The sequence below is a fragment of the Nocardia sp. NPDC101769 genome (assembly GCF_044766925.1).
Lineage (GTDB): Bacteria > Actinomycetota > Actinomycetes > Mycobacteriales > Mycobacteriaceae > Nocardia.
Genome location: NZ_JBIWMX010000031.1, coordinates 57,672 through 113,133 on the forward strand (window position 1 = coordinate 57,672; position 55,462 = coordinate 113,133).

26 protein-coding genes and 2 pseudogenes are annotated in these 55,462 nt (G+C 67.2%); 11 read left to right on the forward strand and 17 right to left on the reverse strand.

Annotated elements, in window-relative coordinates; all coding sequences use genetic code 11:
* The first annotated feature begins 151 nt into the window (after positions 1–151).
* The 3 genes from ACIRRA_RS35625 (at position 152) to ACIRRA_RS35635 (ending at position 5,433) form a co-directional block, all read left to right on the forward strand.
* A complete protein-coding gene (locus tag ACIRRA_RS35625) occupies positions 152–2,032 on the forward strand; it encodes an IPT/TIG domain-containing protein (RefSeq protein WP_402777354.1) in 1,881 nt (626 codons plus the stop codon).
* 540 nt (positions 2,033–2,572) lie between these two features.
* Positions 2,573–4,084 carry a hypothetical protein gene (locus ACIRRA_RS35630; protein ID WP_402777357.1) on the forward strand — a complete coding sequence of 504 codons (1,512 nt, stop codon included), beginning with the start codon at positions 2,573–2,575 and terminating at the stop codon, positions 4,082–4,084.
* A gap of 665 nt (positions 4,085–4,749) precedes the next feature.
* Complete coding sequence (locus ACIRRA_RS35635; RefSeq protein WP_402777360.1) at positions 4,750–5,433, forward strand: MspA family porin; 684 nt, start codon at positions 4,750–4,752, stop codon at positions 5,431–5,433.
* On the opposite strand, the gene ACIRRA_RS35640 is transcribed toward ACIRRA_RS35635, so the two are convergent.
* The 3 genes from ACIRRA_RS35640 to ACIRRA_RS35650 form a co-directional block, all read right to left on the reverse strand.
* Positions 5,423–5,611 (reverse strand): hypothetical protein, encoded by a 189-nt coding sequence (locus tag ACIRRA_RS35640; RefSeq protein WP_402777363.1) that lies wholly within the window; start codon positions 5,609–5,611, stop codon positions 5,423–5,425. The two genes, ACIRRA_RS35635 and ACIRRA_RS35640, sit on opposite strands and share 11 nt — an antisense overlap.
* A gap of 48 nt (positions 5,612–5,659) precedes the next feature.
* Positions 5,660–6,133 (reverse strand): hypothetical protein, encoded by a 474-nt coding sequence (locus tag ACIRRA_RS35645; RefSeq protein WP_402777366.1) that lies wholly within the window; start codon positions 6,131–6,133, stop codon positions 5,660–5,662.
* Positions 6,134–6,687: 554 nt separating this feature from the next.
* Positions 6,688–7,623, reverse strand: coding sequence for a hypothetical protein (locus ACIRRA_RS35650; RefSeq protein WP_402777368.1), 936 nt, complete (start codon positions 7,621–7,623; stop codon positions 6,688–6,690).
* A 303-nt stretch (positions 7,624–7,926) separates the two neighbouring features.
* Between ACIRRA_RS35650 and ACIRRA_RS35655 the strand changes: the two genes are divergently transcribed.
* A complete protein-coding gene (locus tag ACIRRA_RS35655; RefSeq protein WP_402777371.1) occupies positions 7,927–9,582 on the forward strand; it encodes an LCP family protein in 1,656 nt (551 codons plus the stop codon).
* A gap of 93 nt (positions 9,583–9,675) precedes the next feature.
* On the opposite strand, the pseudogene ACIRRA_RS35660 reads toward ACIRRA_RS35655, so the two are convergent.
* The 5 genes and pseudogenes from ACIRRA_RS35660 to ACIRRA_RS35680 all read right to left on the reverse strand — a co-directional run.
* A pseudogene (locus tag ACIRRA_RS35660) lies at positions 9,676–9,793 on the reverse strand (IS5/IS1182 family transposase); the annotation flags it as partial.
* 39 nt (positions 9,794–9,832) lie between these two features.
* On the reverse strand, positions 9,833–10,519 hold the full coding sequence (locus tag ACIRRA_RS35665; RefSeq protein WP_402777374.1) for a DUF6875 domain-containing protein: 687 nt from the start codon (positions 10,517–10,519) through the stop codon (positions 9,833–9,835).
* Positions 10,516–27,717 carry an amino acid adenylation domain-containing protein gene (locus tag ACIRRA_RS35670; RefSeq protein ID WP_402777377.1) on the reverse strand — a complete coding sequence of 5,734 codons (17,202 nt, stop codon included), beginning with the start codon at positions 27,715–27,717 and terminating at the stop codon, positions 10,516–10,518. Before ACIRRA_RS35670 ends, ACIRRA_RS35665 begins: the two co-directional genes overlap by 4 nt.
* A 378-nt stretch (positions 27,718–28,095) precedes the next feature.
* Complete coding sequence (locus tag ACIRRA_RS35675; protein WP_402777380.1) at positions 28,096–28,965, reverse strand: SDR family NAD(P)-dependent oxidoreductase; 870 nt, start codon at positions 28,963–28,965, stop codon at positions 28,096–28,098.
* 30 nt (positions 28,966–28,995) lie between these two features.
* Positions 28,996–30,630, reverse strand: a complete 1,635-nt coding sequence (locus ACIRRA_RS35680) for a GMC oxidoreductase (protein WP_402777429.1) — start codon at positions 30,628–30,630, stop codon at positions 28,996–28,998.
* 107 nt (positions 30,631–30,737) lie between these two features.
* Between ACIRRA_RS35680 and ACIRRA_RS35685 the strand changes: the two genes are divergently transcribed.
* From ACIRRA_RS35685 to ACIRRA_RS35710, 6 genes are all read left to right on the forward strand, one after another.
* Positions 30,738–32,021 (forward strand): cytochrome P450, encoded by a 1,284-nt coding sequence (locus tag ACIRRA_RS35685; RefSeq protein ID WP_402777383.1) that lies wholly within the window; start codon positions 30,738–30,740, stop codon positions 32,019–32,021.
* Between the two features lie 232 nt (positions 32,022–32,253).
* A complete protein-coding gene (locus ACIRRA_RS35690) occupies positions 32,254–33,999 on the forward strand; it encodes a fatty acyl-AMP ligase (RefSeq protein WP_402777386.1) in 1,746 nt (581 codons plus the stop codon).
* A 38-nt stretch (positions 34,000–34,037) separates the two neighbouring features.
* Complete coding sequence (locus tag ACIRRA_RS35695) at positions 34,038–34,319, forward strand: acyl carrier protein (protein WP_402777389.1); 282 nt, start codon at positions 34,038–34,040, stop codon at positions 34,317–34,319.
* Positions 34,320–34,390: 71 nt separating this feature from the next.
* Positions 34,391–38,638, forward strand: coding sequence for a type I polyketide synthase (locus ACIRRA_RS35700; protein ID WP_402777392.1), 4,248 nt, complete (start codon positions 34,391–34,393; stop codon positions 38,636–38,638).
* Complete coding sequence (locus tag ACIRRA_RS35705; protein ID WP_402777395.1) at positions 38,635–39,393, forward strand: thioesterase II family protein; 759 nt, start codon at positions 38,635–38,637, stop codon at positions 39,391–39,393. Before ACIRRA_RS35700 ends, ACIRRA_RS35705 begins: the two co-directional genes overlap by 4 nt.
* The gene (locus ACIRRA_RS35710; RefSeq protein ID WP_402777398.1) at positions 39,387–41,648 is read left to right on the forward strand and encodes an MMPL family transporter; all 2,262 of its coding nucleotides are present in this window, start codon (positions 39,387–39,389) and stop codon (positions 41,646–41,648) included. Before ACIRRA_RS35705 ends, ACIRRA_RS35710 begins: the two co-directional genes overlap by 7 nt.
* Positions 41,649–41,731: 83 nt before the next feature.
* Here ACIRRA_RS35710 and ACIRRA_RS35715 read toward each other — a convergent pair whose 3' ends face one another.
* Genes ACIRRA_RS35715 through ACIRRA_RS35750 form a run of 8 tightly spaced genes read right to left on the reverse strand, consistent with a single transcriptional unit; the run spans position 41,732 to position 48,889 of the window.
* Positions 41,732–43,447 carry an MFS transporter gene (locus tag ACIRRA_RS35715; protein WP_402777401.1) on the reverse strand — a complete coding sequence of 572 codons (1,716 nt, stop codon included), beginning with the start codon at positions 43,445–43,447 and terminating at the stop codon, positions 41,732–41,734.
* A 47-nt stretch (positions 43,448–43,494) separates the two neighbouring features.
* Entirely contained in the window at positions 43,495–44,415 is a 921-nt protein-coding gene (locus ACIRRA_RS35720) for a class I SAM-dependent methyltransferase (RefSeq protein ID WP_402777404.1), read from the reverse strand.
* 5 nt (positions 44,416–44,420) lie between these two features.
* Positions 44,421–44,843 (reverse strand): antibiotic biosynthesis monooxygenase family protein, encoded by a 423-nt coding sequence (locus ACIRRA_RS35725; RefSeq protein WP_402777407.1) that lies wholly within the window; start codon positions 44,841–44,843, stop codon positions 44,421–44,423.
* The gene (locus tag ACIRRA_RS35730) at positions 44,840–46,090 is read right to left on the reverse strand and encodes a beta-ketoacyl synthase N-terminal-like domain-containing protein (RefSeq protein WP_402777410.1); all 1,251 of its coding nucleotides are present in this window, start codon (positions 46,088–46,090) and stop codon (positions 44,840–44,842) included. Before ACIRRA_RS35730 ends, ACIRRA_RS35725 begins: the two co-directional genes overlap by 4 nt.
* Positions 46,087–47,349, reverse strand: coding sequence for a beta-ketoacyl-[acyl-carrier-protein] synthase family protein (locus ACIRRA_RS35735; RefSeq protein WP_402777413.1), 1,263 nt, complete (start codon positions 47,347–47,349; stop codon positions 46,087–46,089). The genes ACIRRA_RS35730 and ACIRRA_RS35735 overlap by 4 nt, the downstream gene beginning before the upstream one ends.
* Positions 47,346–48,233, reverse strand: coding sequence for a cupin domain-containing protein (locus ACIRRA_RS35740; RefSeq protein WP_402777416.1), 888 nt, complete (start codon positions 48,231–48,233; stop codon positions 47,346–47,348). The genes ACIRRA_RS35735 and ACIRRA_RS35740 overlap by 4 nt, the downstream gene beginning before the upstream one ends.
* Positions 48,233–48,490, reverse strand: a complete 258-nt coding sequence (locus tag ACIRRA_RS35745; RefSeq protein ID WP_402777419.1) for an acyl carrier protein — start codon at positions 48,488–48,490, stop codon at positions 48,233–48,235. Before ACIRRA_RS35745 ends, ACIRRA_RS35740 begins: the two co-directional genes overlap by 1 nt.
* The gene (locus tag ACIRRA_RS35750) at positions 48,491–48,889 is read right to left on the reverse strand and encodes a TcmI family type II polyketide cyclase (RefSeq protein WP_402777422.1); all 399 of its coding nucleotides are present in this window, start codon (positions 48,887–48,889) and stop codon (positions 48,491–48,493) included.
* 275 nt (positions 48,890–49,164) lie between these two features.
* On the opposite strand from ACIRRA_RS35750, the gene ACIRRA_RS35755 reads away from it, so the two are divergent.
* Positions 49,165–54,633 carry a biotin carboxylase N-terminal domain-containing protein gene (locus ACIRRA_RS35755; protein ID WP_402777424.1) on the forward strand — a complete coding sequence of 1,823 codons (5,469 nt, stop codon included), beginning with the start codon at positions 49,165–49,167 and terminating at the stop codon, positions 54,631–54,633.
* A gap of 19 nt (positions 54,634–54,652) precedes the next feature.
* Here ACIRRA_RS35755 and ACIRRA_RS35760 read toward each other — a convergent pair.
* Positions 54,653–55,462: pseudogene (locus ACIRRA_RS35760) on the reverse strand (serine/threonine protein kinase); the annotation flags it as partial.

Below are 55,462 nucleotides of genomic sequence, written 5' to 3' on the forward strand. Positions count from 1 at the left end.
ACGAATACGACCGAAGGGATGCCCACACGGCCAACCGATTTCGGTCAGCGACCCCATCGGCGGACAGCCCATCCAGCACGGAGAACTCCCGCCGGCAGGTCCTGACGACACAGAAAACGACGCGAAGGTAGCCACGATGCTCGCCTCCTGATTGCTGCGTCCGATCGATGCCCCACACCCCAGAGGGTGTGGAATGCTGCCGAAGGCTCCGGCCCTTTCATTAACACTCCTGAACCGGCTGCCCGGCAACGCATCTGCCGATCCGCTTTCGTCCGGTTTCGCACACCTGTTGCCAGACACCCCAACCACCACCGCGCAGTGTCGTCGTCCGGCCGGCCAACACCGTCATGTGGGTCTACACGTCATTGCTCCGGCATCGCCCGCCGGGGGGCGGTACATCCGGAAAGCGGACCAAAGCGGATCGCGAGATGTCTTGCCTCAGTGGTGGTTCAGGAGTGTTACTGGATATTGCCGTGCCATGGCGAGAGTCGGCAAACCCACCGCAGAGCAATCTGTTGCATCCCTGCGTCACCCTCTTGACCGACAAGGAGGCACCATCATGCCTACTATCACTGCTATCTCACCGTCCTCGGGGCCGGCCTCCGGGGGTAACCCCGTGGTGATCACCGGTAGCGGGTTCACCGGGCCGGACACCGTGCGCTTCGGCGCGACCGCAACGACTTTCACCATCAATTCGGATACGCAGATCACGGCGATCGCGCCGCCGGGAACGGGAACGGTACAGGTGACCGTCTCCAACGCCGGTGGAACGAGCAACGGCGCTGCCTACACCTACGCGGCGGTTCCCTCGTTGATCTTCATCGCTCCCATCACTGGGCCGGCCGCCGGGGGAACGACGGTGACGCTGACCGGTACCGGTCTGTCCAGCGCCACCGGGGTCAATTTCGGTGCCACACCGGCGACTTCGTTCACGATCGTATCGAACACACAAATCACAGCGATCGCTCCCGCGGGGGCCGGCACGGTGTCGGTCACGGTCACCAGCGCGGCGGGTTCGAGTAACGGGCTGCCGTTCACCTATGTGGGAGTGCCCACCGTGATCTCGCTCAGCCCGAATTCGGGGCCGGTGACCGGAGGCGCCGTGGTCACCGTGACCGGTACCGGGTTCACCGGCGCCACCGCGGTGAGTTTCGGCGCCACCCCGGCAACCTTGTTTTTCGTGTTGTCGGACACCCAGATCCTCGCGATCGCTCCTCCGGGCACGGGCACCGTGCAGGTCACGGTCACCACCGCGGCCGGAATAAGCGCCGGCGTTCCGTTCACGTACCGGCCGGTGCCCACGCTGAGCTCGATCAGTCCGGCGACGGGACCGATAACCGGAGGAACGACCGTCATCTTGACCGGCACGGGGTTCACCGGCGCTACCGCAGTGGTTTTCGGCATCCTTCCGGCGGCCTCGTTCACCGTCAACTCCGATACGCAGATCACCGCTGTCACTCCACCGGGTATCGGGACGGTACCGGTCACGGTCACCACCGCGGCCGGCGCGAGCAACGGGCTCGCCTTCACCTATGTGCTGGCGCCGATCCTGCTGTTCTTGATACCGACGGTGGGACCGCAGGCCGGCGGAACCACGGTGACCATTACCGGTCTGGGCCTGTCCGGCGTCACCGGAGTCAAATTCGGTGCCACACCGGCAACGTCGTTCACGATCGTGTCGGACACCCAGATCACCGCAGTCACTCCCGCCGGGACAGGCACGGTAGCGGTGACAGCCACCAGCACAGCGGGTGCCAGTAACGGCCTGCCGTACACCTACCTGGGAATTCCCGCCATCACCTCGATCAGCCCGAACACCGGCCCGGTAACCGGAGGAACCTTCTTGGCCCTCACCGGCACCGGATTCACCGGCGCCACCGCGGTAACCTTCGGCGCCACCCCGGCGACCCTGTATCTCGTGTTGTCCGACACGCTGATTCTCGCGGTCACTCCACCCGGGACGGGCACGGTACAAGTCACCGTCACCACAGCCGTCGGCACAAGTGCAGGGATACCCTTCACCTACGTCTGAGGGCAATCATCGGATCCGGCGGAGCCGAGCCTCGATCGTCCTTCCCGGACGTGCGCACGAGGCTCGGCTCCGTCATGCGCCGAGCATGGTCGCACCTCGCCGATCCCATTTACGTAATCCGCTGTCCGACAGAGGATTACGTCATATCGGCCCAATTTTCGGCGATACAGTCGGGGACTCCTTCAACTCGGCTGCTTTTGTGTAGCGATTCTGAAACAAACTGCGGGAGGCACTGTTCCGTTTCGGGGTTGAATCACCGGCCCAACCCCGGGCGGGTGACTGCGGGGCGTGGAATCCAAGAGAAGACCTCCGAGGTGAACCTCCGAGTAGAAAGGCACCGTTCCACGTTTGGACACAGGCGAGTAAAGACCGGATGGGTTAATCGCACCGACGCAATTAACCAATTATGTTGCATTCCAGTCTACTTTGTGCTTCTAGCCATGGAGCGTGAAAGGCACTATCTTCATTGCGGAGTACTGGTCAATCTGCGTGGAGCAATCGCTCATCTCATGGCACATCCAGCCCCGAGAGGATTCGACTATGACGACGTATGCACCGGTCACCATCCAGCAGGCACAGTTCCCGATCGTCGAATCGTTCACCCACGAGACCCCGACCAACCCGCACTGGCAGCTGCTGGGCAGCGCGCGGCTCAACGACGGCAGCCTGGAACTCACCCCCAACGCCAATTCCCAGGCCGGGACGGCGTTCCTCGATCAGCCGTTCTCGTCCAGGCTCGGCGTCACCATCGACTTCGACTACTCCTGTGAGGGAGGGGCCACGCTGGGCGATGGCTTCAGCGTCTACCTGATCGACGGCGCGCACACGACGCAGCCCGGCGGCATCGGTGCCGCACTCGGCTACTCCATCACGAAGTCCTCGCCCGGGCAGATCGTCGCGCCCGGGGTCACCGCCGGGTTCGTCGGCGTCGGCTTCGACAACTTCGGCAACTTCGCCACGCCGCTGGCCGGTACGGGAGGCGGTGCACAACGGCCCAACACCGTCGGGGTACGCGGAGCCGGCAGTCTTCGGGAGGGGTTCGGCTGGCTGACCGGCGTTCAGGTGCCTGGTGGGTTCCGCGCGGCGTGGGATCGCGTCGCCCACATCCAGGTCTCCATCATCGACGGTCGGCTCACCGTTCGCCACTCCGACAAGGTCAACCCGAACGGCACCCTGCTGATCAACGAATTCGATCTTGCCGGCGCCGACGGTCAGCCTCGGGTGCCTGAGACCTTCAAGCTGGGCTTCGCGGCCGGAACCGGCGCCGCGACCGCCTACCACCGGATCAGGAACCTCAAGGTGTCCCTGCCCGCGGAAATGCCTCTGGAGATCAGCGGCCCGCGGACAGCGCAGTCGGGACATCGGATCACCTACACCATCAGCGTGCAGAATCTCGGCCCCAACGACGCCCCCGACGCCGTGCTGGAGGCCACCGTCCCGACAGAGCTGACCGATCTGGAACTGACCTGCCAGGCCGAGAATGGGGCCGTCTGCGGCACCGGTTCGGTCGGCGACGGCTTACACATGCCGATCGACCTGCCCAAGGGCAGCAAGGCGGTCATCAACCTGACCGGCACCATCGACCCGCAGTACGAGGGCCGGCTCACCTGCACCAGCCTCATCACCTCACCATCACGGGCCAATACCGCCGAACGGCACTCGGGCTCGGTAACCACCGAGGTCGATCGGCCTCCTGTCACCGTCTCCCCCGTGATCGTCGGACAGTGGCCCCAAACCTGGCCCGAGGACGCGAAAGGGTGGGTCATCAGCTACGAACTCACTCTGGCCGCCCACGAGCAGCGGGTGGTGTGGTGGGAGATCCGCTTCGACGTCCCGCCACGAACCCGCGTCAATCCCCAGCAGACACAGTGGTACAAGGTGATCAAGGATGGCACCGACGGATCGGTCGTCATCGCCACACCGGATGACAGCCACACCATCGAGCCCGGCACGCCGCTGACCGTGGCCGTGCAACTGCTCTACCCATCCCAGCACGAGGCCGGTGACGGCACCCTGCGCAACCTTCACGCCACCGAGGTGACCCGCCCGTAGGCCAGTCCCTTCGAGCAATTCCACTCGGAGCCGGTGCTGGCCGACTCCTCAGGGACTGTGAGAATGTGTTGAAACAGAGTTGAGTGGGCCGGGGCGCGGTGTCGGGATTAATCCAGTCCGTTCCCCGGACCTCTCACCAAAGCCGCCATGCGGCTCGCGTGGTCAATTCCCTTGCCGTGGTGGTCTTCCCGCGCGACCGCCCGGGTCACTTCCGCACAGCGAATTCGCCGCGCACAATCCTCGGCGATGATTGCCCAGCATCCGATGCGAGTCCGCCGGCGGCGGGCGTCCTCAGACCTTCGGTCGTGAGACACCTTCTGGGGCATTGTGTTTCAGTAGGTCGAGCCTGTAGCGAATGCCGTGTACGCGGCAGCGTCAAAGAGTCGGGGGTCGGTGATACACCCGACCGCAGCGCTCGGGGACATGCCGCGCGACCCGGAACGATATCCATATCCGTTCGCTTTCCGAACCCGAGCGTGGGCTCGGTGAATCAACAAGGGAGGCGGCCTCGGTGTCGATGTCCGTCGGGGTCGACGGGCGTGGACACGCCTTGCTGTGGCGACGCCTGGCCGGTGTCACCGTTTAGGCTTGTCGAGCGCTATCCCGTGCGGGTTTGTTCCTGTGATACCGAGTTGCAAACCGTTGCGAACCGGAAGGCTCCAGGCATGCGACGTTCGTTCACCGTCGCTGTGGCCGGTACGGTCGCGGCAAGTCTGGCCGTACTGAGCCTGTGGGCCGGTGACGCCGAACTCGGCCGCGCCCAGCCGCCCGGCGGAGACGTCTCCGGTGGGGGACTCCATCTGACGGCGTCGGTCGACAGCGTCGGGACGAACCCGCCCGGCGACCGGACACCGAACTTCCTCATGACGTTCGCGCATGCCACGCAGATGTCCGGCGACTACTCGGTCACCGTGGACGGCGGCCAGATCACATCCGGTCGGGCCATCGCGGGATTCATCCTCGGCTGCGGGATCAGTGTGGACGGCGGCTTCGGTGTCGAGATCGGCACCAATCAAGGGCTCGGTGACAGGATTGGCCTTTCGGTCGGCTCTCCCGGCGCCGCGGTCATCCTGCCCGGTGCGAGCCGGTTCAGTATCGTCGGGACTCTGGGCGTGGGCGAAGGCGTGTTCGGGAACTTGGGACCCGGCCAGGTCACTGTCGCGAGAACGGAGACGGCCCGCCTGGACGCCACCACGACGTTCCCGCATCACATCAGGTTCAACAACGCCGCGCTCCATATCGGCCAATGCGCCTCGCCTGTATCGGCCGTCCCTTTCGTCACCGCCACGGTGAGCACCGCTGAGGGACTCGCGCAGACCACGGCCTACGGCGACCAGTTCACCTTCTGAAATCCGACCAGATCCGGACCCCGACACGATCGAGCAGCACGACCTTCCAATCGAGTTGCCGGGCGCGGGCGGGCCGATCGTGAGAGTTTCCAGTGACGATCTGCGCCAGCTGGCGCGCGGTCTGCCCGAGCAGCAGATCAAGGTCGACCAGGGCAACCCCGTCGACTCCGACGGACATCGACCCCGAAACCTCGGCCGGAGAACAGCCCTTACGGTTCGGTCGGCTTCAGGATTCCCGGGCCCGCTCCGCATCTCGGATCATCTCCAGCAGGTCGCGAATCTGCTTGTCCTGCTGCTCGAGGTGCCGATGAATGTCCAAAGTGGTGGTCAGGATCGCGTCACTGTCTTTGTAGGTGGCCTCGGCCCGTTTGTCGGCGGCCGCGGCCAGGATGTTCTGGCCCACGATGATGATGCTCAGGAGCACGAGCTGCAAGAACGTCTGACTGATCCACGAGACCAGGACGACGGGACTGCCCGAACTGATCGCAGCTGGCAGCGATACGAAACTGAGCGCGGCGAACGCGTACGCACACCACATGGTGCCGACGCCCTTGGTGATCACGACCGCCAGGTTCGCGTTGAACCGCGTGTACCACGCGGAATCGGGTGGCGCCGTGGCCACGTCGGTGATCTTCGGTGGTCCGGCCTGCTTGCGTTCGGCGATGCGCGGATGCGGCGTGTAATGGAGGGGTTCGGACATACCCATCAGCCTCGCACGGCGATCCGGAGCCATCGGATCCGATTCGCCGACTTCATCGACCGGGTGGAGCGCATCGACCAGGACACGCCGGCCGCCCGGCGTGATGAACCGCGCAAGAACAGACTGTTCTCGATCACACGGTGGCGGCCGTCCACGCCGGCGGCGCCAGCCGTGGCGAGCCCTCGGTTGTCGGGGGTCGGCGCCGGGGCTACCGGGCCCGACTCGCTGAGAACGGATACCGTCTACGCGTAGCGCCCCGCGGGGCGGCGAAACTCGCCGCCCCGCTGCACTTCCGCACGACAGTCTGGAAGATCAGTGCCCTTGGAGTCCAAATTCACTCTCACGATTGAGGTCTGGGACGAGGACGAGGAGGCGGCGATCCGCGAGGGCCCGCGGGACATCGTCCGTGTCGCGAAGGAGGCGGGTTGCTCCGTCGAGTTCAACGTCGATGATCTCCCGAGCGGTGGCCTGGTCGGCGGCGAGGACGATGACGGCGGGTTCGGGCCCGGGAGCTACTACATGCACGCCGCGGAAAGGACTCACGCGCCAGCGGTTCACCGGAGCACGGGGATCGCCGGAATCTGCTGGCCGCCGAGAAGTTTCCATACGTGGGTGCGTTCGGCCGCAAGGTCGATCGGCGCGTCGGCGAGGGTGTCGAGCAGCTGCTGCAGTGGCCATTTGTGCAATGCGCCGTAGCGGGCGGAGTAGAGGGCCGCGGTATGGACGGAGAAGGTGTCGGTGGTGTCGAACAGCGCGTAGCCGATGATCTGGTAGATGTCGGTCAGCGACAGCGAGTCCGATCTTTGCCCTGTCTCACGGTTGGCCGCGCCGAGGCGGGTCTTCACCTCGATCAGGACGCCGTCCACGATGAGGTCGGCATCGGCCGAGCAGAGCTGTGAGGCGGCGAACGTCGGTCCCAGGGCCACCGCCGACGATGGGTCGGGCAGGAATTCGGCCAGTTCGGTGAGAGCGAGTAGATACAGCGACCGCATCTCGGTGAGAGCGTCGCCGGGAGCCAGCGCGAGCAGGGCCTCGGTGGTGAACCGGTCGCTGCGAATTGGTTCGGCCAGTGGGGAATTGGAGAAGACGAACGGGTTGCGGTACAGCTCCGCGCACAGCGCCAACGCCCAGCTCGCTCGTGCGACGATCTCCAAAGTGTTCTCCGGCAGCGGTCGCATATACGCGTGGCCTGCCAGTGTGGCCAGCTCCCAGACCACGGCGATGTGGTCGGGGCGATGGAAGATCGGTTCGGCGAACACCGCGGTCTCGGGGACATACTCGGCGCCGCAGGTGAATCGGAGTAGGTAGTCGAAGGCCGCGCCCAAGGTTCCCGGGCTGGCTCCGGTGCAACCGACGAGCAGTGTGCCTGCGCGGGCTCGGTAGTCGGCCTGCACGGGTTCGAGATTCGGGTACCGCTGGTCGAAGTACTGACGCAACGGGCTGGCCATGTCGTCGATCGCCCCGGTCAGGCTGGAGTACTGATAGCTCATGAGCATTACTGTGGCATGGGTCACCGACATTGCCGAGGCCGGGGGCTGCCCGCCGGTCAGGAGTCCCCGTAGTCACGGACGCCGGCCGGAAATGATTGGCGGCCGGCGGGGAGCAAGTCCGGGGCTACGCAGCTGAGCTTCGGGCTATTTCTGAAATTCTTCGAGTTGGAGGCCCGGTTTCCCGTGGTCCAGAGGAGTTCCCGGCCGCAGCGGTCGCCTACATGGCCGTCCCGCCTGCCACACAGCATGTCGAAGCGCGCAGATGCCCAGCGGCCGTGAGGCCTCCGCTTATAGTCAGACCGTATGACGCAAGCTTGGGAGCGCTGGCGGAGGCGACCGGATGCGGCGGACGGCGACGCGCTGTCGTCTCGCCGGTCGGCTCGGCGCCCTCGAGCGCATCAGCCGCCCACCCGCCGCACCGTGCGGTTGCTGGTGGTGGCGCGGACTATTGTGGCGCTGCTGGCGATACTCGTGGTGGCCGGCACCGCGATGGCATGGCGCAGCTATCACCAGATAGTGAGCGGAGTCGTCACATCCGACGCACTGGCCGATGACCCGAAATCCAAAGGCACCGACCAGAACATCCTCATCATGGGATTGGACAGTCGCCTCGACGAGCATGGAAACCCGTTGCCGCAGGCAATGTACGACGCGCTGCACGCCGGCGACGACAGTGTCGGCGGGTACAACGCGAATGTGCTTATCCTGGTGCACATTCCCGGCGACGGTTCGCGGGCGACAGCCATCTCCATTCCGCGCGACGACTACGTCAACCTCGATTCCGCGGCGTGTGATTCCTCGCCCTGCAAGGCAAAGATCAAACAGGCGTACGGGTTTGCGTATCAGCGGGCCAAGGACAAGCTGACCAGGTCCGGTGCCGAGGATTCGCCCGACCTGGAGAAGAAGTCTCGTGATGCGGGGCGCAAGGCGGAGATCGCGACCGTGCGCAGCTTTCTCGGCGGCGTGGCGGTCGACCATTTCGTCGAGGTGACGCTGGTGGCGTTCTTTCAGATCGCCCAGGTCGTACAGCCGATCACCGTGTGCCTCAACGAGAACACCTCCGACAGTTTCTCCGGCGCCGACTTCCGCAAGGGGACGCAGCAGATCGACGCCGGGCAGGCGATGTCGTTCGTGCGGCAGCGTCGTGATCCCGATCCGTCACTGAACTTCACCGACCTCGACCGGACCCGGCGGCAGCAGGCGTTCATCGTGTCGCTGGCCCGCACACTGCAGGCAAGTGGCACTCTCACCACTCCGAGCAGCCTGCGCGGCGTCCTCGATGTGGCACAGCAGAACATCGCCGTCGACAACGGGTTGGATCTGCCGCAGTTCGCCCGGCAAGCGTCGACGCTGGTCGCTGACGGGATGTCGCTGTTCACCCTGCCTGTCAAGGACTTCGCGACCAACGCCCTCGGCGAGGACATCAACGTCGTCGACACCACCGAGATCCGTGGCATCGTGGCCGGCCTGCTCGCCCCGCTCACCTCGCACACCACCGCTGCGACCGCCGCAGCCACGACCGACCCGACCATCCCCGCCGCCTCCGGTGTGGTGTTGAACGTGGTGAACAGCACCGGCCGCACCGGCCTGGCCGCACGCGTGGAACAGGCATTGTCGGCCCGGGGATTCATCCGCGGCGCCGCCACCACCGGCCCCATCCACACCGCCAGCTCGATCGCCTACGGTCCCGGCGCGGACGCCGCCGCCACCGCGCTCGGCCAACGACTCGGACTCACCGCGACGAAATCGGCAGCCCTCGACGCGGAAACCGTCGAACTGACCATCGGCACCGATGCTGCGACCGGCGACCCCATCGCCTCTTTGGTGCCCGACCTACCCGGCCAGACCACCTCCGCGACACCACCGGTCCCGGTCTCGGCCACCGCGACCGGGACGCAGGCCCCCTCCCCCACCGACCTGTCCAGCATGGACTCCACCGCCGTTCCCTGCGTCAAATGACCGACCTTGTCCGGTTGCGGTCCCGCCGGTGGGGTGAGCCGGCGCCACGCCGGAGCGGTTGGGCTCCAACTGTCGACCGGCGGCAATCGATCAAGCCCTGGTTGCCCAGCTCGTCGAGCACCGCACGATGTAGACGCCACCACGGCCCGGCCTTGGTCCACACGGTGAACCGGCGATGCGCCGACGGAACGGTCACACCGAACGACGGTGGCGGCCAAACCTTTTCGCGCCATGGAAGTGAAAGGTAGCGTCACCGGCCGTCAGGGCCGAGGTCGGTCGGGGCGTCGGGCGTCACGACGAGTCTGTCGGACATGGCGGTGGCGATGAACTTGGGGATGGCGGGGGCGAAGATCCTGAGGTAGAAGTCCATCCAGTCGTGGCGGGCGTTGAGGAATGGGAAATCGGTGGGGGCCATGTAGCGGATGGCGAGCATTGGCAGCGGTGCGTCGAGTGCGGGGAAGGCCGGGTTGTGCAGCCCGGGGACGGTGCAGCCCGGGTAGAACTGGCCGAGCATCAGGCCCTGTTCGACAAATTTGGTTTTCTGGTCGTGTTGAACGGTGTCGATGTCGGCGTATTCGGTCAGGTCGGGGAAGACCGCGATGACGGCTTTGAGTTTGGAATCGGGTTCGTCCCGGGGTGGCAGGGTGGGAAACAGATCGTAGAGGTCGGCGACTATTGCGCTGATGCGCTGGCGGTCGATATCACGACCCGTGATGAATGCGGCCCACAGGGATCGCAGTGCGATGGCGTGGCTGGTGTAGGGGCAGACATTACCGGGCCGGCCGAGGTCGGGGTGAGATTGGCACAGGTATCCGACCATCCACCGACGCAGTTCGGCGACATGAGGGTGCAGGCCGTTACCGGCTGCCCGATCGGGGTCGAACAGGTTGACTGGCTCGACGCCGGAACGTGTTCCGACGATTCGGTCGGTGTTCATGATCGGCTTGTCCTTGCTGGGGTTTGTGACTCCGTGTGGGCGGTGTGGATGGACCGGAAGTGCTCGGTGAGGACGAAACCGATCGCGCGGAGCGAATCCTGACCGGTCATTCGTTCGTGCTGAACGGGAATCCGGTGCTCGGTGATACGCCCGGTGACGTGGTCGTTCCAGGCACGAACAGGAGAAGACCCGTCGACGTGGTGGTCGACGGCGCTGAAGTAGATCAGATCACCGTCGAACAGTCCCGGCCGATGGCTCCAGGTGAGGTCGATGAGCCGGGTGTAGTCGCGTTGCAAGCTCACGAGATGCTCGGAGGTCACCTCGGTGAAGAGGCCGCCCTGCCGGTGCAGCAACTCGGTTGCGGCCTCGACGGTCAGCTCGGTGTGGCCGTCCGGAACCGCGAAACCGCCGAACTCGGCGAGCATCGTCGCCACCGAGGGGGTGGGGGCCCGGAAGCTGTCGGCCGTGACGACGCGGGTGTCCATCATGGCCAGGGTGGCCACGGAGTCGCCGTCGCGGCGGAGTTGGACCGCAATCGCGTGCGCGATGGTGCCGCCGAGCGAGTAGCCGAGCAAATGGTAGGGACCGTGCGGTTGGACGGACCGGATCTCCTGCACATAGCGGGCGGCGAGTTCGTCGAGGGTGTCGAACCGCACGGTGGGGTCGGACAGCGCGGGAGATTGCAGCCCTCGGACGGGACGGTCGGGATCGAGGTGCTGCACGAGTCCGCTGAAACCCCAAGCCAATCCGATCGCCGGGTGAATACAGAACAGCGGCGGGTCGGTTCCGGCAGCCCGCAGGGGCAGCATGACGGCGAGCGCCCCGTCGAGATCATGTCCGTCGACGTCCTGCCCTGCGAGGCCGTCGCGGCGGCTCTCGATGCGGCGGGCCAGCGCCTGCGGCGTCGGATCGGTGAAGAGCCACTGCAGCGGCACGGTGACACCGGTGGACTCCGCGAGCCGCGCCACCAGTTGGGTGGCGGCCAGCGAGTTGCCGCCGAGAGCGAAGAAGCCGTCGTCGACTCCGATTCGCTCGATGCCGAGGGTGTCGGTGAAGGCAGCGCAGACGGTCGCCTCGAGCGGGGTGGATGGCGCCCGGAACCGAGACCGACCGCGCAGGTCGGGTACGGGCAGGGCGTTGCGATCGAGTTTGCCGGTGGTCGTGAAGGGTATCCGGTCGAGCGTCACGATGGTGGTGGGGATCATGTGGGTGGGCAATCGGGTAGCGAGGTGCCTGGTCAGCGCTGCGGCATCCGGTGTGGTGTGCGGGGCGGGCACCACATAGCCCGTGAGCTGGTCGACACCGTCGAGCCGGGTGTGGACCGCGACGGCGGCACGGGAGACGGCGGGGTGGCCGCACAATGCGGTTTCGATGTCGCCGGGTTCGATGCGATGGCCGTTGACCTTGATCTGCAGATCGCTGCGGCCCAGGTATTCGAGCCGCCGGTCACCGGTCCAGGTGACCAGATCGCCGGTGCGATACATGCGGGTCCCGGCCGGCCCGTATGGGTCGGGGATGAATCGAGCTGCCGTGAGTGCGGGTTGCCCGTGGTAGCCGCGGGCGACGCCCGGTCCGGACAGATACAGTTCGCCGGCCACTCCGGGCGGGACCGGGCGCAGTCTGCCGTCGAGCACTACGGCGGAGAACCCACGAGCAGGGCCGCCGATCAGCGGCGGACTCTCCGTGATCGCGGTCAGGGGGACGTCGGCGCAGCTCAGGATGGTGGTCTCGGTAGCCCCGTACGTGTTGATCAGGGTGCGGCCCGGCGCCCATCGGTTTGCCAGATCCAGTGGGCAGGTCTCGCCGCCGAGGATCAGGGTGTGCAGGGTATCGAGTTCGCCGGCGGGTAGCGATTCGAGCACGGTCGGGGTGAATGCCGCATGGGTGGCGTGTGCGGCGGTGATCCGCTCGGCCAGTTCGGCGCCGGCGGCCACTCGCTCCGGTGCGAGCACCAGGGTGGCTCCGGCGGCGGCGGCGCTGAACCATTCGAGGATCGACACGTCGAAGCTCGGCGAGGCCGCAGCCAGCATTCGAGAGGACGAGGTGAGGCCGAACCGCTCCCGCGCTTCGGCGGCCAGATTCGCGATCCCGGTATGGGTGACCACTACCCCCTTGGGGGTCCCGGTGGAGCCCGAGGTGTAGATCAGGTACGCGGGATGCTCCGGCAGTAGTGTGGCCGTGCGCTCGCTGTCGTCGATCGCGGTGACGCGCGCCGACGCTGCCCTCGCGGCGAATCCGGGACTGTCCAGGCTGAGCCACGACGTGGCCTCCGGCAGCCGGTGTCGATAGGTCTCGGCGGTCAGCCCGGCGATGGCACCGGCATCGGCGAGAATGCCGCTGATCCGGTCTTCGGGCTGGGTGGGGTCGATCTGAACGAACGCGGCGCCGGTCTTGGCGACCGCCCACACGCCGATCACGGCGTCGATGGAGCGCGGAAACGCCACGGCCACCAAGGATTCCGGTCCTGCTCCGGCCTCGATCAGTATCCGCGCCCATCGGTTCGAGGTTTCGTCGAGTTCGCGGTAGGACAACCTTTCGGTCGCACAGACCACCGCGTCCGCGTCGGACCTCGCTGCGGCCGCCAGCACCTGCGGCAACGTCGATGTCGCCGCGCCGGGACCACCGCGCACGGGTACCAAGGCGGCCAGTTCATCCGGCGACAGCAGCTGGACTCGCAGGAATGAGAGATCGATGTCGTCGGTGATCGCGTCGAGCACGCGCCGCACCCGGCCGGCGAGGGCGTCGATCTGGTGTTGTGTGAACAGTTCGGGCAGGTATTTGAAGGTCAGCTCCAGCCGGGTATCGAGATGGACGATCAGGCCGAGCGGGTAGTGCGCGGCGTCTCGTCCGTGCACATCGAGAACATGCATCCCGGCGATGTCGGTGTCTTCGGACAACCCGGCCGCGTCGACCGGGTAGGACTCGAAGACGGTCACGGTGTCGAACATCGCGCCGGACCCGGCCGTCTGCTGGATCCGGGCGAGCCCGAGGTGGTTGTGGTCGAGCAGCGCAGTTTGTTCGGCCTGGATTCGCTGGAGAAGCTGAGCGAGACTTTCGCCGTAGTCGAGCCGGACCCGGACCGGCACGGTGTTCACGAACAGGCCGATCATCGATTCGATGCCGGGGAGCTGCGGGGGGCGTCCGGAGACGGTGGTGCCGAAGACGACGTCTTCGCGCGCGGTCGCGCTGGCGAGCACGATCGCCCAGGCGGCTTGGACGACGGTGTTGAGGGTGCTCTCCTGCCGGTGGGCCACCGCGACCAGGGCTGCGGTGCGGTGTTCGCTCAGTTGTACCCGGACTTCGCGCGCGGCGGCGGTGTGCCGGCGGCCGCGGTCCGCGCGCGCCAGCAGAGTCGGCTCGGTGACGCCCTCGAGGGTCCGGGCCCACGCCGTTTCCGCCGCCTGCTGATCCTGGGTTTTCAGCCACACCAGGTAGTCGCGGTAGGGGCGCGCCGGGGGCAGGGCGCCGGGGTCGCTGTCGCCGGCGTAGAGGATCAGCAGTTCCCGGATCAGCAGTGGGGTGGACCAGCCGTCGATCAGAATGTGATGCATGCTCAGCAGCAGCGTGTATCGCTGCGGGGAGGTGCTGATCAGTGTCAGTCGCAACAGCGGGGCCGCGGTCATGTCGAAGTGCCGGTCAGCGTCCATGAGCTGATCGAGCGCGGCCGCGGTGTCGGAGTATTCGGCGAGGTCGATCCGGGTGAACGGCACGTCGACACGGCGGTGTACCACCTGGACCGGCTCGCCGGGTCCGTCGTGAACGAACGCGGTCCGCAGGTTCGGGTGCCGTCCGATGAGAGTCTGTGCGGCGCGGCGTAACCGGTCCGCATCGACGCGCCCACCGAGTTCCATCCGGAGTTGCACGATGTAGTCGTCGCGGGCACCGTCGGCGAGCTGGGCGTGGAACAGCAGCCCCGCCTGGAGCGGCGTGAGCGACCAGATATCGTCCAGCTTCGGGTACCGGGCCTCGAGCCGGTCGATCGCGGCCTGGTCGAGGTCGACGAGGCCGACGTCGGAGGGCGTCAGCCCGCCCGCGCCGGGCCGGGAGGCGTGGGCGGCGAGAGCCGTCACCGCGTCGCGCCACAGTTCCGCGAGTTCGGTGACCTCGGCCGCGGTGATCAGGTCGGCCGGGTAGTCCCAGGACGCGGTCAGGGCAGGTCCGTCCGGCGTGTCCTCGGTTGCCGCGTTGATGCCCAGCACGGCTGCCACGGATGCTTCGGGGGGCTGGGCGCCGCCGGCAGTATCGGCCCCGGCGGGCATCCACCCGGTGTCGCGCAATGCGTCCGGAATCGTGTCGAACCGACCCAGATAGTTGAAACTCACCTGAGGGTCGGGCAGCGCACCCAGGATGCGGGCGGTATCGGTGTCGAGGTAGCGCAGCAGGCCATAGCCGATCCCGTGGCCGGGGACCCGCCGGAGTTGTTCCTTGACCGATTTGACGACCGCCCCCGCGGCAGCGCCGGCGCCGAACGCGTCATCGATGTCGATATCGGACAGGTCGAGCCGCACCGGGTAGGTGGTGGTGAACCATCCGACCGTGCGGGTGAGGTCGGCACCCGGAAGGACCGTGTCGTCGCGCCCGTGGCTTTCGAGCGTGAGCAGCGTGTCGGTGATGTTGTCGCCGTGGCGGCGCCGCCACCGGGTCAGCGCCAGCGCGAGCCCGGCGATGAGGGCATCGTCCACATTGCCGCGGAACGCCTGGGGCAGGGTGGTGAGTACCGCGCGGGTCACCGCGGTGGGCAGCGTGACCCGAACAGTGGCGACGGTGGCCTGCAGGTCCACGACCGGGTCGAGAGGGCGCGTCCCGATCGGCGGCTCCTCGGCGGCGAGTGTGGAACGCCACCAGTCGAGTTCGTCGAGGTTCGCGGCAGCGGTGTCGAGAGCGTGCGCCCAGCGTCGCATCGACGTACCGACGGGCATGAGCTGCGGCCGTTGCCCGGCACCCACCTGGGCTCCCGCGACGGCAAGGTCGGGAACGAGGATTCGCCACGACACTCCGTCCACCACCAGGTGGTGTGCGACGACCAGAAGCCGGCCCGGTCCGTCGGCGCAGTCGAAGCAGACCAACTGCAGCACGACTCCCGCGGCGGGGTCGAGGCGCTCGGCGGCCGCGCGTGCCTCCCTCTCGGCAATCGCGGCGAACGCGCTGCTGTCCGGTGCCACATCCACCGGCACGTGCCGGATCAGTCCGGCGGCGGATACCCCGGTCGGCTGCACCTGCACTGCCCAGCCCGATGGGTGTGCCGGGTCGGGCCGGAGCCGGGCCCGCAGCATGTCGTGATGATCGATCACCGCTTGCACGGTCGCCGCGATGGCGGTCCGCTCGATGCCGGCCGGCAGCGTGAGCATCACCCACTGGCAGAAGCGGTCGAATTCGCCACGCTCGAGCATCCAGCACATGATCGGCGTCAACGGCATCGGCCCCACACCCCCGCCGGGCAGTTCGGCCGGAAGGGCGGCCGCCGCGGCGCTGTCGCGGACCGCGATCTGGGCCAGTCCGGCAACCGTTCTACGCTCGAACACCTCGCGCACGGACAGCACGAGACCCGCCGCCTTGGCCCGCGTCACCAATTGGATCGACATGATGCTGTCTCCGCCCAGGGCGAAGAACGAGTCGTCGAGCCCGATCGTGTCGATGCCCAATACCTCGGCGAACAGTCCCGCGAGCGTCGTCTCCGTCTCGGTGACCGGCGCCCGGAATTCGGTTCGGCCCGTGCTGAAGTCGGGCTCGGGCAGCGCGAGGCGGTCGATCTTGCCCGTTTCCGTCATCGGCAGCGTGTCGAGCACCATCACGGTCGCCGGCGCCATGTGCGGGGCCAATCGTTGCTCGGCGAACGCGAGGACGGCGACGGGGTCCAGGTCGGTGCCGGGCTCGGGCACGACGTACCCGATCAACCGATCGCCGGTGGTGGAGCCGCGGTGCACGGCCGCCACCGAATGAGCCACTCCCGGGCAGGCCAGCAGACCCGATTCGACCTCACCGAGCTCGATGCGGAAGCCACGAATCTTGACCTGGAAGTCCGTCCGACCGACATAGTCGAGGGTCAGACCTCCCTCTGGTAGCCGCAGCCACCGCACCAGGTCTCCGGTTCGATACATGCGCTGCCCGCGGTCCGCGAACGGATCGGCGACGAACCGCGACGCTGTGAGACCCGTCCGGTTGCGGTAGCCGCGAGCCAGTCCCGGACCGGTGAGGTACAGCTCTCCGACGACGCCGAGCGGCACTGGACGCAACCACGCGTCGAGTACGACCTCACCGACGCCGCGGATCGGTCCGCCGATCGTCGCGGCCTCGCCCGGCACCATCGGCGCACCGACATCGGTCTGGATCGTGGCCTCGGCCGGACCGTAGGTGTTGAACAGTTTCCGGCCCGGCGCCCACCGTGACACCAGTCGTGGTGGGGGCGCTTCGCCACCGATCACGACCGTCCCGAGGTTCCGCAGCCCGGCCGGGTCGACCGTGCCCAGGGCCGTGGGAGTCAGCGCCGCATGGGTCACCGAGTTCTGCGAAATGATCTGCGCCAGTTCGATTCCGCCGAAGACGGTCGGCGGCGCGATCACCAGCCGCCCGCCGGACGCGAACGCCCAGAGCAGTTCCAGGACCGCCGCGTCGAAACCGGGAGACGCGGCATACAGCACCCGTGCGGCCGGCCCGAGGTCGAACCGCGTGCACTGCTCGGCCACCAGGTTCGCCAACCCCCGGTGCGAGACCACGACGCCCTTCGGCACACCCGTCGAGCCGGACGTGTAGATCACGTACGCGGCCTGATCGACCCGGACCGGCCGAATTCGCTCGGCATCGGTCACCGGCGCAGCCGGCAACTCCGCCGCCTCCGCTTCGACCGCCGGATCGTCGAGGACCAGCCACCGCACCGATCCGGGCAGTCGATTCCTCCACTCCGACAGCGTGATTCCTGTCGCGACGCCCGAATCGCCGAGCATGTGCTGGATCCGGCCCCCCGGATTGCGCGGATCCACCGGGACGAATGCCGCCCCCGACTTCGCCACCGCCCACACTGCGAGCACCGACTCGTAGGAGCGCGGCAACGCGACCGCGACATTCGTCTCCGGTCCGGCACCTCGACCGATCAGCAAGCGCGCCAACCGATTCGACTCGGCATCGAGCTCGCGATAGGTCCAGTGCCGGTCCCCGCACACCACCGCCACCGCCCCCGGATCCCGCGCCACCGTCGCCGCGAACAGCTCCGGCAGCACCCGCTCCGGCATCGCGGGATCGCCTGATACCGGCGCCAATTCGCGGTACTCCTGCGGCGAGAGCAGATTCATCCGGGCCAGCGGCAGATCCGGGTCGGCGGCAATGTCGCCGAGCACGTCCAGCATCCGCCGCAGGGTGGCAGCGATGGTGTCGTGGTCGAAGAGCTCGGGCAGGTACTTGATCTCGAGGTGCAGTCGCGAGTCGACCCGGCCGACCACGCCCAGCGGATAGTGCGCGGCGTCGGCGCCGGTCACGTCGACCAGCCGCATGCCGGCGATGTCGGTGTCCGCGGTCAACCCGTGGCGGTCGACCGGGAAGGACTCGAACACCGTCATCGTGTCGAATACCGCCCCCGGCCCGGCCGCCCGCTCGATGTCGGCCAGACCGATGAACTGGTGATCGAGCAGCGCGGCCTGCTCGGCCTGAATGCGGTCGAGCAATTGCCCGAGGGTCTCGGTGGCGTCGAGTCGGACGCGCACCGGGACCGTGTTGATGAACAGCCCGATCATCGATTCGATACCCGCGATCTGCGGGGTCCGTCCGGAGACAACGGCACCGAACGTCACATCGTTCCGGGATGTCAACGCGCTCAGCACGATCGCCCAGGCCGCTTGGATCATGGTGTTGAGCGTGATTCCGCGGGACCGTGCGCGGCCCGTGAGCGCCGCGGTCTGCGCCTCGGTGAGTTCTCCGAGGACCTCGCGGGATTCGGTGTAGCGACGGCGGGGATCGGTCGCCGCCATCAGGGTCGGCTCGTCGGCGCCGTCGAACGCACGGGCCCAGGCGTCGAGTGACTCGGCCGGGTCCTGCCGGGCGATCCAGGTCAGGAAGTCCCGGTAGGGGCGCACCTGCGGCAGCAGCGTGGCATCGCAGTCGGTGGCGTAGAGCACCAGCAGCTCCTGCAGGAGCAGCGGCGTCGACCAGCCGTCGAGCAGCAGGTGATGATTGGTCAGCACCAGCCGGTACTGCCCCGGCCCGGTGGTGACCAGCATCCAGCGGAGCAGCGGGGCACGAGCCGGGTCGAACCGGTTGGCGCGGTCCGCGGCCATGAGCAGCGTCCACTCGCGTTCGCGTGCACCGTCATCCAGCCCGGACAGATCCAGCTCCGTCCACGGCGCCTCGGCGTCGTCGTCGACCACCTGCACCGGTCCGGCACCGATGTCGGTGACGAATGCGGTGCGCAGATTCGCATGCCGGTCGAGCAGTACGTGCACGGCTCGGCGCAGCCGCCCTGGGTCGACCCGGCCGCGCAGCTCGAGCACCAGCTGCGTGATGTAGGCGTCCACCGACTGCTCGGACACCAGCGCGTGGAACAGCAGCCCCTGTTGCAGTGGGGCCAGGGGCCAGACGTCGCTCGAGCCCGGATACCGGTCCTCGACTCGCTCGATGTCGGATTGGCCGAGCCCGGCCAGCGCCAGATCCGACGGCGTTCGTCCCCCGCTCCCGGCACGGCGGACATGCGTCGCCAACGCGGTCAGGACCGAACGCCACGACTCCGCCACCTCGCGCACCGCATCGGCGGTGAGCACCCCGGTGGGATACGACCAGATCGCTTGTAGCCGTGGCCCGTTCGCGTCGTCCACGACGAGGGCATTGATGTCGAGCACCGCGGGCACCGGCATATCCGGCTGCTGTGTGCCGGCGAGCTCTGCCGCACCCGACGCGTCACCGACATCCACCGGCGCCCATCCGGCCGCCGGAATCGCTTCGGCGCCAAGGTAGTTGAACGCGATCTGCGGCCGCGCCGTGGCGAGGATCGGTCCGGCGTCCTCGTCGAGATACCGCAGCAGGCCGTAGCCGATCCCGTGGTCCGGGACGGCGAGGAGCTGTTCCTTGACGGACTTGACCACTGCCCCCAGCGCCGGCCCGCCCGCGCACGCGTCGTCGAGATCGATGCCCGAAAGATCCAGGCGCATCGGGAAACTCGTGGCGAACCAGCCGACCGTGCGCGTCGGATCCGAGCCCGGGACGACGCCTTCCGCACGGCCGTCCCCTTCGAGACGGATCGTCACGTCCGCGGATGGGCCCGCGGCAGCCGCTGTCTCGTGCTCGCGCCGCCACCTCGCGATCGCCACCGCCAAGGCCGCCAGCAGCCCGTCGTTCGCACTGCCGTGAAAAGCTGCGGGCACCGTGGTCAGCAGTGCCTCGGTCACTTCGGGGTCGACGTCGACCCGGACGGTGCGGGCGGTCGCGACCACATCGATCGCGGGGTCGAGGGGCCGTGATCCGATCATCGGATCGTCCCCGGCGGTCATCGTTTGCCACAATGCGAGTTCGGCGGCGCGCTCCGGGCGTTGGGCCGCCTCGACCAGCCCGTGCGCCCAGCTCCGCATCGACGTCCCGGTCGGGACCGGATCGGGTCGCTCGCCGGAGGAGGTCCGCGCCCAGGCGGCCGTGAGATCGGGCACCAGAACCCGCCAGGAGCCGCGATCGATCGCCGAACGATGCACCACCACCAGCACCGTGCCCGGCTCCGCGGTGCTCGCCGGGTCGAACCAGACCACTTGCGTCACGATCCCGGCTCCCGGATCGAGCCGGTCCGCGGCGGCATCCAGCTCGGCTGCCGCCAACGCAAGGAACTCGACGCCTCCCGCTTCCATCGGCACCCGCACGAGAACATCGTCGGCGCGAATCGTTCCGGCCGGCAGCACCTCCCACATCCACTGCCCGTCGGTGGCCGGGGTCAGTCGTGCACGCAGCATGTCGTGCCGATCGAGTACCGCCTGCACGGCGTCGGCCAGCTGCCGCCGGTCGATCCCCGCCGGCAGACGCAGCATCATCGCCTGCGAGTAGCGGCGGCACGCCGACCCCGCCCGCTCGAGCAACTCGCGCATGATCGGTGTCAGCGGTAGCTGGCCCACGCCTGCGCCGGGAGGTTCCGCCGGAAGGGATGTCGCCGCAGTGCCCTCGTGGATGGCGACCTCGGCGAGTCCGGCGACGGTTTTGCGCTCGAACACGTCGCGTGGGGAGAACACCACGCCTGCTGCTCTGGCCCGAGTCACCAGCTGGATCGACATGATGCTGTCTCCGCCGAGGGCGAAGAAGGAGTCGTCGATACCGACGGTTTCGGCACCCAGAATATCCGCGAAACACCGGGCAATAGTCTGCTCGGTCGACGTCCGGGGCGCCCGGAATGGCTTGTCTCCAGCGAACACCGGCTTCGGCAACGCCTTACGATCCAGCTTCCCCATCGGCGTCAACGGAATACGATCCAACACCATGATCGACGCCGGAACCATATAGGACGGCAACCGATCGGCCAGATACTCGGTCAGCACCGCGGAATCGATCGAAAAACCCGGTGCCGCAACAACATACGAAACCAATGACTGAGCTCCGGAATCACTGCGACGACCAACGGTCACCGCATGGCCCACAGCCTCGTGAGCCGCCAGCGCCGAATCGATCTCCCCCAGCTCGATACGCAGACCCCGAATCTTCACCTGGAAATCCGAACGACCCAGGTGCTCGACCGCCCCGTCGGCCGCCCACCGAGCCACATCCCCGGTCCGATACATCCGCTCACCCGGCATCCAGGGACACGCGACGAAACGCTCCGCGGTCGTACCTGCCCGACCGCGGTACCCACGAGCCAATAGACCACCGGCGATATACAACTCACCCGCCACACCGACCGGCACGGGCTGCAACCGCTGATCCAGAATCCATTCCGACACGCCACGGATCGGACCACCGATCGTCACCACATCACCCACCGCCAGCGGCGTGCTCAGTGTCGCGGCAATGGTCGTTTCGGTAGGCCCGTATTCGTTGAACATGGCGCGGCTGTCACCCCAGCGCTGAACCACTTCGGTGCCGTAGTCCTCGCCGCCGACTATCAGGTGTGTCAACTCTGGTAGGGGCCAACGGGTGTGGTCGATGGTCGACAGCGTGGACGGTGTCATGAGGACATGGCTGACCCGTTCGCGGGCGATCAGGTCGGCGAGTTCGTCACCGCCGTGGACATCGCCGGGCGCGATGACCATGGTGGCGCCGGCACCCAGCGGTAACAGCAATTCCAATACCGACACGTCGAAGCTCGGTGAAGCCATATGCAGTGTACGAGAATCGGATTCGATGCTCAGGGCATCCCGGTGCTCGGCGACGCAGTTGTCCAGGCCTCGATGCGTGACCGCGACGCCCTTGGGTAGTCCGGTCGATCCGGAGGTGTAGATGACGTAAGCGATGTCGTCGATACGCAGTGGACGTATCCGTTCACCGTCGGTGATGGGCCGACTGTCGGCTGCCTCGACATTGTCGGTGCGATCGAGATTGTCGGTGCGATCGAGGTCGTCCGGTGTCAACCAGTCGATATCGTCGGGTAACTGGGCGCGTACAGACGGCACGGTCACACCCATGACCGCCCCCGAATCGGTCATCATGTGCGTGGTGCGTTCCCTGGGATGACCGGGATCGATCGGCAGGAAAGCCGCTCCCGATTTCGCAATCGCCCATACCGTCAGCACCGAGTCCGGGGAACGCGGCATCCCGATAGCGACTGTGTCCTCCGGACCGATACCCCGGCGAATGAGCAATCGCGCCAACCGATTCGAACGCTCATCCAACTCTCGATAACTCACCCGCCGCCCGGCGAATACGATCGCTGACGCGTCGGGATCCTGCGCAGCCGCCATGGTCAGCAGATCCGGCAGCGTCATCGGTGCCGCAGCAGCAGCACCGCGGCGGGTCAGCAGATCGGCTCGTTCGGCAGGCTCGAGCACGTCGATCGCCCCGACCGGAACCGTCGGATCGGTGGCCACCGACTCCAGAATCCGGATCCACCGACGTGCGAGAGAATCGACCGTCGCGGCATCGAACAAATCCGTGGCATAGGTGACCGCGACGGTCATGTCGCCGCTGTCGTGGTCCTGCGAGAGTATGAATTGCAGGTCGAAGCGGGAAACGTTGTTGGGGAGGTCGACCACCGACAGTTCGAGATCGGGCAGTTCCAGCTTCACCGGTTCCAGGTTCTGGAATGCCAGCATCACCTGGAACAGCGGATGGCGCGCCTGGGATCGATGCGTAACCAGTCGGTCCACCAGTTGCTCGAACGGGACATCGGCATGGTCGAACGCATCCAGATCGACCCGCCGCACCCGGACGAGCAGATCGGCGAACGACTCTCCCGGATCGATCTCGGTCCGCAATACCAACGTATTGACGAACATCCCGACCATATCGTCGAGCGCCGCCACACCACGCCCCGCGACCGGCGTACCGACCGGAATATCGGCGGACCCGCTCATCCGGGCGAGCAATACCGCCAACGCACTGTGAATCACCATGAACAACGAAGAATTATGCTGCCGTGCAGCATCTTCCAATGCTCGAATCAACCCCGCACCCAACGGGAAATTCGCCGTCGCGCCTCGATTCGACATCACTGCCGGACGCGGCCTGTCGAACGGCAGATCGAGCTCGTCGGGAACTCCGTCCAATGCGTCTGTCCAATATCGAATCTGTTGGGCGCACAGCGATTCCGGTTCGTCCGGCGAGCCGAGGGTCGCTCGCTGCCACAGGGCATAGTCCGCGTACTGGACGGGCAGCGGTGTCCACGACGGGGCCTCACCGCGGATCCGGGCGGCATACGCGGTCGTCACGTCACGAGCCAGTGGCGCCATGGAGAAGCCGTCCGCGGCAATGTGATGCACCACGACGGCCAGCACGTGTTCCGATTCCTCGGTATCGGTCACGCGGAACAGCCGGGCACGCACCGGCACCCGGGTGCTCACGTCGAAGCCTTCGGTCACGAATTCGGCTATCGCCGGGACCAGTTCGCTGAATGAGACCGTCGCCAGAATGGGTTCCCGATCCACGTGGTCGACGGATTCGATGACCTGGATCAGCATTCCGTCGTGATCCGGGTACCGCGTTCGCAACGATTCGTGTCTGGCCAGCACGTCGATCAGGGCCAGCCGCAGGGCATCGACGTTCAATTCGCCACGCAGCCGAAGGGCGATCGGCATGTTGTATGCCCCGGAGGCGGTGTCGTACTGGTTGAAGAACCACATTCGTTGTTGCGCCGGCGCCAACGGCACGAGATCGGGGCGCGGACCGGCGATCAATGGTGGGCGCGGTCGCCGCCCCGATAGTGCCTCCTGCTCCATACGGGTGGCCAGTTCCGCGGTCGTGGCCGCATCGAACAACAGCCGCACCGGAACTTCGATATTCAGCGCGGCCCCTAGGCGCGCTGCGACTCGGGTCGCGACCAGGCTGTCTGCGCCGAGGGCGAAGAAGGAGTCGTCGATACCGATGGTGTCGAGGTGGAGCACGCCGGCGATGGTCTCGGCGATGAGATGCTCGATCGGTGTTCGCGGTGCCCGGTACGGCCTGTTGCCGGCGAACACCGGTTCGGGCAGCGCCTTACGATCGAGTTTGCCTGTGGGTGTCAACGGGATCCGGTCCAGCGCCACGATCGAGGACGGAACCATATACGACGGCACACGATCGGCGACATATTCCGCCAGAAGTACGGGATCGATCGAATGCCCCGGCGCGGCAACAACATACGAGACCAGCGACTGAGTTCCCGAATCGGCGCGATGGCCGATCGTGGCGGCATAGTCGACACTCGCGTGACCCGCGAGAACGGAATCGATCTCACCGAGCTCGATGCGAAGACCGCGAATTTTGACCTGGAAATCGGACCGGCCGAGATGCTGGATCGCACCATCGGGCGACCACCGGACCACATCACCGGTCCGATACATACGCTCGCCCGGCAACCACGGACACGCCACGAACCGCTCCGCCGTCAACCCCGCCCGGCGGTAATACCCACGAGCCAATAGGCCACCGGCGACATACAGCTCGCCCGCCACACCGACGGGCACGGGCTGCAATCGCTGGTCGAGGATCCATGTCGAAACGCCGCGGATCGGATGGCCGATCGTGACCAATTCCCCCGCCGCCAGAGCGGTCAGGGTGACCGCGATCGTGGTCTCGGTGGGCCCGTATTCGTTGAACAGCTCGCGATCACCACTCCACCGTTCGACCAGCTCGGTGCCGATGCCTTCGCCACCGACGATCAGATGCCCCAAATCCGGTAATAGCCAACGGGTGTGGTCGATGGTCGACAGTGCCGAGGGCGAAATACAGGCATGGCTGACGTGTTCGCGGTCGAGGAGTTCGGCGAGTTCGTCACCGCCGAAGCTGTCACCGGGTGCGACAACCATCGTCGCGCCCGAGCACAGCGACAACAGCAGTTCCAGGACCGAGACATCGAAGCTTGGTGAAGCCAGATGCATTATGCGAGATCGGTTTCCGATGCTGATGGCATCCCGGTGCGTGATGGCGCAGTTGTTCAGTCCTCGATGGGTGACCGCGACGCCCTTGGGCAGCCCGGTCGATCCGGAGGTATAGAGGACATAGGCGATATCGTCGACACGCAACGGACGCACCCGATCACCGTCGGTGACCGGCCGATCGTCGCCCTCATCGAGGTAATCCGCTGTCAGCCAATCGATCTCATCAGGCAGCCGTGCGCGGACGGATGCCACGGTCAGGCCGACCGCCGCCCTCGAATCGGTCACCATATGGGCGACGCGTTCGACCGGATAGGCCGGATCGATCGGCAGGAAGGCAGCCCCCGACTTGGCAACCGCCCACACCGCCAGCACCGAATCCGCAGAACGCGGGATACCGATCGCAACAACATCCTCCGGACCGATACCCCGCTCGATCAGCTGCCGAGCCCACCGATTCGAACGCTCGTCCACCTCCCGGTAACTCAACTCCCGGCCGCCGGACACGATCGCCGCCGCATCAGGATCCACCGCAACCGCGGTAGCCAGCAGCTCGGGCAGGGTGACCGGTGCCACCGCGGGCGCACCGTGACGCGCCAGCAGATCGGCTCGCTCCGCGGGCTCGAGCACGTCGATCGCTCCGACCGGAACAGTCGGATCGGCCACCACGGACTCCAGAATCCGGATCCACCGACGTGTCAAGGAATCGATCGTCGCGGCCTCGAACAGGTCCGTGGCAAAGGTGACCGCGGCGGTCATGTCGCTGCCGCCGTGGTCTGCCGACAGGACGAATTGCAGGTCGGAGCAGACTATTTCGCTGGAGAGGCCGACCTCCGGCAGTTCGAGGCCGAGTAGTTCCGGTGCGGCAGGTTCCGCGTTCCGGAATGCCAGCGTCACCTGGCACAAGCGGTGTCGCGACCGGGACAGCTGGTCCGCCACCTGTTCGAACTCGACATCGGCATGATCGAACGCATCCAGATCGACCTGCCGGACCCGGCCGAGCAGATCGGCGAACGACTCCCCCGGATCGATCTCGGTCCGCAGCACCAAGGTGTTTGCGAACATCCCGCGCACATCGTCGACCGTCGTGCCGACCGGTATATCGGTGCCGCCACTCATCCGCGCGAGCAACACCGCCAACGCACCATGAACCACCGTGAACACCGAGGAATCATGCCGCCGCGCACAATCCTCCAACCCACGAACCAAGCCCGCATCCAACGAAAAATCCGCAGTCGCGGCACGATTCGACATCACCGCCGACCGCGGCCTATCGAACGGCAGACGAAGCTCCTCGGGAAGATCCGCGAGGGTATCCCGCCAGAAGACCAGGTTCTCGCGGCGGCGGCGGATCCCGGCGCTTTCGGCGGCGCCGCCGGGGTGGACCTGTCCGAGCTCGGTGTCCGATGTGGCGGCGGCGAATTCGTCGATGAACTCCGCGAATCCGGTGGAGTGCGCCGACAGTTCGAGGTCGGTGTAGAGGTTGGGATTGGCCAAGAACTGGAGGATCGTCCGCGGCGGATCCCCGGTCCGATACACGTCGACCAGCACATCCTCGACCGGGCCGGAGCTGAGGATATGGAATTCGCCGGTCACCGACCCGAGTTGGAGCTTCTGGTCGAAGAGCATGACATTCACGACGGGACCCGCGAAGCGGCGCTCCGCGCCACGGGTCCCGGTGGCCGTGCGAATGTCGGGGAGGCCGCACCGCTGGTGCCGCAACACGCCCACCAGGTCGGACTGCACCCGCAGCGCCAGCGTCGCGACGGTGTCCTGTGGATCGAGGACGATCGGAAGCGGTGCCACGTTGACGAACACCCCCGCGGATCGCCGCAGCACGGCGGTCGTGCGACCCGACACGGGAATGTTGACCAGGACCTCGTCGCGGCCGGTCTTCCGGCCCAGGTAACAGCCGAAAGCGGCGATCACCACCGCGGCCGGGCTCGCCCCCACTACTTTCGCCGAATGTTCGATCCGTCCCATCGTCGCCGCCGACAGTTCGGTGATTGCGACAACGCTGTCCGCGCACGCGGGCGCCTGCCCGGCGGCCAGGCTGGACTCCTCGCCGACGCCGGTGAGTCGGCTCACCCAATAGGCCTGGTCGTCGGTGAACCGCTTCGACTCCCGGTAGCTGCGGTCGGCCTCGTAGAGGGCGCGGATGTCCGCCGGCCGGTTGGGCTCTGCGGTGCGGCCCTGCGCCGCCGCCGTGTACAGCTCCGCAATCCGGTTCACGATCATCATCGCGCCGTAGCCGTCCAGTGCGACGTGATGACTCCGGCAGTACAGCAGATGATGCCGATCCCCCACCTGCACAATCGCCGTTGCGACCAACAGGTCCCGGGTCATATCCAGCGGCGCCGTGTACTCCCTGCGCATCCATTCCAGGCCGGCTGCGACGGGATCCGATGCACCACGGACATCGATCACCGGTCCCGTCATGTTCAGCGACGGGTCGTACCGCTGATACGGCTCACCGTCGATCTCGACCAGTCGCAGATACCCGGACTGGAACTCGTGGCCGGCTCGAATCGCCGCCTCACGCAGCAGCTCGACGTCGAGGTCGCCATGGAACTCGACATACTGCGCCTCGGAGATCGGCACATCCGGACTCAATTTCTGCGCCAGCCACAACCCCTGCTGCCCGGCAGACAGCGGTATCAACTGTGTGGATGACGCGCCCGGCTCGGCATTTCCGCTCGATCCTCGGCCAGGGTCGGGCTGCGGTCGCGGTGCAGTCATTACTTCCCTCTAACCCTGGACCGCGCTTTATTCGCGCATTATTTCCTGCAAACCCCGACCGCGGCCAGTATAAGCCGGACGATACGTTCGTGTACACCGCCGCACGCTGGGATAGTTTCCATATCCACAAGGAAGCTGCACAGTGCGCTGGGCATTCCCCAAGACTTCACCAGGGACACCGCCGCAACCGAACAGCAACGATTCAGCGACTTCTTGCGTTCGATTCGACGACTGAATCTCTCTCTATTTCCGCATTTGCACCGGGTCGGCCTTCGAAATTATTCGGTGCGATGCAATCTCCATACATTTGCCATGAGAATGACGCCGAATAGTAATGGGGACGACACGCTGGCCCGGCCCACAGGCCCGGTCCGATCTTCAGCGGTCGAACCGGTGTTCCATGAAGCGCTGGACCCGGTCGCGGTGGACGGCGGACCAGGCTTGGACCCGGACTGCCCACCATGGCGCGACGTCGCGGGGTTTGGCGGTGACGGCGTACGTGATGAGGTCGGACGCTTCGTCGACGGTCAGGCCGGGCATCCGGCCGAAGTCGGTCGGCGCGCTCATTCTGGTGTGGACCAGTGGCATGTAGACCGAGGTGGTGGTGACATCGTCACCGGCGATTTCGGCGGCGACGCTGTGCAGCCAGACGTCGAAGGCCGCTTTCGAGGCACCGTAGGCCGACCAGCGCGGACTCGGCGGCATGAGCACACCCCAGGTGGAGACGTTCACGATGTGCCCCTGCCTGCGTGCCCGCATATCGGGCAGCAGAGTCAGCAGCAGTCGCACCGGGCCGAGATAGTTGATGTCGATGGTGCGGGTGAAATCGCGGAAGCGGTCGTAGGACTCGGCGATGGGGCGCCGAATCGACTTTCCCGCGTTGCTGATCACCACATCGACGTGCCCGTACTCGGCCAGCAGCGTCCGGCCGAGCAGGTCGACGGCGTCCGGGTCGGTCAGGTCGGTCGGGTAGGCGTGGGCTGCGCCGCCGGCGGCCGTGATATCGGCGGCCAGCCGCTCCAATTCGGGCCGGGAACGCGCCACCAGCAGCACCACCGCCCCCGCCGCGGCCAGCTTCCGCGCACTGGCCTTGCCGATACCGTGCGAGGCTCCGGTCACCAGTACCACCTTGCCGGCGACGGCCTCCCGTAAGGACTCCTCGGTGGGCCGGAATGTCGGGTACAGCAGCCGGATCGCCACCCGTTCGGCGAGCGACCGCCGACGGTGTGCGACCGGAGTCTCGTCCACAGCTCTCGACTGTATCGCCGGACTGTTCCACTACCCGCCGGAACCGATGATCTGTTCGATATTGCGCTCGGCCAGCGCGCTGATCGTCAACGAAGGGTTCACCGTTCCGGTGCTACCGGGCACCGCCGCCCCGTCCATCACATAGAGGTTCCGGTAGCCACACACCCGGCCGTACTCGTCTGTCGCGCGTCCGATCACTGCGCCGCCCAAGGGATGGGCGGTGAACGACGCGTCCGCGTCCAGGCCCGATCGAGCAAACGGCTGACCGCTATCGATCATGGTGTCGTTGACTTCGCGTGCTCGCGCGAGATAACCGGCGGCGCCGTCGGGTGGCCACAGCAGGTCTACGCGCCCATCGGCCGGGTCGCAGACGAACCGGCCGCGGGTGTCGTCGAGCACGAGGCCCAGCGACCCGAGCAGGCCGATGTCGAGGGGCGTCGTGCCGGGGATGAACCAGCTCTCCAGCGCCACGGGTGCGTCCCCCTCGTCCAGAATCCGGCTCGCGGAGGGCGCGCCCTGCGTGCCCACGTCGAGCGTGGTGAGGGGCCGGGCCAGGGCGACGTCGCCATTGCTGCCCCAGCCATCGCCGATGTACTCGTTCAGGTTCGGCAGCGTGCCGGTCGCCTGCGCGCGCACCAACAGCTCGGAGGTGCCGAGGGACCCCGCGGCCAGGAACAGCATGTCGCAGGTCAGCGTCCGGCTGCGGAGCACCTCGCCGGTCGGAGCGAGTTTGGTCACGGCGACGGCATAGCGCCCCGGCGCTCCCGGCTCCTCGGCGATGGTGTCCACGCGATGGCCCGGGTAGATCCGGGCACGGCCGGTGTCCTCGGCACAACGCAGATAGTTCTGGTTCAGATCGAACTTCGCGCCGTTGGAATTGCCGAGGTTCGAACAGCCCACCGTCGCGGAGGCCATCGATCGCCCGGCCAGCTCGTCGCGGACGACGTCCCACCTCCAGGCGCCGTCGATGGGCTGCGGCGTATATCCGGCCGCGCGGACCTGTTCGTCCCAGGCGCGGGCGTGCGTGAACGCGCAGGAGTTGTAGATGTCGTCCGGTATCGGGCTGGGCCGCAACATCTTTCGGACCCTGGGGTAGTAGACGTCATGCATCTCCCGATAGTCGACAACACCGCCGAACACCTGATCGAAGAACCGCTGCTCGGGCTCGATCATCACCCCGGTGCACACGACCGAGCCACCGCCTACACACGCCGCGCGCCATACATCGATGCCCGGATAGCTGCGAACATCGAGGACCCCGCCGAACGGATCGACAGCCACCCGGATCCTGTTCGCCCCGGTGAAGGTGGTGCGATGCCAGAAGCCGCGGCCATCCGGAATCGTGTCGACGGCGAAGATGTTGCGCCACGGATCATTCGGCCAGCGCGATCCGCGCTCGAGCACTGCGACGTCGATCCCGGACTCCGCCAGGCGCAGCGCGGTGACCGACGCCCCGAACCCTGATCCGACGACGATCGCGGGTACATGATCGGCGGGATCCGGCAGGGGGGCGAAGATCTCCGGCACCAGTGTGCGATAGATCGGCGTCTTCGGGCTCTGGCCGAAATTATCGGCCCGCGCGACAGACGTGGCCGCGCCGACGCCCGCAAGGCCCAGCATCGCCGCAACCGCGCCGACACCCTTGACGAAACAGCGCCTGTCCATGGTGGGCCCCTCGCCTGATCCGAACGTCACTCCATCACCCCCAGCAGCTGCGACAGCCCATAGCGAATCACTATCATAGGGAGCGGTCAGGGGTGATGAGGTGACAAATGTTGACTCGCACATGGACTCGATGGCTGCTCATGCACGGCTTCCTGCGGACCTACCTCCGGTGGTCGGCGCGCCGGGGTGAGCCGCTGGGGAATCTCGCCCTCTATCCGGACGGCCTGCTCGGCTCATCGCCGTATATCGAGGAGATCCGGCGGCGGGGCCGAATTACCCGGATCTCGGGGGTGTACATCACCGCGGATTACGAGATCTGCCGGCTCATCCTCCGGGACCGGCGCTTCGGCGTGGTCTCGCCCAACCATCCAGCCCTGCCGAAGCCGATCCGCTGGATGCTGGCCAAGACGGATCCGGGCCTCCCCAACCTCGGGGAACCGCCCTCGATGCTGGTGACCGATCCGCCGGATCACACCCGGTACCGACGCGTGGTCGGGCACGCATTCGGCCCGAAGGCGATCGCGACGCTGGAGGAGCGAGTTGCCGAAGTGGCCGATGACCTGATCGACCGCTTGGAATCGAATCCTCGACCCGATCTGATCGGCGACTTCTCCGCGCAGATGCCCGTCACGATCATCGCCGAAATTCTCGGGCTGCCGCCCGACATGCATTCGACCCTGCTGAAATGGGGAGACTCGGGTGCCCCGCTGCTCGAACGAGGCCTGGCCTGGACCACCTACCGCGACGCCCTCAAAGACCTCGCGGAGGTCAAAGAGTATTTCGACCAGCACCTGGACAGGCTCACCGCCGAGCCACGAGATGACGTGCTCAGCATGCTGGTGACAACCGACGAATTCACCCGCCGCGAGCAGGTGGCCAATGCGGCCCTGCTACTGGACGCCGGATTCTTGACGACGGTGAACATGCTCGGCAACGGAATCGCCCTGCTGACAAGCCATCCGGACCAGCTGGAACTGCTGGCCGATCAGCCGGAGCTGTGGCGGAACGCAGTCGAGGAAATCCTGCGCTACGACGGTCCCGTGCGGATGACCGGCCGGGTCGCGAACTGTGACGTCGATATCGATCATCAGCGCATCAAATCGGGTTCCGTGGTCCTGCTGTCATTGGCCGGAGCCAACCACGATCCCAGGGTCTTCCCCAATCCCCAGCAATTCACTGTGACCAGGAACAACGCCGCGGAACATCTCGCGTTCGGCAGCGGGATACACGGCTGCCTGGGAGCCCGCCTCGCCCGGCTGGAAGGCGCCATCGCGCTACGAGCCCTTTTCGAGCGGTACCCGGATCTGCGCCTGGACGGCCCGCCGATCCCGCATCCCCTGCGAAACCTGCACGCCTACCGCTCCATGCCCGCCAAGGTATTCGCCGACTAGCCACCGCTGACCGGCACGATTCGATCGCCGGCCTTCCGCCGCTGCCGGCGGTTCGGGATGTGCGGCGGGGACCCCTCCACCGGGAATGTGGCTCAGGGGGTGAGGGTGATCTCCACCTTTGGTGGCTATTCGGCGCAAGCGCCGGGCCGGAAGATTCTTTTCCAAGCAGCGCGACAAATGTCCAGCAAATCTGTCGCACCTGGTACACGAATCGGAGCCCGGGAGTTCACGAATGCAGTCCACCTTCGTCACGCATATTCGCGGTCAGGCCGCTACTTATGGCGACACCCGGCGCTACACGTATCTCCGCGAGCAGGGCCGCGAATTGATCGAGCAGTCGGCGAGCTATCGCGAACTCGACCACGATGCCCGGGCGATGGCGGTCTGGCTGTCGCGACGCCCGGAGGCCGACCGGCCGGTGCTGCTGCTGTATCCCCCCGGACTCGAATTCCTGCGGGCCTTCCTCGGCTGCCTGTATGCGGGGGTGATCGCCGTACCTGCCCCGGTTCCGCACGATGCGCGCAGCATGCAGCGGGTTGCGGGGATATTCGCGGACACCGGGACCGGTTTGGTGCTGACGACCGGTGAATTCCGGGATCCGCTCACCTCCTGGGCCCGGGAGGCGGGCGTGCCGGTGTCGGTCGCCGCGACCGACACCGCCGAGCTCGGCGATCCGGAGGCCTGGGCGCTGCCCGAAATCGACGCTGACACAGTCGCATTCCTGCAGTACACCTCCGGCTCCACCAGTGAGCCCAAGGGTGTGGTGGTCACCCACCGCAATCTCGTGCACAACGCGGCCGCCACCAGCGCGGCCCTCGACGTCACCGATCTCGACACCACGGTCGGATGGCTGCCGCACTTCCACGACATGGGCTTGATCGGCATGCTGCTGCAGCCGATGTACGACGGCGCGAGCCTGGTCTTCATGTCGCCGATGACGTTCCTCGAGCGACCGGCGAGCCTGCTCGAGGCCATCCACCGCTACCGCGCCCGCATTACTGTCGCACCGAACTTCGCCTACGACCTGATCGCCCGGCGCGTGAGCGACGCGCAGCTGGCGGAGCTCGACCTGTCGTCGCTGCGGGTGGCCCTCGTCGGTGCCGAACCGATCCGGCCACGGACCCTCGAGACGGTGATCGAGCGGCTGGGCCCGGCGGGATTCGCCGCCGACGTCTTCGCCCCCGGGTACGGCATGGCCGAGGCGACGCTGATCGGGACCGTCCGCCGGCCCGGGCGTCCGCTCGAGTATCTGACGATCGATCCAGCCCAGCTCGAAGCCCACCGGCTGGTGTCGGCCGAGAACGGAACCCGGCTGGTCGGTAACGGGCCGGCGGTAGCGGGGATGGAGATCCGGATCGTGGATCCGCACACGCTGCTGGCGCTGCCCGATGGTCGGGTCGGCGAGATCTGGATCACCGGATACAGTGTGGCACAAGGCTATTGGAACCGACCGGAAGCCACTTGCGAGAAGTTCGGTGCCCATCTCGCCGGGCGAGGACCGTACCTGCGCACCGGCGACCTCGGCGCAATCCATGACGGCGAGCTCTTCGTGACCGGCCGGCTGAAGGACCTGATCATCGTCAACGGCCGCAATCTGTACCCCCACGACATCGAGGAAGCCGTCCGCGCGGAGCATCCGGCACTCGCCGACTCGCTGGGAGTCGCACTGGCCGTCGAAACCGGCCGGCAGGAGCGGTTGCTGGTGATCCAGGGCGTGCGGACCACCGCATTGGGCGAATCGACCCCCGCCGAGCTGGCAACCCGCATCCGCGCCACCGTGGCCGCGGTGTTCGAGCTGCCGGCGCCGAATGTGGTGCTGGTGGAGCACCGCAGCGTGCACCGCACGACCAGCGGCAAGGTGCAGCGAGGCTCCATGCGAGCGGCCTTCTTCGACAACACGATCGGCTCGGTGCTGCACGAGCAGATCGAACCGTCCGTCCAGCGGCTGCGCGCCCGCGCCCTGGCCGACCTCGGCTGATCCGGCACCGAAACCGAAACCGTAAGGGGATCACCACGATGCACACGCACACGGCTGCCGGTGCGGCAGCGACGATCATCGAGTGGCTGGTCGAGCGAGTCGCCGGCTATCTGGACCAGCCCGAGCACAGCGTCGACACCAGGCTGCCGCTGGCCGAGCTCGGCCTGGACTCCGTGTCCGCGGTGAGCCTGTGCGGAGAGGTCGAGGACGAGTGGGATCTCGAGCTCGACGCCACCGTCGTGTTCGACTATCCGACGATCGCCGAACTGGCCGGATACATCGCGAACGAGGCCGTCCTGCACCGTGAGTCCGCGGCATGAGCGGTCAAGGCTCGGAGGCGGCAGCGCAGCGTAACCACGCAGAGCCGCCGCGCATGCCCGATGGACACAGCATGAGCGATATCGCGATCGTCGGCCTCGACTGCCGGTTCCCGCAGGCGCCGAGTGCCGAAGCGTTGTGGGAGTTGCTGATGGCCGGCGCCGACGCCGTCACCGAGGTACCCGAGCAGCGCTGGCGGGCAGGCGAATTCCATGATCCGGCGGGCGGACCGGGATCGGTCAACAACCGCAGCGGCGGATTCCTTTCCGATGCCGACGCATTCGACCACGAGTTCTTCGGCATCGCTCCGCGCGAGGCGCGGGCGATGGATCCGCAGCAGCGGCTACTGCTGCAGGCCGCGTGGCGGGCGTTCGAGGACGCTACCCTCGACCCCCGCCGCCAGTCCGGGACCGATACCGGTGTCTTCGTCGGCGTCATGGCCAACGAGTGGGCGACCGTGCACATGCGCGACTACGCGGGTATCACGCCCCAAATGGGTTCGGGTAACGGCTATTTCATGACCGCGAATCGGATCTCCTATCAGCTGGACCTGAAGGGCCCGAGTCTGGCCATCGACACCGCTTGCTCGTCCTCGCTGGTCGCGGTGCACCAGGCGTGTGTCGCGCTGTCGGCGGGGGAATGCGGCCAGGCCCTCGCCGCCGGGGTGAATATCGCCGTCACACCCGCGCTCAGCGTCTTCTACACCCAGGCCGGCCTCTCGGCCCCGGACGGGCGGTGCAAGCCGTTCAGCGGCAAGGCCGACGGCATCGGCCGCGGCGAGGGTGTGGCGGTGGTGGTGCTGCGACGGCTCGCCGACGCCCTGGCCGAGGGTCTGCCGATCCACGCGGTGATCAAGGGCAGCGCGGTGAACAACGACGGGCGCAGCAACGGCATCACCGCGCCCAACCGCTGGGCACAGCAACAGGTGATCGCCGAGGCGTACCGGCGGGCCGGCGTGCCCGCGGAGCAGGTCGCCTTCGTCGAAGCGCACGGCACGGGAACGGTTCTCGGCGACATGATCGAGGCCAAGGCGCTGGGCGCGGTGCACGCGGTCGAGCGGGCGCAGCCCTGCGCGATCGGGTCGATCAAGGGCAACCTCGGCCACACCGAGGGCGCGGCCGGCATCGCGGGCCTGATCAAGGTGGCGCTCAGCCTGCGTCACCGCGTCGTCCCGCCCACCAGGTTCGCCGCCGACGAGAATCCGCGGCTGCGGCTGGCCCGCCACGGCCTGCGACTGCTGCACGAGCCGATGCCGTTGCCGGACGGCCCGATTCACGGCGCCGTCAGCAGCTTCGGTATAGGCGGGACCAATGCGCACATGCTGCTGGCCGGCGCTCCCGCGACCAGGATTCCACCGGCGACCGACGGCGGCGGCGTGCTCACCGTCTCCTCGAACGATCGGGATGGCCTGCGGCGCAATGCCGCCCGGCTCGCCGAGCACATCGACCACGATGCCGCCGCCCTGAGCCGACTGTGCTGGTCGAGCAATCTCGTGAAGTCCTCCGGTCGGCATCGGCTGGCTTTCGCGGTCGGCGAGCGGGCGGAGGCGGTGTCGGCGCTGCGGGCGTTCGCCTCGGGCACGGCGCCCGATTCCGGTGTCGCGCAGCCGTTGTCGATCGGCTGGCTGTTCACCGGTCAGGGCTCGCAGTATCCCGGTATGTCGCGCGCGCTGTACGAGCACAGTCACGCCTACCGGCGGGCGCTCGCGGAGGTGGACGCACAGCTGGCGCCGCGCCTGCACCGCTCGGTGGCCGAACTACTGCTCTGCGGAAGCGAACTCGTGCACCGGACCGAGTTCGCCCAGCCGGCGATCTTCGCGGTCGAGTACGCACTGGCCCGGGTGCTCACCGACCTCGGCATCGAGCCGGCGTGGCTGCTCGGCCACAGCGTCGGCGAATACGCGGTCGCCGCGGTCGCCGGAGTCTTCGACCTGGATGACGCGTGCCGGCTGATCTGCGCCCGCGGCCGGCTCATGCAGCAGCTGCCCGATGGTGGAACGATGCTCGCGGTCCGGGGCACGACCTCCGAGCTGGCCGAGCTGATCGCCCCCGAGCCCCGGGTCGCGGTGGCCGCGGTGAACGGCCCGCGGGAACTGGTGCTGTCCGGCGCCGCCGATGGCATCGGACGGATCGGCGCGGTGCTCGCCGACCTCGGGATCTCCGCCCGCCCGCTCACCATCTCGCACGGATTCCACTCGCCGCTGATGCAGCCGATGCTCGACGCCTTCGCCGAGGTGGCGGGCGAATGCCACTACCGCCACCCCGAAATCCCGATCTATTCGACCGTGCGCGGACGCCTGCTCGACGCCGACGAGCCGATGGACGCCGCCTACTGGGTGGAACACGTCGAGGCCACGGTGCGGTTCGCCGATGCCACGGCAGCCGCGGTGCGGGCCGAGCCCACCCACCTCGTGGAAGTCGGTCCCCGGCGCACGCTGGCCCCGCTGGTCGGCCGCGCTCACGCCGAGCTCGACCTGCCGATCCAGGTGCCCTGTCCCGGGCCGGATGCGACCGGGAACGAGCTCGCCTCGACGGTCGCGGCACTGTACCGCGACGGTCTGAACCCGGACTGGGACGTCCTCTACGAGCCCGCCGCCCGGGTGCGGCACCGCATCGGCGGCTACGAGTTCGCCACCACCCACCGCTTCTGGACCCAGGTCGACGCCCCCGCACCCAGCACCGAAACACCCACTCCGACAACAGGACACACCACGGAATCCACCATGGATCAGCTGATCGAGCTCTTCCGGGAGCAGGCCGCCGTCCTCGCGGCCGCGGCCCGGAACACATCGGCCACACCGGAAATGCGGACGCGGCCCATCACTGTGGAGCAGGGTCGCGACATTTCCGCGGCGGTCCGCGCCGAAGTCGCTCGGGTCAGCGGGTTTCCGGCAGACAAGGTGAGCACCATCCAAACCCTGGGCGACGACCTGGGATTCGACTCGATCATGATCGCGGATCTGTTCGGCGGCCTGGCAAGGAAGTTCCCGGGACTTGTCGTCGAACCGAATTGGTACACCCCCGCAACAACTCTCGGCGATGTGGTCGTACTCGTCGCGCGTCACCGCGGAGAGCAATACCTCCCCGAACCCGTCGCCGAACCACGACCGGCCGTCGAACCCCAGCATCGCATCGCGGATTTCCCCGAGGTCCAGGCGATCTCGGAGCGCATCGCGCTGGCCGAGTCCCTGGGCATGTCCAACCCCTACTTTCTCGTCAACGACGGGGTCACCCGGGACACGTCGGTGATCGAAGGCCGCCAGGTGCTGAACTTCTCCAGCTACAACTACCTCGGCCTGTCGGGACATCCCGCCGTCGTGTCGGCGGTCCAGGATGCGGTCGCGCGGTACGGCAGCTCGTGCTCGGCCAGCCGGCTGCTCTCCGGCGAGAAACCGATTCACGCCGAACTCGAGCGGGAACTCGCCGCCCTGCTGGGCACCGAGGATGCGCTCGCGATGGTCAGCGGCCACGCCACCAATGTGACGGTGATCGGGCACATCGTCGGGGAGGGCGACCTGATCGTGCACGACAGCCTGGCGCACGACAGTATTCTGCAGGGCTGCAAGCTCTCCGGCGCCACCCGGCGGCCGTTCCCGCACAACGACCACGACGCACTCGACCGAATGCTGACCGACATTCGGCATCAGTACCGCCGAGTGCTCATCGTGATCGAGGGCGTGTACAGCCAGGACGGTGACATCCCGGATCTACCCGCGCTCATCGCGGTGAAGAAGAAGCACCGCGCGCTGTTCATGATCGACGAGGCGCACAGCATCGGAGTGCTCGGCGCGACCGGCGCCGGCATCGGCGAGCATTTCGGCGTCGACCGTGCCGATGTGGAACTGTGGTCGGGCACCATGTCGAAGGCGCTCGCCGGGTGCGGTGGCTACGTGGCGGGCGGCCGCGAACTCATTCGTTTCCTCAAATACACCACCCCCGGATTCATATACAGCGTCGGCATCACCCCGCCCAACGCGGCGGCCTCGCTGGCGGCGATTGGGCAGCTGCGGGCCCGGCCCGTACTGCTCGAACAGCTACGGGCCCGGTCGGAGCTGTTCCTGAAATTGGCCAGGAATGCCGGCATGAACACCGGCGACAGTTTCGCCACGCCCGTGATCCCGTGCATCGTCGGTGATTCGATGAAGACGCTGGCATTGTCGAATGCGTTGCTGCGGCGCGGAATCAACGTCAATCCGATCCTGTATCCGGCCGTGCCCGAGAACCTGGCCCGGCTGCGGTTCTTCGTCACGGTGTGCCACACCGAGGAGCAGATCCGGCACACAGTGCGGGTGCTGGCGGAGGAACTGGCCGCGTTGCGATGACCCGCTACCTGATTCGGCCCGCCGACGAGCAGGGCCTGAGATTGTTCTGTTTCCACCACGCCGGCGGTGGCACCTCGCTATTCCACGGATGGCAGCGCGCGCTGCACCCGCACGCGACGGTCTGGCCGGTGCTGCTCCCCGGCCGCGAGCACCGTGCCGGGGAGGCCCGCTTCACCGACATCGAGGCACTGCTCGCGGAGCTCGACGACCAGCTGGACGGGTTCCTCACCGAACCGCACCTGTTCTTCGGGCACAGCATGGGCGCCCTCATCGCCTACCGATTGGCCTGCCGCCGCCATCACGGAGGGCGCACCTCTCCTCGGGCGCTGCTGCTGTCCGGGTGCGCCGCTCCCCCGCTGCCGATGACGTTGGCCCTGACCGACGCGCTCGACGACGCGACACTGATCCGGCTGCTCACCGACCTCGGCGGGCTGCCCGCGGAACTGCTCGAACTTCCTGCGCTACTGGGCGATCTGCTCGCGACGATCCGTGACGACCTGCGCCTCTGCGCGAGCGACCAGCGGGACGCCGAGCCACCGTTGCCGTGTCCGATCCACGTCTTCGGCGGCAACGCCGATCCGCTGGCCGGCGAACTCGATCTGGCCGCCTGGGTGGGGTGCACCACCGACCTGCACGAGGTGCGGATCCTTCCCGGCGATCACTTCTACCTCACCGAACAGAAGGAACTTCTGTTCCGGCACCTACGGCAACTGCTCCGCCGATACGCCCGATCCGAAGCGAGGCTGCCATGTTGAGACGCCTCGCCACCGCCACCGTCGCACACCCCCGGCTGGTCCTCGCCCTTACCACCGTCGTCCTGGTGCTCGCGGGCCTGATGGGGGCCGGGGTGTCCCAGCATCTGAAGGTCGGCGGATTCGACGATCCGCACTCGGAGTCCGCCCACGTCCAGGATGTCCTCGACACCCGGTTCGGCGGCTCCCCCGATCTGATCCTGCAGGTGACCGCGCGCGACGGCGATGTCGGCAGCCCCGAAGTGGCAGCGGCCGCACAGCGATTGACGCAGCAGATCGCTGCCGAACCGGACGTGGCGGTCGTGGGCTCGTACTGGTCCACCGGGACGCCGGAGCTGCGCAGCGCGGACGGTCGTTCCGGATTGGTGTTGCTGCACCCGAATGGCAGCCCGGAAGCGGCGGCCCGGATCACCCAGCGGATCGTCGACGAACTGCCCGCCCATGACCCCGTGATCGAAGTGCGAGCCGGCGGCAAGCTCGGCCTGACCAATGACATCGAGAGTCGAGTGCACCGCGATCTGGTCGTCTCCGAATCGATCGCACTGCCCGCGACTCTGCTCCTGCTGATCGTGGTGTTCGGCGGTGTGATGGCCGCGCTGCTGCCGCTGTCGGTGGGCGTCGTCTCGATCGTGTCCACCACCGGGGTGCTCTTCTGGCTGGCCCATGTCACCGAGGTCTCGGTGTATGCGCTGACCGTCGCCACCGCCTTCGGTCTCGGGCTCGCAATCGATTTCGGCCTGCTGACGGTGTCGAGATTCCGCGAGGAGCGACAACGCGGCCACGAGCCGGAACAGGCTGTCGTGGAAGCTGTCACGACGGCCGGGCGCACGATCCTGTTCAGCGCGGCCACCGTCACCGTCGCCATGGCCGGAATGCTGGTGTTTCCAACCTCTTTCCTGCGGTCGGTCGGTATCGCCGCGATCGTGGTGGTGCTGCTGGCCGCGCTGGCCGCGGTCATCGTGCTGCCGGCCCTGATGAGCCTGCTCGGGTCCCGCGTCGATGCCCTGGCATTGCGCCGCCGCCGGGATCGGCTCGCACAGCCGTCGCGATTCTGGCGGCGCACCGCGATAGCCGTCACGCGCCGGCCGCTGCGTGCCGCGCTGGGAGTCATGGCGCTGCTGCTCCTCATGGGAATCCCGTTCGCGCACGCACAGTTCGCGACCTCGGACGAGCGGGCGCTGCCCGCCGACTCCGCGGCCCGGCAGGTCACCACATCGATCCGCAACGACTATCCCGCGGACATGTCCGACGCCGTGACCGTGCTGTCCGATCACGACCCGCAAGCGCTCGAACCGCTCGCCCGGCAGATCTCGACCATGGACGGCGTCCTCCACGTCGATGGCGTCTTCGGCCGGTACGAGGGTGGAGCGCTGGTGACCGCACCCGGGCCGACTGCAACCCGATTCCTTTCTGGCACAACCAGATTCGAAGAGGTGCAGCCATCGACGGGCATCCAGAGCCCGGCTTCGCAGGCTTTGGTGCGCGCGATTCGCGCACTACCGGGGGACCATTCGGTGGGCGGGCCGACGGCGTCGCTGATCGACAGCCGCGCGGCCATCACCTCTCGGCTCGCACCGGCGCTGACGATCATGGCGGCCGCGACACTGGTGTTGCTGTTCCTGTTCACCGGGAGCATCGTGGTGCCCATCAAGGCGCTGGTACTGAACATCTTCATGCTCTCAGCCGTGCTGGGCGCCATGGTCTGGGTGTTCCAGGACGGTCACCTGGCCGGGCTGCTCGGCTTCACCCCGGCACCGCTCAACATTGCCATGGTGGTGCTGCTGTGCTGCATCGCATTCAGCCTCTCAGTGGACTACGAGATCTTTCTGCTCGGCCGCATCAAGGAGGCACACGACGCCGGCGCGGACACCACAGCCGCCACCATCGAGGGCCTCGGCCGCGTCGGCCGCATCGTCAGCAGCGCGGCAGCTCTGCTCACCGTGACACTGTTGTCGTTCGCGACCGGCCTGTCGTTCATGCAGATGTTCGGTATCGGCACCGCGCTGGCCGTCCTCGTCGACGCCACCTTGATCCGCGGCGTGCTGGTGCCGGCCTTCATGCGGATCGCCGGCGACCTGAACTGGTGGGCACCAAAACCGTTGCGCCGGCTGCACGCCCGCATCGGATTCAAGGAATCCTCGACGGCCCCGAGCCGACCGGTGCTGACAGCGGTGGTTGTCGAACCGATCGCCAGCGACCACAGACCGTCGAGCGCCGATACAGTGACAGGTTCGATCGCAGAACAACTGGCGGGATGATCGACCCTTCGCGCGGCACCCGGTTGGCAGAGGTCGTGCGGCCATATTCCTGACGAGCCGACTGCCACAAGGAAGTTCGATGGTCAGCGATCGTTCGGATCGTGATGTTCCGCGCGGCGAGGGACCGCGAAGAATCCCACGAAGACGACGGCGAGAATTCCTACACCCCACCACAGCGTGAGCCCGAACGTGCGGGAGAAGTTCTCGGCATTGGCCTTTTTGCCCGCGTCGCTGAGGATTTCGGTGACCGGATCGGGCCTTCCGGGCTGAGCGGATCGGCCCTGGATGGCCTGGCAGCTCGGCGGTGTCTCGGCGGGGTTGGTGGCGGCCGATCTGTCCTGCACGCACGCCCGGAAGTCGGGGATGATCTGTGTCTGCGCCTGTGTGTTCAGGCCGGCCGCGGCGAGTTCGGTGCGCACATGGGGTGCGACCACGTCGACGCTGCGGCCGGAACCGCTGTCGATCTGAGCGAAGAAGACCACGCCGGCGAGTGCGACCCCGAGGGCGATGCCGAGCTGCTGAGCCGTGTTCAGCAGACCGGACGCCGAACCGGCATCGTCCCTGGGGACCTCCGCCAGCACGAAGTCGATGGTCGGCGAGACGACCAGGCCGAAGCCCAGTCCCGAAATGGCCAGCGGCGCAATCATTTGCCACGAGGTGATCGCGGGACCGTAGTGCCACGCCGTCCAAACGTAGGCGGCGAAGCCCGCCGCATTGAGCAGTGCTCCCGCCATCAGCACTCGGCGCCCGTACCGCGGTACGAGCACCTCCACGGAAATGCCTGCCGCCGCCGCAGCGCCGACGGCGAACACGCCGGAGGTCAGACCGGCCCGCAGCGGCGACCAGCCGAGGCCGATCTGCATGTAGAGCGTCCAGACGAGGAAGAATCCACCGAGCGCGATCCAGAAGATCAACCAGAGCACGCTGCCGATCGAGAACGACCGCCGCCGAAACAGTCCGAGCACGATCAGCGGTGAACCGATCGTCCGAGCACGCCGGTTCTCGTAGAGGACGAGGACCGCGAGCATCGCGACCGCGCCCGCCATCATCGCGAAAGTCCATGCCGGCCACCCGTATCGGCGTCCCTCCGTGAGCGGGTACACCAGCATCGTTATCGCGGCGGTGGCGAGCGTGGCGCCGACGAGATCGAGCTTCGGAGCGGTCGCGGATTTCGATTCGCGAACCACGAACAGGGCCGCCGCGAAGGCTGCGATACCGACCGGGACGTTGACCAGAAAGATCGGCCGCCACTGGAGGCCGAACACATTCCAGTCGACGAGGACGCCACCGACGGTCGGCCCGACCACCGCCGCCGATCCGACCACGGCGCCGAAGATGCCGAACACCTTGCCGCGCTCCTCGCGGGGGAAGGTGACGTGGATGATCGCGAGGATCTGCGGCACCATCAGTCCCGCGGTTCCGCCTTGGAGAAACCGCGAGACGATGAGCATTCCCGGACTGACGGCGATGCCGCACAGCGCCGAGGCGATGGTGAACCCGGCAACGCCGGTCAGGAACAACCGGCGGCGGCCGTAGATATCGCCGAGCCTGCCACCGGTGATGAGGACCGCCGCGAACGCCAGCACGTATCCCGCGACGATCCATTCGAGTTGTGCATACTGCGCCCCGAGGTCGCGCTGGATGCTCGGCACCGCGACATTGACGATGGTGGCGTCCAGCAGGTCCATGAACCCCGCGACGAGGACCACGACGAGCGCGATCCAGCGTCTGCGGTCCGGCGGCGTGTGTGCCGAGTGGTCGCGCTCGGGTGAATCCGCTTCGTCGCGGTCGTGCTGCACGACGGCACCCTGCCTTCCTGCCGGGCTTTGCGGCATTGCCAGGTCGGTTACTTCCGTACGGTGGCGAGACTCATCAGGGACGGGTTGAAATGCCCCACCGGGCCCTTGCCGGCGGGCACGGCACGGCCGTGGGATGTCAGGTAGTCGACCAGCCCGGTCGCGGCACCGTTCCAGCCATGCGGCAGGAACCATTGCACCGCTTGGGTTTTGCCCTCGTTGTAGATGAGGCCGGCCCAGCGCGCGCCACCACCCTGGTCGTAGCTGTCGGGATCGGTGGAGGGAGTGGTCATTTCGGCGTAGACGCCGGAGTCGATCGTGGCCATTTCTTCGATGCCGAGCCAGCTGCCGGGGGCCGAGAGCGCGTTCAGGGTCTCGAACAGCTGATTCTGGGCGTCGGGGGTGAGGTAGATGACGAGGCCCTCGACCAGCCACGCCGTCGGTATCGACGGATCGAAGCCGTTGTCGCGCAGTGCGTTTGCCCAGTCGTCGCGAAGATCGACGGCGACTTCGTGGCGTTCGGCGGTGGTCTGCGCCCCGGTGCCGGCGAGCACGTCGCGTTTGAAATCGAGAACCTGCGAGCGGTCGAGTTCGTAGATGACCGTGCCGTCCGGCCAGGCCAGGCGGTAGGCGCGGGAGTCGAGACCGGCGGCGAGGATGACGACCTGACGCACTCCGGCGTCGGCGGCGGCGCGCAGATAGTCGTCGAAGTACCGGGTACGCGCGGCTTGGAAGTCCTGGAACAGCGGTCCGAAACCGGGGGCGCGCAGGGGATGGTTCTTCGTCTGTTCGGGATCGGCGGTGAACAACGCGGCCCATTCGTCGCCTGCGGCGCGGCAGAAGACTTCTGCGAACGGGTCGACGGCGAGGGCCTGTGGGTGCTGTGCCGCCAGGCCGCGTGCTGCCGCGACGAACAGCGCGGTGGCGCCGACGCTCGTCTTGATGTCCCAGGAGTCTGTGTCGTTGCGCATGATGATCACTTTTCTCCGGCCATTGCCGGGTTGGCGTTTCGGTGGGGATGGGGTGACCCGGTCAGCTCCGACCGGCGGTTCTCGAAGGTTGCGGCGGTCGTGGCCGCAACGATGGTGAACTTCGATGACCGTGCGGCGGTGAAACATTCACGCATCGGCCGGACGAGCGTGCGGTGTTCCGGCGTGGCTTCCCAGTCGTAGAAGTCCTGGAGATCCTGCCACTCGCTCGTGATCAGCCACTGCTCGGGGTCCTCCGCCGATCGGCAGACCTGGTCGGCGATGTGACCGGGAACGCCCTCGGCGACGAGGTGGCGGATCTGCTCGTAGGCGGCGAGGAAATCGTCTTGCCGTTCCAGTGGCACGGTGATCAGGAAGACGACCCGACCGGGCCCGAGGCGGGTGCGTCCGGTGCTCTCGTTGTCGTTCACTGTGAGACTCCTTCGGGTCGGCGCAGAATCAGCGCACTGTTGAAGCCGTCGTATCCGCGTGCGGCGACGGCGGCGACGTCGACGGCCGCTCGCTGCGGCGCGGCGATGAAATCGAGTTCGCACCCCGGGGCCGGGTTGGGCGACGCCCCGAACGCGGGCAGGGTCTGTTCCCGCATGGCCAGCACGGCCGTTGCGACGTCGAGCGCGGAGCTGCCGTGGACGGCTCTGCCCAACAGCCCTTTCTGACCGGTGACGGGTACCCCGTCGGGGAAGACGGTGCGGATCGCCTCGGCTTCGGCCCGGTCGGCAGCTGGCACGCCGACCGCGTCGGCGAACAGGACATCTGTCTGCTCTGGCGAGGTCTGCGCCCGGTCCAGTGCTCGATTCAGTGCAGCGGCAAGGTATTTCGAGGGCTGCTCGCCGGTCACGTCGCCCCGGGGGCGGGAGGTACGGCCGTCGTGGGTGGCGGCGTACCCGGCGACCTCGGCGTACACGTACGGTGCGCCGCGCCGCAGTGCGTGCTGCTCTTCTTCGACAACGAAGATGGCGCCGCCCTCACCGGGGACATATCCGGCGGCATCGGCGTCGAAAGGCAGATATCCGCGTGCCGGATCCTGCTGCCGGCTCAGCCATCCGCTGCACTGCATGCAGGTGAGCGCGTAGGGGCCGAGTGGCGCCTCGGTGCCGCCGGCCAGGACGACGTCGGCTCCGCGACCGATCATGCGAGCCGCGTAGCCGAGGCTGTCCAGGCCGCCCGCCGCTTCGGCGACGAGCACATTCGACGGCCCCTTCATCTGATGCAGAATCGAGGTCTGCCCAACGCTCGCCGCATAGAACCAGGCGACCGATTGATAGGTGCCGACAGTACGTTTGGGTCCGGACCACAGCCGCTGCAGCTCCCGCTGTCCGAATTCGTTGCCGCCCGACGAGCTCGCCAAGGCGACCGACATCCGGAACGGATCCAGCCCGGCGGGATCGAGCTCCGCATCCGACAGGGCCTGCGCTGTCGCCGCCAGCGACATCCACGTCCACCGATCGGTCTGCACGATCAGACGGCGGTCCAGGTACTCCTCCGGCACGAAGTCGCGGACCTCGCCGGCCAGTGTGGTCGAATACGCGGAGGCGTCGAAGTGAGTGATCGGTGCGATCCGATTCTCGCCTGCCACAACGGTTTTCCAGTGTTCACTCGCCGAGTTGCCGCTCGGGGCGATCACACCGATCCCGGTGATTACTGCACGACGGTTCATCGCAACTCCTCCGGACGGGTGAAGACCATCGCGGACTGGAAACCACCGAACCCACTGCCCACCGACAACGCCGCATCGACGGTGACGTCGCGGGCCGTGTTCGGGACATAGTCCAGATCGCACTCCGGGTCTCGGGTACTCCAGTTCGCGGTCGGCGGGATCACCCCGGTATCCATCGCCAACGCGCAGGCCGCCAGCTCGATGGAACCGATCGCGCCGAGCGAGTGCCCGACCATCGACTTGATCGAGCTGATCGGAATCTCGTACGCGGCGGCACCGAGCGCCTTCTTGTAAGCGGCCGTCTCATGACGGTCGTTCTGCCTCGTGCCCGAGCCGTGGGCACTGATGTAGCCGAGCGCGCCGGGATCGAGCCGGGCCCGGTCCATCGCATCCGAGATGGCCATGCTCATCTCCAGCCCGTCCGGGCGGAGTCCGGTCATGTGGTAGCCGTTGCAGCGCGAGGCGTATCCACCTATCTCGCAATAGATGTGGGCGCCTCGAGCCAGGGCGTGGTCGAGCTTCTCCAACATGAGCACGGCCGCACCTTCCCCGAGCACGAAACCGGCCCGCGTCAGATCGAAGGGCCGCGAGGCGTGCGCGGGATCGTCGTTGTCATCGGTGGTCGCCCGGATCGCGTCGAACGCCGCGACGGAGATCGGTGAGATCGGTGCTTCCGAGGCGCCCGCGAGGACGAAATCGGCGTCACCGTCCTCGATCATGTGCAGCGCGTGACCGATCGAGTCGATCCCGGATGTGCAGCCCGTCGAGACAACCCTTGCCGGACCGTGCAATTCGAAGTAGGCCGACACCTCGGCGGCCATGCTGCTGGGGACGAGGGCCTGATACAGGTAGGGCTGTACGGAGCCCTCGTCGACCAGCCAATCCCGGCCACCGTCACTGGCGACCACGTAGTCGTTCTCCAGGGTGATGGTCGCGCCGACCGCGGAGCCGAGCGACACCCCGAACATGTCGCGCGCGGCGTCGGACAGCTCCAGACCGCTGTCCTCGAACGCCTCGCGGGCGGCCACGAGAGCGAACTGGGTCATCCGATCGAAGCGGCGCACCTGCCGGGGCGACAACCCGGATGCCTGCGGATCGAAATCGCATTCCGCCGCCACCTGGGAGCGGAACCCGGTCGGATCGAAGGAACTGATCCGGCGGGTCGCGGTTCGCCCGGACGACAGACAGTCCCAGAACGACCGGCGTCCGATCCCGCCCGGAGCGACGACGCCAACCCCCGTGACCGCGACCCGGGTCATCGCGCTCTCTCCGCGGCGCCGGGCGCAGCCGCCGACAGTTCCGTGTCCACGTGACCGAGTTCGGGTCGCGGGGCGAGCGGTCCGAGATGGAAGACGATGTTCGCGGTCTCGGTCCCGGTATTGCGCAACCGGTGCCGGACACCGATCGGTACGAACAGTCCCTGCCCCGTTGCCAGCGACCACTCCTCATCGTCGAGGTCGACGGTGATGTCGCCCTGAACGCAATACAGGAACTCCTCCGAATACGGGTGGTAGTGCTCGGCGATGCGCTCACCCGGTTCCAGAGTGGCGACGCCGGTGAATCCGGACGTGCTACCAACGGTTTTCGGGCTCAGCACGGTCCTGATCTCGCCGCCGCGGCGGCGGTCGGCGGGCAGGTCGGAAACATCGACGCGGCCCGCTCGGATGCTCGGCGTGGCGGTCGTCTCGGCCGCGGCGGCGTGGCGCTGTTCGACCTTCTCCTTGATGAGCTGCATCTGGATCACGCTGTTGGTGTTGATGCGGTCGGTCATGCCGGCGTCGTCGAGCGGTGCGCCCGGTCGCATGTGAAAGTCCTGGACCCAGGTCATTCGGGTGCCCGATCCGGACTCGGCATAGTGCCAGTGGATGCGCATGTACTCGAACGGTCCGGTCTCCACCCGATGGGCGTCGACGGTCCGGTTGACGGGATCGACGGTGCGCTCGCTGACCCAGCTCCACACTCGCCCCGCCTCGTCCGGATGCATCGTGAGCCGGAATCGGACGGTGTGGTCGTGCTCGGCGAGAACATCGACGGCGGCGTATTCGGAGAACAGATCCGGCCAGGACCGCACGTTGTTGGTCGAATCCCACACCACTTCGAGGGGCGTGTCGATGAGGATCGTGTTTTCTGTGTGCCCGGACATCACGCGACCTCCTCGACAATTGCGAGCTCGACGTACCGAACCACTTCACCACCGGTCATCTCGAGGAGCTCAGCCGGCAACCTGACGTCGAAGTCGCGTTCCACAACGCCCTGAATCTCGAAGACCGCCAGTGAATCCACGCCGAGTTCTTCCATTGTCAGCGTCTCTGCCTTCTGCAACTCGTGCGGGCTGATGTCGACCCCGACGTGCTCGTCCAGGATCGCGCGCAGGGTTTCGATGGTGAATGCGTCGGACATTTATTTCTCTGCCTTCCATTGTGTGTCGGTACCCGAAGACGATCGGTTCGGGATTTCCAGCGTCGGACCGGCCTGCGGCGTCCACTGGTAGAACATGCGAGCGCGAGCATCCGCCGGGGATTCCCAGTTCGCGAGGTAGGGCGAAATGAATTCACCCAGACGGGAACTCACGCGGGCGAACTCCGGATGCTGCTGAGCTGCACCGATGGCGGTGGCACCGGGTTGCTCGGTCTCCAGCAGGTGCACATACAGGTCGCCCAGGGCGTAGAGCTCGCGCCGGGTGACGCCTGCGAGCATCGGCAAATCCGTCGCGTCGGATTCGGCGAAGATCTCGGCTACGCGGGTAACAGCGTCCGGAACTATTCGAGCGACGATCAGCGAACGATGTTGAATTACCATCGGCCTTCTCCTACTTGAACTTTCAGGGGAACGTGGATCCCGATACAGGTCTTTTCCTGGTACGACGAATCTACGAGTTGAGACCGGTCGGTATCCATCACCCTCGAGGCACTCCGGCTCGTCCCCAGGGTGCAGATGATCAACACCTAAGGTGGCGTCCAACGGTGGGACACTTTTTGATGACTCTCTCGGTGCCGTTGCGCGGCACACCGTCGAAGCGGTGTTAACAATGAATGCCGACGACGCGATTCGCCGACACGAGAATGGACGCAGAAATGATCCAGCGGATTGCCATAGTCAATAGAGGCGAGCCGGCCGTGCGTCTGATCCGGGCTGTCCGCGAGCTCAATGCGGAGTACAACCACGGGATCCGCACCATCGCCCTGCACACCCATGCCGAGCGGCGCGCGCTGTTCGTCCGTCAAGCCGACGAGAGCGTCACCCTGCGGCGCAACGGCGTCACCAACCCCTACCTCGACCATGCCGAGCTCGAGCGCGCGTTGATCGAGTCCGGGGCCGACGCCGTCTGGGTGGGCTGGGGCTTCGTGGCCGAGGACCCGGTGTTCGCCGACCTCGTCAGCAATCTCGGCCTCACCTTCATCGGTCCGTCCTCGCACGCCATGCGCCTGCTCGGCGACAAGATCGAGGCCAAACTGCTGGCCGAGAAGGTCGGGGTGCCCGTCGCCCCCTGGTCAGGTGGCCGGGTCGACACCGGCGCCGACGCCCGCCGGCACGCACACGCCATCGGCTACCCGCTGATCGTCAAGTCCCGCTCGGGCGGCGGCGGCCGCGGCATCCGCAAGGTGTACGCCGAGGACGAACTGGATCTCGCGCTCGAGCGCACCCAGCGCGAGGCCGAACGCTCCTTCGGCGACCCCGTCGTGTTCCTGGAACGCCTGGTCACCGGTGCCCGCCACATCGAGGTCCAGGTGATCGCGGACAGCCACGGCACGGTGTGGGCGCCCGGCGTCCGCGACTGTTCCATCCAGCGCAAGAACCAGAAGGTGATCGAGGAATCCTCGTCCCCGGTGGTGACCAAGGACGAGGCCGATCACCTGCGCAAGGTGTCCGCCGACCTGGTGAAGGCGGCCGGCTATTGCGGCGCCGCCACCGTCGAATACCTCTACCAGCCCGACGAGCAGCGATTCACCTTCCTCGAGGTGAACACCCGCCTCCAGGTCGAGCACCCGATCACCGAGGCCACCACCGGCCTCGACCTGGTCAAGCTGCAGATCCACGTGGCATCCGGTGGCGCGCTCGACGGCGACGGCCCGACGGAATTCGGCCACGCGATCGAGGCCCGGCTCAATGCCGAAGACGCCGACAACGGTTTCGCTCCGGCACCCGGCCGGCTGCAACTGCTCAGGTTCCCGCTGGGCTCGGGCCTGCGGGTGGACACCGGCATCGCCGAAGGCGACGTGATCCCGCCGGACTACGACTCGATGGTGGCCAAGGTGATCGCGTGGGGCCGCGACCGCGACGAGGCGCTCGCCCGGCTGCGCACCGGGCTGCGCGAGACCACGGTCGTCGTCGAGGGTGGCACCACCACCAAGTCGTTCCTGCTGGACCTGCTGAGCCGCCCCGAGTTGATCTCCGGCGAGGCCGACACCGGCTGGCTGGATCGCACCGGCGCCGGCACCGCGGACGGCCCGACCGCGGTCGCCGATGTCGCGCTGCTGGCCGCCGCCATCGACACCTACGACACCGAGGAAGCGCACGAGCGTGCCGCGTTCCTCTCCTCCGCACGCGGCGGCCGCCCACGGGCCAGGCACGCCATCGGGCGGACAGTGGAGCTGTCCTATCGCAACCATCCCTACACGCTGGTGGTCGGCCAGGTGGGCCCGCGGCGCTACCAGGTGAGCGGCGACTCCGGTGACCTGGAGGTCGTCGTCGATCGGCTGAGCGCCTTCGAAAGCCGCTACGCGATCGCTCACCGCCGCCACCATGTCGTCTCCGTGGCCGGGCCGACCGGCTACCTGGTCGAGGTGGATGGCGTCGGCCACCAGATCAGCCAGGACGAGGCCGGCATCGTGCGGGCACCCGCGCCCGCCGTCGTGGTCGCGGTTCCCGTCGCCGTCGGCGACGAGGTCGAGGCCGGCGCCACCCTGGTGGTGCTGGAATCCATGAAGATGGAGACCGCGGTCCGCGCGCCCGGGCCGGGCCGGGTCCGGGAGCTCAACGCCGTGGTGAACTCGCAGGTGGATGCCGGTGCGCCGCTGCTGCGGGTGGACACCATCGATACCGGTGACGCCGTCGCGAACGTCGCCGAGACCCGCCGCGTGGAGTTCGCGCCGCTCGAGCAGATCCGCGGCGACGCCCGCTCCGAGGCGTTCGCTCGGCTCGACGCCATGAGCACCCTGCTCACGGGTTACGACGTCAGCGCCGCCCGGGCCCGCACGCTGCTCGAGGAATACAACGAGCTGCGCAACGAGCTGTCGGAGGACGACCCGGAGCTGACCCAGGCGGAACTCGCGATCCTGACCACCTTCGCCGACGTCTGCGAGCTGTCCCGCAACCGCCCGACCATCGGCGAGAGCGAGGTGGCCGACCCCGTGCACAGCCCGCGCGAACACTTCCACTCGTTCCTGCAGTCACTCGACGTGGATGTGCAGGGGTTGCCGGAGTCCTTCCGCGCCAGGCTTTCTCGTGCGCTGCGCCACTACGATGTGACCTCGCTCGACCGCACGCCCGAACTGGAGGAGGCGGTCTATCGCCTGTTCCTCGCCCTGCAACGGATGGACAACCAGGTACCGGTGATCGCCGGGGAACTCGAGCGCTGGCTGGCCAATGCCGACGAGCGCACCGCCGAGGTGCCCGAGCTCAGGGAGGTGCTCGACCGTCTCATCCTGGCCACACAGTTGCGTTACCCGCTGATCGGCGATGTGGCACGCACCCTGCGCTTCCGGGTATTCGACGAGCCGGTGATCCGCGCGGCCCGCGAGGATGTGTACGACAAGGTGCGCGGTAGCCTCGCCTACCTGGCCCGGCGGCCCGGCGCCTCCTTCTACGCGCGGCGCGTCGCGGCCATGGTCGACGCCCCGGAACCGTTGACCGGCCTACTGGGACAATACATGTCGGATCCGAACCCGCTGCTCGAGGTGATCACCCGGCAGTACTACCGGATCCACGCCCTCGACGACGTGATGGCGTTCGACCGCTCGGGCCGGCACCTGGTCACCGGCACGTTCGAGCTCGCCGGGGAGCGTCTGCACCTGGTCTCCACGGTGGCCGAGCATGCCGATCTCGCGGCCACGCTCGACGTCGTGGCCGACGTGGCGGGGCCGAATGTGCCGAATCTGGTTGTCGACGTGTACATTTCGTGGCACGATGCGCCCGCCGACGGGGACGAGCTGTCGGCGGCGCTGCGCACCGAACTGGAAGCGCATCCGCAGTCCGGCACCTGGCGGCGTATCTCGGTGGCGGTGCTGGACGGCGACACGGCCGACGTCCGGCACGTCACCTTCCGCCACACGGCATCCGGGCTCGCCGAGGACCTCATCATCCGCGACATGCATCCGCTCACCGGCCAGCGTTTGGACCTGTGGCGGTTGAAGAACTTCAACGGCACCCGTCTGCCCGCGCCGTCCGGCATCTATCTGTATCACTCTGTCGCCAAGGACAATCCGGCCGACGAGCGGTTCATCGCACTCGCCGAGGTACGCGACTTCTCCGCCCAGCGTGACGAGAACGGCGAGATCGTGACCGTCCCGGCGATCGAGCGCAAGATCGCGGCGTGCCTGGACGGCATCCGCCGGGCGCAGACACAGCGTGAGCCGAAGCGGTTGGACCACAACCGGATTGCGCTGTTCGTCTGGCCGGTGATGGACATCCCGGCCGACCGCATCGAGGTGATCGCGCACACCATCGCGCCGCTGACTCTCGGCACCGGACTGGAGGAGATCACCATCATCGGCCGCCTCTCGGCGGGCCCCGACGACACGATTCGCGATGTGGCGCTGCGCTTCTCGTATCATTCGAGCGACGAGATCAGTTTCGCGATCACCGAGCCGCCCACCGATCCGCTGCGTCCTCTCGACGAGTACGCCCAGCTGGTGCAGCGCGCCAGGGCTCGCGGCACCGTCTATCCGTATGAACTGATTCCACTGCTGACCCGCGGTCGCGGCAGCTTCACCGAACTCGACATCGACTCGTCCGGAAAGCTGGTGCCGGTGGACCGCCCGTACGGCCACAACACGGCCGGCATGATCGTGGGGAGGGTGACCACGATCACCGACCGCTATCCCGAGGGCATGACCCGCATCGCCCTGTTCGGTGACCCGACCAAGGCGCTGGGCACCGTCGCCGGGAACGAATGCGCGCGCGTGGTCGCCGCGATCGATCTCGCGGAAAGCCTTGGCGTGCCGGTGGAATGGTTCGCGCTGTCCTCCGGTGCCACCATCTCGATGGACAGCGGCACCGAGAACATGGACTGGGTGTCGCGCGCGCTGCGCCGGATCATCACCTTCACCCAGGGCGGCGGCGAGATCAACATCATCGTCGCGGGCATCAATGTGGGCGCCCAGCCGTATTGGAACGCCGAGGCGACCATGCTGGCGCACACCAAGGGCATTCTGGTGATGACTCCGGACAGCGCGATGGTGCTCACCGGCAAGCAGTCGCTGGACTATTCCGGCGGTGTCTCGGCCGAGGACAACTTCGGCATCGGCGGCTACGACCGGGTGATGGGCCCGAACGGCGAGGCGCAGTACTGGGCGCCGAACCTGACCGCCGCCTGCGACATTCTGTTCGCGCACTACGAGCACGCGTATGTCGCTCCGGGCGAACGCTTCCCGCGGCGGGCGGTCACCACCGATCCGGTCGACCGCGACGTGCGCAGCTACCCGCATGTGCACCGGTCCAGCGACTTCAGCGTGGTCGGCGACATCTTCTCCGCCGAGCAGAACCCGGAGCGCAAGAAGCCGTTCGATATTCGCACGGTGATGCGGTCGGTGGTCGACCAGGACCACACGGTGCTGGAGCGGTGGGCGGACATGGCCGGCGCCGACACCTCGGTGGTGTTCGACGCCCATCTGGCCGGTTACCCGGTGACCGTGGTGGGCTTCGAATCTCGCACGATCCAGCGCAAGGGCTGGGTCCCGGCCGACGGCCCGGACACCTGGACCTCGGGAACCCTCTTCCCGCAGTCGTCGAAGAAGACGGCCCGCGCGATCAATGCCGCCAGCGGCAACCGGCCGGTGGTGATTCTGGCGAACCTCTCCGGTTTCGACGGCTCCCCCGAATCACTGCGCAATATCCAACTCGAATACGGCGCCGAAATCGGGCGCGCGGTCGTCAATTTCGACGGCCCGATCGTGTTCTGCGTCATCTCGCGCTACCACGGCGGAGCGTTCGTGGTCTTCTCCGGCGCGCTCAACGACAACATGGAGGTGCTCGCGGTCGAAGGCTCGTTCGCCTCTGTGATCGGCGGCGCACCCGCGGCGGCGGTCGTGTTCTCCCGCGAGGTGAACAACCGCACCGCGGCGGACCCGGAAGTGCGCGAGCTCGAGCACCGGATCGCCGCCGACGGTGCCGAAAGGGCCCGGCTGCGACTCGAATTGGCCGCCCGGCAGGCCGCGGTGCGGTCGGACAAGCTGGGCGAGGTCGCCGCCGAGTTCGAGGCGATCCACACCATCGCGCGCGCCCGCGAGGTCGGTTCCGTGCACTCGATCATCCCCGCGGCCGCGCTCCGCCCGCAGATCGTCGCGGCGATCGAGCGCGGCATGGCCGGCGCGGTGGCCTCCTAGCGTCTCGCGCCCGGGGCTGTCATGCGACCTCGACGCCCGATCGCTTCTCGACGACCCGCTCGAGGGCCCGCAGGTCGGCCTCCAGCTTTCGGAACAGCCAGTATGTGGCCACGAACGCGAGCCCGGTGATCACGCACAACCACAGCACCCAACCCATGATGCGCGCACGCTCGTCCTCCCCGAGGTAGCTCAATCCGGTAACCACGGCGACCAGGGGCACCGATGCCGCGATGCCGAGGTAGACCGTGCTTCTGCGGTGCAGTGCGCGCAGGTGGGCGGCATCGCGAGCCGTCGTGTGCCCATAGCGCAGGTAGATCGGGTACACGCAACGGACGATGTAGAACGCCTGCACGAAGAAGGTGTAGGAAACCGCGAAGGCGCCACACACCAGCACGAACTCCGCCGAATGCACGAGCAGCCGCGGCGGAAGACGGACCACCGTGCCGAGCAGGGCCACGAACACCCCCGCGCCGATCGTCCAGAACACGAGGGTGAACATCACGTCGAAGTCGGCCCAGAACAGGGTGAACGACCGGACCCGGGCCAGCATCGCCTCGTCATAGCGTCTGCCCGCGCGCAGGCCGCGGGGCACCGCGATCAGATGCCGACATATGTAGAACCAGCTCACGACGGCCAGAGGCCAGGCGATCAGGTAGAAGATGTTCGTTAACCGTAAGAGCTCCGAGCGGGTGGCACCGGTCAAGAGCCCTCTGCCGAACTGCATGGTCTGCCCATACAGGTAGCCCGCCGCCAGGCCGTCGGCGACCAATGCGATAAGCCACAGGATCGGGACGTAGTGGGGCGAAAGCCGTGCCCGCCAGCTGTTCTC

Coding starts and splice junctions, on each gene's coding strand:
- ACIRRA_RS35630 (WP_402777357.1), top strand. CDS start 2,573: ATGACGACGTATGCACCGGTCACCATCCAGCAGGCACAGTTCCCGATC.
- ACIRRA_RS35635 (WP_402777360.1), top strand. CDS start 4,750: ATGCGACGTTCGTTCACCGTCGCTGTGGCCGGTACGGTCGCGGCAAGT.
- ACIRRA_RS35640 (WP_402777363.1), bottom strand. CDS start 5,611: ATGTCCGTCGGAGTCGACGGGGTTGCCCTGGTCGACCTTGATCTGCTG.
- ACIRRA_RS35645 (WP_402777366.1), bottom strand. CDS start 6,133: ATGTCCGAACCCCTCCATTACACGCCGCATCCGCGCATCGCCGAACGC.
- ACIRRA_RS35650 (WP_402777368.1), bottom strand. CDS start 7,623: ATGAGCTATCAGTACTCCAGCCTGACCGGGGCGATCGACGACATGGCC.
- ACIRRA_RS35655 (WP_402777371.1), top strand. CDS start 7,927: ATGACGCAAGCTTGGGAGCGCTGGCGGAGGCGACCGGATGCGGCGGAC.
- ACIRRA_RS35665 (WP_402777374.1), bottom strand. CDS start 10,519: ATGAACACCGACCGAATCGTCGGAACACGTTCCGGCGTCGAGCCAGTC.
- ACIRRA_RS35670 (WP_402777377.1), bottom strand. CDS start 27,717: ATGACTGCACCGCGACCGCAGCCCGACCCTGGCCGAGGATCGAGCGGA.
- ACIRRA_RS35680 (WP_402777429.1), bottom strand. CDS start 30,630: ATGGACAGGCGCTGTTTCGTCAAGGGTGTCGGCGCGGTTGCGGCGATG.
- ACIRRA_RS35685 (WP_402777383.1), top strand. CDS start 30,738: ATGTTGACTCGCACATGGACTCGATGGCTGCTCATGCACGGCTTCCTG.
- ACIRRA_RS35690 (WP_402777386.1), top strand. CDS start 32,254: ATGCAGTCCACCTTCGTCACGCATATTCGCGGTCAGGCCGCTACTTAT.
- ACIRRA_RS35695 (WP_402777389.1), top strand. CDS start 34,038: ATGCACACGCACACGGCTGCCGGTGCGGCAGCGACGATCATCGAGTGG.
- ACIRRA_RS35700 (WP_402777392.1), top strand. CDS start 34,391: ATGAGCGATATCGCGATCGTCGGCCTCGACTGCCGGTTCCCGCAGGCG.
- ACIRRA_RS35705 (WP_402777395.1), top strand. CDS start 38,635: ATGACCCGCTACCTGATTCGGCCCGCCGACGAGCAGGGCCTGAGATTG.
- ACIRRA_RS35710 (WP_402777398.1), top strand. CDS start 39,387: ATGTTGAGACGCCTCGCCACCGCCACCGTCGCACACCCCCGGCTGGTC.
- ACIRRA_RS35720 (WP_402777404.1), bottom strand. CDS start 44,415: ATGCGCAACGACACAGACTCCTGGGACATCAAGACGAGCGTCGGCGCC.
- ACIRRA_RS35730 (WP_402777410.1), bottom strand. CDS start 46,090: ATGAACCGTCGTGCAGTAATCACCGGGATCGGTGTGATCGCCCCGAGC.
- ACIRRA_RS35735 (WP_402777413.1), bottom strand. CDS start 47,349: ATGACCCGGGTCGCGGTCACGGGGGTTGGCGTCGTCGCTCCGGGCGGG.
- ACIRRA_RS35740 (WP_402777416.1), bottom strand. CDS start 48,233: ATGTCCGGGCACACAGAAAACACGATCCTCATCGACACGCCCCTCGAA.
- ACIRRA_RS35745 (WP_402777419.1), bottom strand. CDS start 48,490: ATGTCCGACGCATTCACCATCGAAACCCTGCGCGCGATCCTGGACGAG.
- ACIRRA_RS35750 (WP_402777422.1), bottom strand. CDS start 48,889: ATGGTAATTCAACATCGTTCGCTGATCGTCGCTCGAATAGTTCCGGAC.
- ACIRRA_RS35755 (WP_402777424.1), top strand. CDS start 49,165: ATGATCCAGCGGATTGCCATAGTCAATAGAGGCGAGCCGGCCGTGCGT.